The sequence below is a fragment of the Hylemonella sp. P2_B10 genome, assembly GCF_056404875.1.
Genome location: NZ_JBFUDE010000005.1, coordinates 168226 through 222355, shown reverse-complemented (window position 1 = coordinate 222355; position 54130 = coordinate 168226). Strand labels below are relative to the sequence as shown.

Sequence of the window (54130 nt, the reverse complement as noted above, 5' to 3'; positions counted from 1 at the left end):
CGGTCGCTGGTGACCGGCAGGAAACCCTCGGCTTGCCTGGCGTTTGCACGCCCACCACGCTTGCCGGATCAGACCGATGCGGCATTCGGCGCAGCGGCATCAAGGAGGAGGGCCGAAGGCCCGGGGGACAGCCGCGGAGCCGAGTGCCGCGTCGGCCTGATCCCGCAAACCAAGCGGCGATCGAAAGCGTCAAGCCCCCGGCTGCGCCTGAATCCACTCCTCCAGCTTCTCCACCGGCAACGGCCGCGAAATGTGGTACCCCTGCAAGGTGGTGCACCCGCATTCGCGCAGGAAACGCGCCTGCTCTTCGGTCTCCACACCCTCGGCCACCGTGCCCAGGCCCAGCGCGGCCGCCAGGCCTACCACGCCACGCACGATGGCGCGCGAATCGGCATCGTTCTCGGTGTCGCTGACGAAGGAGCGGTCGATCTTCAACTGCGTGGGACGCAGCCGCTTCAGATAGGCCAACGACGAGTAACCGGTGCCGAAATCGTCGATGGCTATCCCCAAGCCCAGTTCACGCATGCGGCCCATGATGCGCTGGCTGGTCTCGGTCTCGGTCATCAGCACGCTTTCGGTGATCTCGATCTCCAGCTCGCCGGGCAGGATGCCGCTGTTGGACAGCGCGGTCTGCAGGCTGTCGAGCAACCGGTGGTCGCGAAACTCCAGCGCCGACACGTTGACCGCCATGCAGCCCACGTGGATGCCCTTGGCCTTCCAGGCCGCCATCTGGGCGCAGGCCGTGCCCAGGGTCCACACGCCCATGTCGGCGATCTTGCCCGATTCCTCGGCGATGCCAATGAAGCTGCCGGGGTACAACAGGCCCCGGGTGGGGTGCTGCCAGCGCACCAGCGCCTCCACACCCACCAGGCGGCCGGTGGCGGCGTCGACCTGCGGCTGGTAGTGCAGCACCAGTTCGCCGCCGGCAATCGCCGTGCCCAGCTGCTGCTCCAGCTCCAGGCTGGCCTGCAGGCGCTCGTTCAGCTCGGAGTGGAAGAAGCTGTAGCGCGCCCGACCCAGCGCCTTGGCCTGGTACATGGCGATGTCGGCGTGCTTGATCAGCGTCTCGAAATTGTCGGCGTCGTCCGGGAACAGCGAAATGCCTATGCTGGCCGACACGTTGGCCGACAGGCCTTGCAGCTTGAAGGGCTCTTCCACCACCTTCAGCAGGCGTTGCGCCACGTCGCCCAGCCATTCCCAATTCTCGATGTCGCGTGTCAGCACCAGGAACTCGTCGCCGCTTTGGCGGCACACCACGTCCACCTCGCGCAGCGCGGTGCGCAGCCGGCGGCTGACCTCTTTCAGCAGCTCGTCGCCGGCGGCGTGGCCCATGGAGTCATTGACGGCCTTGAAACGGTCCAGGTCAATGAAGAAGATGCCGAACTGCTGCTCATGGCGGCGCGCCTGCAGCATCTCGCGCTGCACCAGGTCCATGAACAGCGAGCGGTTGGGCAGGCCGGTCAGCTGATCGTACAGCGCCAGCTCCTGCAGCTGGTGGTTCTTGCCTTCCAGCTCACCGAACAGCTGGGCCAGCTGCTTTTGCACATCCACCAGGTGGCGGCCTAGCTGGCCGATCTCGTCCTGGCGCTGCCAGTTGAACTGCGGCTGGTCGTCCACGCCCACGTTGGACACCAGTGCGGTGGCCTGCTGCTTGAGCTGGCCGAAGGGCTTGAGCACCCGGTAGGTCATGATGACCATCAGCACGATCAGGCTGATGGTGACCTGCACGCTGACCAGCATCACCATCTGGTTACGCCGCTGGTCCAGGATGCTCTTGCCGAAACTGGTGTCGAACCACACGTGCAGCGTGCCCAGCTTCTCGCCCGCGCGCACCACCGGTTGGGCCTGGTGCTCGTAGCGGCCGCCGCCGGCACTGGTCAGGGGCGGGATTGCAAAGCCCTGCTGCGTGGCCTCAATCGGCGTGGCGTTGGGCCGGTCTTCCTCTACCCGCACGGCCAGCACCTGGGGGTTTTCCAGCAGTTTTTGCGCTGCTTCCTCCAATGCCTGGGTGTCGATGATCCACATCGGCTCGGCCACCGAGTTGGTGCCCAGCACCAACACCGCCGACTTGCTCTGTGTCAGCAGCTTTTGCTGCGACTGCTGGCTGATCTCCTGTTCCACCGCCAGCAGGATCGCCGCTGGCGCGGCCACCCCCAGCACAATGACCAGCAGCATCATGTAACGCAGTGGCAGACCTTTGGACCACAGCGCCCGCAGCATCCCCTTGTGGGGGGTACGGGGCGAGGGATCGTCCATCACGGCCATAGGGGCGGTTTCAGACAAAGTGCAGGTCCAGCCAGGTTTGCAAGGCCACGAACACCGGGCCTGCGTCAGTTTCGTTGAAGATCTCGTGGTACAGCGGCTCAAAACACTGGCTGGTGACCACCGCCGGCGGCGCGGCTGAAGCAAAGGCTCGGCTGCCGGCTGGGCTGACCAGCTTGTCCGCGCCGGCATACAGCAGCAGCGTGGGCAGCGTCCATTGTGCAGCAGCGGACACGGTGGCGGCACCTTGTTTGGCAATGAAACGGGCCAGCCGGGCACTGATGCGGTCATGCACCAGGCGGTCGTCGCGGTAGGCCTGCACCACGGCGGCATCGTGCGACAAATAGTTGGCGTCCACGCCATTGCCCACGCGCAGGTCGGGCGCCAGCGCGGGCAGCACGGCCAGCAACAACTTCTGGAACGGGCTCAGGCCCGGGTCCAGTGCCGGTGACGACAGCACCAGGCCCTGCAGCGGCCGTTTGTTCAGGCTGACCAGGCGCGCCGCCACCAGGCCGCCCATGCTGTGGCCCAGCAGGATCAGCGGCACCTGCGGCTCCAGGCGGGCGCGGGTGGCGTCCAGGATGTCTGCCAGGTCGTCGACCAGGCGCATGTCGCTGGGCAGGCCGCCGCGCACGCCGCCCGATTCGCCATGGCCATACTGGTCGTAGCCGCGCACCGCGAAACCCCAGTCATTGAGCTTGCGCGCCACGGCATCGTAGCGGCCGGCATGCTCGCCCAGGCCGTGCACCACCACCACCACACCGCGCAGTCGCGTGCCCGGCGCCAGTGGCCAGTCCTGGATGACGATGTTGTCGCCATCGCTGGCGACAAAGGTGGAGAGGGTGGATTCCGCGAGCACCGGTGGCTGTCAGGGGGGTCAGGGTGTCTGCGCGATGACGTGGGCCACCGCCGCTGTCAGTTTCTTGGCATAGGGCACGTGCAGGAACTCATTGGGCCCGTGGGCATTGCTCTTGGGGCCCAGCACGCCGCACACCATCATCTGCGCCTTGGGAAAGCCCTGGGACAGCATGTTCATCAGCGGAATGGTGCCGCCCTGGCCGATGTAGCCGCAGGGGGCGTTGAAGTGGGCTTGTGATGCGTCGTTCAAGGCCTTTTCAAACCAGTCGGTGCTGGCCGGCGCATTCCAGCCGGTGGCACCGGCGCCGCCTTCGAAGGTGACTTTGGCCTGGTAAGGGGCGTTGTCTTCCAGCAGGGTTTTCAGTTGCTGCACGGCCGTGGCGGCTTCCACCAGCGGCGGCAGGCGCAGGCTGAGCTTGAAGGCGGTGTAGGGGCGCAGCACGTTGCCAGCATCCTTCAGCGCCGGAAAGCCTTCGGCGCCCGTGACGCTCAGCGTGGGGGTCCAGGTGCGGTTCAGCAGCGCCTGCACCGGGTCGCTGGTGGTGGGCAGCGCAAAGGTGGTGCTGCCCTCGCAGTCGTAGTGGGCCCAGGGAAAGCGCTTGTACACCTCGTCGCCCAGGATGGCGGCGGTGGCCTGGGCCTGGCGCAGCCGCTCGGGCGGCACCTCGCAGTGGAAGCTGGCTGGCAACAGGCGGCCGGTAGCGCTGTCTTCCAACCGGTCCAGCACCTGGCGCATGATGCGAAAGCTCGACGGCACCAGGCCGCTGGCGTCGCCCGAGTGCACACCCTCGGTCAGGATCTCCACCTTCAGCACGCCACTGGCATTGCCGCGCAGGCTGGTGGTCAGCCACAGCTGGTCGTAGTTGCCGGCGCCGGAGTCCAGGCAGATCACCAGGCCCACATCGCCCAGCCGGTTGCGCAACGCGTCCACGTAGGGCAGCAGGTCGTAGGAGCCGCTTTCCTCGCAGGTCTCGATCAGGCCGACGATGCGCGGATGCGGCGTGTTCTGGCTTTTCAGCGCCTGGATGGCGGCAATGCTGGCATAGACCGCGTAGCCGTCGTCGGCGCCACCGCGTCCGTACAGCTTGCCGTCCTCAAATTTGGGCGTCCACGGACCGAGGTCGTTGCGCCAGCCGTTGAATTCGGGTTGCTTGTCCAGGTGGCCGTACATCAGCACGGTCTGGCTGGACGCAGTACCTGATTGCGCGCGGGTGGCGGCCACTTCGAAGAACAGCACCGGCGTGCGGCCTTCCAGCCGCAGCACTTCCAGCGTCAGCCCCGGCACCTTTTGCGCCTCGACCCAGGTGGCGGCATTGCGCATCACGGTTTCCAGGTAGCCGTGACTGGCCCAGTCGCCATCGAACATCGGCGACTTGGCGGGAATCTGGATGTATTGGGTCAACTGGCGGACGATGTCATCGTCCCAGGAACGCGCCGTATCGGCCCCGGCCTGCAGCGGGTTCAGCGTGAAATGCGGTACACGGGCGTTCAAGCATCTCTCCTTGTACTTGGGGAGCCACGGGCTCCCCCTATCATGCCATCAGTCCGGTCGATTTCGACCGGCCCGGCCCACTGGCAAGCGGGCAGTTGCGCAGGATGCAACAACTGTGCCCACTTGCGCTTGCTGCTGAGGGCTTTTTGCTCAGGGTTTGCGAACGGCCCAGGTCCAATAGCGGCCCAGTTCATCCAGGCCTTCCTTGCCGGTGACCTTGGCAAACGCCTGCGTGGCCTTGTCGGTCTGGCCGGCCCTGGCGTAAGCAATGCCCAGGTCCAGCCAGGCGTCCTCAGGCCGCTTCAAGCCGCCCTTGGCAATGCCCTTTTCCATCAGTTCCAGGCCCTTGTCCGTCTGGTCCAGGCCCACCAGATTCATGCCCACGCGAACCATGCTGGTGCCGTCGGGCTTTTTGGCGGCATTGGCGGCCTCGGTGTTGGCGGCCTTGCGGTCCTGCTCGGACTCTTGCGCCAACTTGGCACGCAGCTTGGCATGGGCCGCCGCATCGGCACCCTTGCCCAGCAGGCCGGCAGCGGCGCCCTGGTCATAAGCCTTCAGGGCCTCGGCCGAGTAGCCGGCCTTTTGCGCAATCTCGACGTACTCGGTGTAGTCATTGGCCTCTTGCAAGGTGCCGGTGTGGAAGGCCAGGCGGAAGACGTCGAGCTGCAGACGGGTCGCCAGGTCCTGCTTCAGCCACAAGCGGTTGATCAGCGTCTGCCAGTATTCCTTCTTCGGGTAGTACTGCACCAGCATTTCAAAGGCGCGCACAAAGCCGGCGTTGTCCTTCTGCTTGTCGCGGGCCTGTGCCAGCATTTCCAGGTAATTCAACGGTGGCGCTTTGCCGTCCTTCAACAACGGCGCGATTTCTTCCTCCACCGCAGCGGCGGTGGCGGGGTAGTTGCCGCCCAGCAGCAGTGCCTGCACACGCAGCACCTTGGCGTTGGCATCGGTGCCGCCAGCCTTCAGGTAACGCCCTATCCATTCAGCGGCTTGTGCGTAGTTCTTGACCCGGTAGTTCACGATGCCCACGTTCTGCATCATGGGCAGGCTGTCCTCGGGCTTGAGCCAGGTGGTGTCCTTGGACAGCTCCAGCACCCGGTTCAGGGACGTTTCGGCGCTCGCGGCGTCATCGGCCTGGACGGCCACCACCAGCGTCATGCGCGCGATGGTGTAGTTCTCGAATGGCGTCAGGCTGGGCACGGCCGACGCCAGCGCCAGCTTTTCCTTGGCCTGCGGGAATTTCTTCTCGGCGATCAGGCCCTGTGCCTCGATCAGCGGCTTGCCCACTTCGGGGCGCAGCACGTTGGTGGGGGCAGCACCGGCGGACGCCGCTTCGGCAGGCCGTGGCGCGGCCACCTGGGCGTTCTTGACGTTCGTGCCCTTGGGGTCGTTCTGACCGCCCAAGGTTTGCGCGCCAACCAGGCCACTCATCAACAGCGGCAGCAGGCCAGCACTCCAATGGGAAATACGCATGGTGTTCAACTTTCCAGATCTCAGAAAAAACGCCTTCGGCAGGCAAGCTGCCGGCCAAAGTGGAAAACGACGATTATTAGTCAAAAGCGGGGCGTTGCCGCGGCGCTTGTAAAGCGCTTGTTACAACCAGGGCCGCAGCCAGTCCAGCCACAGCATCACCCCCAGCCCAGCAGGCGGGCTGCCAGACCGGCCACCGCGCACACAGCGATCACCGGGATGACGCCCCGTTTGTAGCGCACCAGTGCCAGCAAGGCAGCCAGCGCGATGCCCAGGGCCACAAGGTCGGGCTGTGAGCCCCAAGCGCCGGAAGGTGCTGCGGACTGCGCGATGGGCTGCACGGGGAAAGCGATGTTGACCAGAAAGAACCAGCCTAGGCTGGCGATGACGCCCACCACAGCGGCGGTGATCGCCGTCATGGGGGCGGTCAGGTGCAACTGGTCATGGGTGGCCTCCACCAGCGGGCCGCCGGCGAGGATGAACAGGAAAGACGGCAGGAAGGTGAACCAGGTGACCACGGTGGCGGCCAGTGCCGCACCCGCAAACAACGCGTCCGGGCCCAGCACCTGATGGTTCCAGCCCCCCAGGAAGCCAACGAAAGCCACCACCATGATCAGCGGCCCGGGCGTGGATTCACCCAGCGCCAGGCCATCCATCATCTGCGTGCCGCTGAGCCAGCCGTAGTGCGTGACGCCGCCCTGGTACACATAGGGCAGCACCGCGTAGGCGCCGCCGAAGGTCAACAGCGCAGCTTTGCTGAAAAACCAGCCCATCTGTGTCAACGTGCCCGCCATGCCCTGCCAGGCCAGCAACAGGCCCATGGGCGCCAGCCACAGGACAGCGCCCGCCAGCAGCACGCGCAACAGGCCCCAACGGCTGAAGCGTGCATGGGGCGGTGTGGGCGTGTCATCGTCGATCAGCGCTGGCGCATGCGCGCCTTGCACTTTTGCTGCGCCATGGCCGCCGGCACCTGTGAATTGTCCCGGCGCCCAACGCGCGCCAAGCCAGCCGGTCAGCGCCGCCACCAGCACCACGGCGGGAAACGGCAGGCCCAGCCAGGCCACCGCAACGAAGCTGCCTACGGCCAGCGCCCACAGCAGCGGCGCCTGGGCCGGACGGCGCAGCGTGCGGCCCCCGATGCGGTGCACGGCCTGCAGCACCAGCGCGGCCACCGCCGGCTTGATGCCATACAGCAAGCCGGCCACCCAGCTCAGGTGGCCAAACGCCATGTAGACCCAACTGAGCGCGATCAGGATGAACAGCGAGGGCAACACGAACAGACCGCCAGCCACAATGCCGCCCCAGCTGCGGTGCATCAGCCAACCGATGTAGGTGGCCAACTGCTGGGCCTCCGGGCCGGGCAGCAACATGCAGTAGTTCAGCGCGTGCAGGAAACGCTTTTCTGAAATCCAGCGCCTTTGCTCCACCAGCTCGCGGTGCATGATGGCGATCTGCCCAGCCGGGCCGCCGAAGCTGATGAAGCCCAGCTTCAGCCAGAACCACAAGGCCACGCGAAAGCCGACGACTGGGGCCGCTTGGGCTGGGGAAGGAACGGGAAGATTGTTGCCTGAAGCCGAGGTGTCCATGGGTCGTCCAATGCGAGTGAAGGCTGTTGGACGGGACACCGTCTTGAAGCCCTTGCGGGCTTGCTGCCGGGGAGCCATGACCCGACAAAATGAATATAGCACGGCGCACAGATACAGGCCATGCTGGGCACGGTGGCCGTGTTCCGCCTGGCGTAATGACGGCGGTGTGTGCGCCGCGTCAGCGCGAGAACTTGTAGACCGACGTGCCCGCCATCAGGTTGGGCATGCTGCGCACCACGCGCCCGTCCTGCAGGCCGAAACTGTCCAGCACACTGAGGTGGTTGCGTGCGGCCAGCACGCCGAAATCAGCATGCGTGCCGACGCGGATGTTGGGCGTGTCGTACCACTGGTAGGGCAGGCGGCGCGTCACCGGCATGCGCCCGCGCAGCACGCTCAGGCGATTGGGCCAGTGGGCAAAATTGGGGAAGGCAACGATGCCCACGCGGCCCACGCGCACGGTTTCGCGCAGCATCACCTCGGCATTGCGCAGGCTCTGCAGGGTGTCGATCTGCAGCACGACGTCGAACGAGGCGTCATCGAAGATCGCCAGGCCTTCGTCCAGGTTCAACTGGATCACGTTGACGCCGCGGCGCACGCAGGCCAGCACATTGGCGTCGTCCAGCTCAATGCCGTAGCCGCTGCAGCCGCGCGTGGCCTGCAGGTGGGCCAGCAGCGCGCCGTCGCCGCAACCCAGGTCCAGCACGCGCGCACCTTCAGGCACCAGCGCGGCAATGGCTTCCATGGTGCGCTGGTCACTCATGGTTGGCCCCCACGCTCAGTTCCATCCCCTCGAAGTAGGACCGCACCACACCCATGTAGCGCGCATCATCCAGCAAGAAGGCGTCGTGCCCGTGCGGGGCGTCGATCTCGGCATAGCTGACATCACGCTTGTTGTGCAGCAGCGCCTTCACCACTTCGCGGCTGCGCGCCGGGCTGAAACGCCAATCGGTGCTGAAACTGACCAGCAGGAACTTGCAGGCGGCCCGGGCCAGCGCCTGGTTGAGGTCGCCGCCGAAGTCGCGCGCCGGATCGAAGTAGTCCAGCGCGCGGGTGATCAGCAGGTAGGTGTTGGCGTCGAAGTACTCGGCGAATTTGTCGCCCTGGTGGCGCAGGTAGCTCTCGATCTGGAACTCCACCTCCTGCGTGCTGTAGCGGTAAACATCCTCGGCGCGCAGCTGGCGGCCGAACTTGGCGTTCATCACGTCATCACTGAGGTAGGTGATGTGGCCAATCATGCGGGCGATGCGCAGGCCACGCTTGGGCACCACCGCATGGCGGTAGAAGTGGCCGGCGTGGAAGTCCGGGTCGGTGACGATGGCGCGGCGCGCCACCTCGTTGAAGGCGATGTTTTCGGCCGTCAGGTTGGGGGCGCTGGCCACCACCACCGCGTGACGCACCCGCGTGGGGTATTGCAGCGTCCACGACAGGGCCTGCATGCCGCCCAGGCTGCCGCCCATCACCGCCGCCAGGCTCTGGATACCCAGGCCATCGAGCAGCCGGGCCTGGGCGTCCACCCAATCCTCCACCGTGACCACGGGGAAGTCGGCGCCATACACCTGGCCGGGTGCGTCCGGGTTGGGGTGCATGGGGCCGGTGGAGCCGAAGCAGGAGCCCAGGTTGTTGACGCCGATGACGAAGAAACGGTCGGTGTCCACCGGCTTGCCCGGGCCGACCATGTTGTCCCACCAGCCTTCCGAGTTTTCCTGGCCCGCATAGCTGCCAGCCACATGGTGCGAAGCGTTCAGCGCGTGGCAGATCAGCACCGCGTTGGACTTGGCCGCGTTGAGCTGGCCATAGGTCTCAAAGCTCAGCGCATAGTCGCGGATGGTCGCGCCGCTTCGCAGCGGCAGCGGCTCGGCGAAATGCATGGACTGTGGTGTGGCAAGCATAAAAAACAAAAACCCGGCGTCGCTAAAAACGAGGCCGGGTCAGTCGGGCGGTCCGTCTTTAGCTGTATTTATTGAGCGCCCGCAAGCTGGAACAAATTGGCGCTGTGGCTACGAGTATAGCAAGCCTGCTCACAAGGTGAAGTCAGGCCCGTGCATGCACCGCCAGCAACAGGCCGCTGTGCACCGCCAGCGGCAGCCAGGCACCAAAATCCAGGCCATCGGCGGCGTCCAGCGCAGCGCCCAGCGAGTGTGCGGCCAGCAACTCGGCCAACAAGGCGGTTTCGCCCGGCAGGGCCTCACGCACGCGCGCTTGCAAGCCCTGGCGCCAGATCAGTGCCGGCTCCCCCTGGCCGGCGCGCAGGCGTCGCCCCGCTTCCTCCAAAGAGGGTGAAGCATCCAGATGCGCATTGACGATGCTGACCACCGGCCACGGGCTGACCAGACAACAGCAACCCGGCGCCAGCACCAGGCCCAGGTGATCGGGGTCGGCCTGTGTCAGCAGGGCCAGGCTGGCAGGGTCAGCCTCGCGGTCGGCGGCGTTGCCGGCCACATGCAGCGCCCATTCCACCTGTGCCACGTCGGCCAGGTAGGGCTCGTCGGCCAGCTGCGCACTGGCCGCCACAAAGGCCGACAGCGCCGCGCCCCACTGGCCGATGTCGCCACGCAGCGGTGGACTGGTGTGCCAGAAGGCGCGGGCCAGCTGGGCGAAGCTCTCTTCGCCCATCAGTTGAGCCAACACGGGAAACGCCGCCCCCAGCCCAGCCTGTGCCATCGCGTGGCCGTTGGCCTGGTAGACCTGGAAGCCGCGCTGCCAGGGTGCGTGCACCAGGTCGGCGACACGCCTGTGGCCATCCGCCGGTGGCGGCCCCAGCAGATCGGCCAGCAAGGCCTGTTGCTGCCGCGCCAGCGCGCTCATGCGCCCACCTCGCTGCCCAAGGCTGTCATGCTTTCAGCGCGGGCGCGCTCGGCCTGCGCCAGCAGCGTGTCCAGCGGCGGAATGGCGGTATCCCATTCCACCAGCGTCGCCACCGGGCCGAAACGGCGCAGCGCGTGGCGGTAGATGGCCCACACCGGCTCGCACACCGCACTGCCATGGTCGTCGATGAAGATCTCGCCGTGCGCATCGGCCACATGGCCATGGCCGGCCAGGTGGATTTCGCCCACGCTGGCCGGCGCGATGGCGTCCAGCCAGTCACAGCAGGCCTGCACCGGGTCACCGGCAGCGCCGCGCAATTGCGCGTTGCGGGCGTTCACATACAGGTTGTTGACGTCCACCAGCAACTGGCAGCCGGTGCGGCGGGCCAGCGCGGCGAGGAACTCGGGTTCGGCCATGCCATCGTCCCCGGCGTCCTCCCGCCACTGCAGGTAGGCCGACAAGTTCTCCACCATCAACGGGCGGCGCAAGCGGTCCTGCACCTGCTGCACGTTGGCACACAGCACCTGCAAGGCCTCGTCGCTAAAGGGAATGGGCAGCAGGTCGGCCGCATGCACGGCCTGGCCGCCCAGCAGGCCGCGCGCAAAGCAGGCATGGTCGCTGACGCGCAGCGGCTCCACCCGGGCCACCAGCCGGGCCAGCTGGTCCAGGTGCCAGGCATCGACGCCCAGCGCGGAGCCCAGCGACAAGCCCACGCCGTGCAGGCTGATGGCGTAGTCGCGCCGGCCGCGCTCCAGCACCGCCAGGGCGGCGCCGCCCTCGGCAAAGAAATTCTCGGAATGGACTTCCAAAAAACCAATGGCGGGTTGCCTGTGCAGCAACTCGCCATAGTGGGGGTGCCGCCAGCCTATGCCAAACGATGCCTGGCGCGCGGGGTGCACGTCAGGCATGGCAGGACAACGCCAGACAGCGGTGGCGGCGCAGGGCCCGAAGCGGGCGCGGCAGCGTCACTTCTTGGCGGCAGCGGCCTTGGCCTCGTCCTGCGACAGGCCCTTCATGGTCTTGCAGCTGCCCTTGGCGACGTACTTCCATTCCATCTTGTCGTTGTCCACCTTGGACTGGCCGGCGCAGGAATGCGCGCCAGAGATGCTGGCGCAGTCGTTTTGGCCAGCCTTGGCAATGCCAAAGCATTTTTCTTTTTCGTCGGCGGCCTGGACGGGCGCGGCGACGAAAGACAAGGACAGCAGAGAAGCCGCGGCAGCGGCGACCATAGCGCGTTGGTTCATAGTGATCACTCCTGAAGAAAAGGCATGTTAGGGATATCAAGAACCGGTTGCCCGCAAGCGGGCGGGATGTCCGGTTAGCGTTTGGTCTGCGCAGCCGCCCGGTTCTTACAGCTTTGTCATGGTTTCTGGCGAATAATTCCGGTCGGCGGCGTATTTCACAGCAAATCCGCTGTTTCCACAATCCTGTCATTCTTACCCTTGTGCGATGATGAAAACCGTATGACCGCGCCTGCCCTTGAGACCGAGATCGCCGGGCACCGGGACTACCTGTTGCGCTTTGCCCGCCTGCAGCTTCGCAACGACACCTGGGCCGAAGACGCCGTGTCGGAAACGCTGCTGGCGGCGCTGAGCAAACCGCAGTCCTTTGCCAGCCGCTCGCAGTTGAAAACCTGGCTGGTGGGCATCCTGAAGCACAAGATCGTCGACGCCATACGCCAGCGCAGCCGCGAGGTCAGCGCCGACCTGGATGACGCCGGCGACGGCCATGATGAGCTCGACGCGCTGGTGTTCAAGGCCGACGGCCATTTCGCCAGCCCCCCTGCCGACTGGGGCAACCCTGAGCAAGACCTGAACTCGCGCCAGTTTTTCGCCGTGCTGGAGGCCTGCACCGAGAAGCTGCCCCCGGTGATGGGGCGGGTGTTCCTGATGCGCGAGTGGCTGGAACTGTCCTGCGAAGACATCTGTAAGGAACTGGGGCTGACCTCGACCAACCTGTACGTGCAGTTGCACCGCGCCCGCTTGCGCCTGCGCGAGTGCCTGGAACTCAATTGGTTTGGCCAGAGCCGGCCCGTGGACACATCACCATGAGATTGCGCCGCAAATGCAAGGAGATCGCCGCGCTGCTGGTCGCGCAGGAGGACCGGCGCCTGACGCTGGCTGAAAGGCTCGCCCTGCAGTTCCATTTGCCGGCCTGCGACGCCTGCCCGCTGTTTGCCCGCCAGGTGCTGACCATGCGCAATGCCATGAAGCAGTGGCGGGCCTATGAAGAAGGCGGCTGACCCGTAACCGGCGGCCCCGAACTAGTGACAAACCCTAAAAAACCGGGGGAAAACGGCCCTTTGAGGCGCAAAAACCACCAAATTGGGCGTTTTGCCAAAAAATCGCTTTGTTTGCGGGTGAATTCGAACATAATGGCCGCGTATTGCCCGATAACGGCAGTACAAGTCTGCGGTGATTAGTCAGTTTCGCGTCTGCTTTGGTCTTTATTTCAAGGTTTGTTGATTGCGGGTATCGACTCCATCGCGTTTTGAGTCATTTTGAGGAGTCCTCTCGTGGGCAACAAACTTTACGTGGGCAATCTGCCCTATTCCTTCCGTGATGAGGATCTGCAACAAGCATTTTCCGCTCACGGTTCCGTTTCCAGCGCCAAGGTCATGATGGAGCGCGACACCGGTCGCTCCAAGGGCTTCGGCTTTGTGGAAATGGCCAGCGAGGCTGAGGCGCAAGCCGCCATCAATGGCATGAACGGCCAACAAATCGGCGGCCGCGGTCTGGTCGTCAACGAAGCGCGCCCGATGGAGCCGCGTCCCCCCCGCACCGGCGGCTTCGGCGGCGGTGGTGGCGGCGGTTATGGTGGCGGTGGCGGCGGCGGTGACCGCAGCGGCGGTGGCGGCTACGGCGGCGGCGGTGGCCGCAGCGGTGGTGGTGGCTACGGCGGCGGCGGCGGTGGTCGCAGCGGCGGTGGCGGCGGTTATGGCGGCGGCGGCGGTGGCCGTGGCGGCTACTGATCAACTGCTGCCTGGCGCTTGCGCCGGTCGCACATGAAAGGGCTCCTCGGGGCCCTTTTTTCATGCTCGCAAGGTCTTGCGCGGGCACGCCGCGCCTGGCGATGGGGCCGCCCCGGCGTGGGCCCAAGTGCGTGAGAGAATGCTCGCCAACATGACGATGATGAAGCCCTTGTTGATCGCGCTGCTGCTGGGCTCGGCCCTGACGGCGCGGGCCCAGACATCGGTGCAGCCAGACGGCAAGACGCTGTTCGCCAAGAGTTGCGCGGCCTGCCACCAAGCCAGCGGCGCCGGCATCCAGGGCGCCTTTCCCGCGCTCAAAGGCAGCCGCTTCGTGCTGGGGGACGCCAGCGCAGTGATCACCGTGGTGCTGAAGGGACGCGGCGGCATGCCCACCTTTGCCGCCAGCATGGACGACGACAAGCTGGCACAGGTCATCAGCTACGTACGCCAGTCCTGGGGCAACCAGGCTGGCGCGGTGAGCGCGCAGGACGTGCAGGCGGTACGCAGCGCTTCGGGCAGCGGTGAAGCCGCCCGGCAGGACAAGCCCACCAACATTCACTGAGCAGACCCACTGAGACCCCAGCGGAGGACAGCATGCGCGAGGAACTGGACAACGACCTGACCGGCAACAGCCGGCGCGACTTCCTGATGAAAGCGCTGGCGGTGGGGGGCAGCGGCTTCCTGTTGGCCAGCATGAAGGCCTGGGGCATGGACATCGCCTCGCTGCAGGACACGCCACCGGTGCTGGCCGGTAGCGGCAAGGGCAAGACGGTGCTGATCCTGGGCGCGGGCCTGGCCGGCATGACGGCGGCCTATGAACTGGGCAAGCTGGGCTACGCCTGCAAAGTGATCGAGGCGCGTGATCTGGCCGGTGGGCGCTGCCAGACGGCGCGCAGCGGCAAGGAACTGCAGGAACTGGGCGGCGAGAAGCAGGTCTGCCGGTTTGACAAGGGCCAGTACATCAACTTCGGCCCCTGGCGCATCCCGTTCAACCACCGATCCACCTTGCACTACACCAGCGCCTTCAACGTGCCGCTGGAGCTGTTCAACAACGACAACGACGCCGCCTACGTGTACAGCCCGGATTCGCCCGGGCCACTGGCTGGCCGCCGGCTGCGCCAGTTCGAGGTCAAGGCCGACATGCGCGGCTACGTCAACGAGTTGCTGGCCAAGACACTGAAGAGCGGCAGCATGGACCAGCAGGTCAGCGCGCAGGACAAGGAGCTGCTGATCGACTACCTGGCCAATGAGGGCTTCCTGTCGCGCAAGGACCTGCGCTACCGCGGCACCGACGGGCGCGGCTGGAAGGTCAAACCCGGTGCCGGTGTGCAACCTGGCGCGGGTGTGCCGTCGGACCCGCTGGCGTTTGGCGAGCTGCTGCAGTCGCGCCTGGGCCATATCTACCACTCGGTGCACGAGTTCGAGCAACAGGCCACCATGCTGCAGCCGGTGGGCGGCATGGACCAGATTGCCAAGGCGTTCGAGAAGCGCGTGGGCCGCAACATCCGCTACCACACCGAGGTGGTACAGCTGCGCAACCTGCCCGGCAAGGTGGAGGTGCAGGTGAAGGATGTGCGCAGCGGCGCCTTGAGCACATTGACCGGCGACTTCTGCCTGTGCACCATCCCGCTGTCGGTGCTGCGCCATGTGAAGACGGATTTTTCCGACAAGTTCAACACCGCATTGCAAGCGGCCAGCTATGCGCCGGTGTGCAAGATAGGCTTGCAGATGAAGCGCCGCTTCTGGGAGCTGGACGACCACATCTATGGCGGCCATGTGTGGGTAGGCGACCCGCGCATCAATTTGATCTCGCTGCCCTCCAGCAACTGGCAGGGCAGCAAGGGCACGCTGCTGGGGTACTACAACTTCGGCCCCCAGGCGGCTGAAGTCAGCGCCTTGAGCCTGCAGGAGCGGGCAGACTTTGCGCTGGCCATGGGCGAGAAGATCTTCCCCGGCCAGTACCGCAAGTCTTTCGAATCCGCCTTCTCGGTGGCCTGGCACCGCGTGAAATACAACCTGGGCGGCTGGGCCGAATGGAGCCCCGAGGCCCGTGCCACCGCCTACCCGCTGCTGTGGGAGGGCGAGGGCCGCACGCTGCTGGCCGGCGAGCACATGAGCTACCTGCCAGGCTGGCAGGCCGGTGCCATCGAGTCATCCTGGCAACAGATCGCGCGCATTCACCAGCGGTTGATGAGCGCGTAGCTGGCTCAGCGCAACGCTTATTTCTTCGCCGGCTCCACCTTCGCCGCAGTCGCTTCAATTTCCACCAGCCCACCAGGCATGGGCAGGGCCGCCACCTGCAAGGCGGTGCGCACCGGCTTGTTGGGCTGGCTGGCGCTGCCAAAGAACTGGCCATAGGCGGCGTTCAGGCCGGCAAAGTCCATCTTGCCGTCCAGCTTGGGGTCACCCACCAGGAACACATTGACCTTCACCACATCCGCCAGCGTCATGCCCTCGGCTGCCAGCAGCTTCTCGATCTTCTTCAGCACCGAGGCGGTCTGGGTCTGGGTATTGCCGTAAGCCTCTACCGTGCCCTTGGGCGCATTGGCATCGGCCACGTCCGCCAACGTGCCGGCGACATACGTGAAACGGGCATGGGCCGGCACGCTGACGGTCAGCGAGATGGGAAAGTTCGAGCCCGGAATGCCGGTGCGCTTGATCTCGTTGCCGCTGTCCTGGGCCAGTGCGGGCCAGGCCGCAGTGGTGGCCAGCATGGCCAGCAGAGAGGCGCGCAGGACTTGGGGGATGCGTTGCATGGTGAAAGTCTCCAAATGGGATGGTGGTTGCAGGCCGTGAGGATATGACAGCGCCGCTCAACTGTCATGGCATTCGCCGCGACCGGGTTCGAATGTCGCCTCTCGCACATTTGTTGACAATTTTGGCCGATTTTCACGCAATACGCCCCCTTGTCGGATGCGTCGCGATGTGCGCATAATAAAACCGTGTCGGCTGTACGCCACACAGGTTTGCGGTGATTCGTCAAGCGCGCATCGTTGAAATCAGGGGATTGCTGAGGGCGTTTTGGGACTCCATCGCTGGTTGTTTTGTTCATCAGGAGTCCCTGCATGGGAAACAAACTTTACGTCGGCAACCTGGCTTACTCCGTGCGAGACGGTGATCTGGAGCAGGCCTTTGCACAGTTTGGCTCGGTCACCAGCGCCAAGGTGATGATGGAGCGCGACACCGGTCGTTCCAAGGGCTTTGGCTTTGTGGAAATGGGCAGTGACGCCGAGGCCCAGGCCGCCATCAACGGCATGAACGGCCAGCCCCTGGGCGGGCGCAGCATCGTGGTCAATGAAGCGCGGCCGATGGAACCCCGTCCACCGCGCACCGGTGGCTACGGCGGTGGCGGCGGCGGTGGCCGCAGTGGCGGCTATGGCGGAGGCGGCGGTGGTGGTGGCCGCTCCGGTGGCTATGGGGGTGGCGGAGGCGGCGGTGACGGCGGCTTTCGCAGCCCGTATGGCTCAGGCCCACGCGGTGGAGGCCGTGGGGGTGGCGGTGGCGGCGGGGGAGGTTATGGCGGTGGGGGTGGCGGCAGCAGCGGCTACTGAAACCGGCAGGCCAACCTGCAAGCACAAAGGCCCCGTGAGGGGCCTTTTGTTTTTCAGTCTCCGGTCTGGCGCCGCTTGCGCGGCCGGCCGGCCAGCAGCTTGTCGAACAACCAGTTGGGCTGCAGGCGCAGCAGCTTGGCCAGTACGCCCATTTGCCAAGGAATGACGCGGTAGCTGACGCCGGCCTCTATGGCACGCCAGGCCTGCTCGGCAAAGTCCTGCGGCTGCATCAGGAAGGGCATGCTGTAGCGGTTCTTCTCGGTCAGTGGCGTGGCCACATAGCCGGGACAGAGGGTGACGGCGCGCACGCCGCTGCCGCGCAACTCACCACGCAGGCATTCGCAGTAAGCGATCACCGCGGCCTTGCTGGCGCAATACGCGCCATGGCCCGGCAGCCCGCGTATGCCGGCCACGCTGCCTATGCCCACCAAGGTGCCCGAGCCGCGCTGCTGCATGGCGGTGATGAACGGCTGGAAGGTGGCGGCCATGCCGGTGTTGTTGGTGGCAAAGGTCTGGGCAATGACGTCAATGTCTTCGCGCAGGCTGGAATCCACGCCAATGCTGATGCCGGCATTGGCAATGACCACATCGGGCAGGCCCTGGCGCTGCAGGCAGTCGGCGGCGGCGGCCAGGATGCTGGGCACGCTGGCCACGTCGGCGCCGTACACACCCACACGCTCAGCGGCCAACCGTTGCTCGGCCACCCAGTCCTGCATCTGCTGCGTGCGCCGGGCCACCAGGGCCAGCGCGTAGCCGGCCTGGTAGAAGCGCAGCGCCAGCGCCTGGCCGATGCCACTGGAAGCCCCAGTGATGAAAACCAGCTTGCTGTGGGCCATGCGGGGGTCCTCCTGTGTCAGCGCGCGTTGGCCGGCACCAGGGTGCCGCGCACCCGGCCGCTCATGCGCACCACGCGGTCCAGGTTGTCGTATTCCAGCGCGTCGGCGGTGAACAGGTCCTTGCCGCGTTGCAATTGCACTGGCTTGTGGGTGCGCACGCGCTCGGTGCTCATGAAGGCGTGCAGGAACTCGCTGCGGAACACCGTGCGTGGCACCTGCTGGCCCTTGTCATCCGTGACGGCCTCGCGCACCACGGTGGCGTCGCCGAACAACTGCACCTCTGAGGCGTCGCCATTGGTCAGCGCGCGGTTGGCCGTGGCGGTGGTCAGGCGGCCGGCATCGTTGAATGAGCGTATGCGCACCTTGTCGATTTCCAGCGTGTCGGTGTCCGGGTAGTGGCGCGCCTGCTCGCCAAACACCTCGCTCCTGAGCCGGCCGTTGGCGTCGAAACTGCGCACGGCGAAGTTCTGCATGAAGTAATCGGGCTCGTGCTTGGCCAGTGCTTTCGCCTCCGGTGCGAACAGCGCCGGTGTGCTGCGCACCAGCCAATAGGTGCCGAAGGCTAGCACCGCCATCAGCACCACCGGCAGGTAAAGAGACAGCCGGTCCCAGACCAGGCGCACCAGCCCTTTCACGGGATACCCTTGCAGCACTGCACGCTCAAGCCTCGATCTCCCGCAGCAGCGTGGCGTAGTGGCCACTGGCCACCAGCAACAGATCGCAGAACTCGCGTGCAGCGCCAAAACCACCGGCCAGCGGGGTCACCCAATGCGCGGCGGCCTTGGCCTCGGCATGGGCGTTGACGGGGGCCACGGCCAGTGCGCAGCGGCGCATCACCGGCAGGTCGGGCCAGTCGTCGCCCATGGCGGCGGCCTGCGACCAGTCCAGGCCCAGCGCGTCCAGCGTGCGTTGCGCGGCCGGGCGCTTGTCCTCGGTGCCATAGTGCGCGTGCTGCAACCCCAAGTTGCCCAGGCGGGTGCGCAGCGGCTTGGAATCGCGCCCGGTGATCACCACCGGCGTGATGCCGGCGCGCTGCAGCAGCTTCAGGCCCTGGCCGTCCAGGGTGGAAAAACGCTTCAGCGTCTCGCCCTGCTCGGCGTAGTAGATGCCGCCATCGGTGAGCACACCGTCGACATCAAAAAACGCCACCTTGATGCCCTGGGCCTTGAGCAGCAACTCGGGGGGAAACTGGAGCGCCGGCGTGGTCATGACCATCAAATCACCTTGGCACGCATCAGGTCGTTGCTGCTGATGGCGCCGCACAAGCGGCCAGCGCCGTCAAGCACCAACAGCACGGTGATGCGGTGCTGTTCCATGCGTTCGGCCGCCTCCACCGCCAGCGCGTCGTCGGCGATGGTGCGCGGCGCGGCGTGCATCACCTCACTGGCGCGCATGGCGCGCAGGTCCAGCCCTTGCGCAATCAGGCGGCGCAGGTCGCCGTCGGTGAAGATGCCCAGCACATTGCCCTGGTCGCCCACAATGGCGGCAGCACCCAGGCCCTTGGCGCCCATCTCACGCAGCAACTCATTGAAGCCGGCGTCGGGGCCGACCTTCGGAATGGCGTCACCGGCTCGCATCACATCGGCCACATGGGTCAGCAGCTTGCGCCCCAATGCGCCGCCAGGGTGGGAGCGGGCGAAGTCTTCGGACTTGAAGCCGCGCGCGTCCAGCAGCGCCACCGCCAGCGCGTCGCCCAGCACCAGCTGCGCGGTGGTGCTGGCTGTCGGCGCCAGGTTCAGCGGACAGGCCTCTTTCTCGACGCTGCTGTCCAGCACCACGTCGGCATGGCGCGCCAGCGCCGACTGCGGGTTGCCGGTGATGGCCAGCAACGGCACGCCCAGGCGTTTCAACACCGGCAGGATGGCGGTCAACTCTTCCGTCTCACCGCTGTTCGAAATGGCCAGCACCAGGTCCACCGCGGTGATCATGCCCAGGTCGCCATGGCTGGCCTCGCCGGCATTGACGAACATGGACGGCGTGCCGGTGGAGGCCAGCGTGGCGGCGATCTTGCGACCGATATGCCCGCTCTTGCCCATGCCCAGCACCACCACCCGGCCCTGCACCTGAAGCACCATTTGCACTGCACGGGCGAAAGACTCGTTCACGCGCTGCTTCAGGCCCAGCACGGCGGCCGCCTCGATGTCAAAGGTTTCCTGCGCCAGGCGCAGCGCCTGCGCAGCGTCGAACGGCGCCGGCGAGTGGGGGCGTGCAAACATGCGTGCCATTCTAAAGGCGGGCGCACGTCTTGCTAGTATGTGGCCATGAACGCGCTGGAACTCACGCTGTTGTACCTGCTGGCCGCAGTGCTGGGTGTCGTGGTGTGCCGGGTGGCCAAGCTGCCGCCGATGCTGGGTTACCTGGGCGTTGGGGTGGTGCTCAGCCCCCATGCGGCGGGGCTGGCGCAGAACTCCGGGGCAGTGCAGCATCTGGGCGAATACGGCGTGGTGTTCCTGATGTTCGTCATCGGGCTGGAGTTCAACCTGTCCAAGCTGCGCGCCATGCGCAAGCATGTGTTCGGCCTGGGGGTGTACCAGGTGCTGCTGACGGTGGCGGGCACCATTGTGGCGTCGCTGGCGCTGGCGGCCATGGCGCCCACGCTGTGGCACATGTCCTGGCAGTCCGCGGTGGCGCTGGCCGGCGCGCTGGCCATGAGCAGCACGGCCATCGTGGTCAAGCTGATGTCCGAGCGGCTGGAGCTGGAATCCGAGCACGGCAAGCGGGTGATGGGCGTGCTGCTGTTCCAGGATCTGGCGGTGGTGCCCTTTCTGGTGCTGATCCCGGCGCTGGGGGCCTCCGAAGAGAACCTGATTTCCGCGCTGGCCTTCGCCGCCCTGAAGGCGGCGGCGCTGATCACCGTGCTGCTGGTGGGCGGCCAGTGGGTGATGCGCTGGTGGCTGACGCTGGTGGCACGGCGCAAGAGCGAAGAGTTGTTCGTACTGAACCTGCTGCTGATCACGCTGGGCCTGGCCTGGCTGACCGAAATGGCGGGCCTGAGCCTGACGCTGGGCGCCTTCATCGCCGGCATGCTGATCTCGGAGACCGAGTACAAGCACCAGGTGGAGACCGACATCCGGCCGTTCCACGATGTGCTGCTGGGCCTGTTCTTCATCTCCATCGGCATGTTGCTGGACTGGCGGCTGGTGCTCAGTCACTGGGCACTGGTGCTGGGGTTGACAGTGCTGCCGGTGCTGTTCAAGGCCGGCATGGTGACGGCGCTGGCGCGCGCCTTTGGCGCCACCGCCGGCGTGTCGCTGCGCACCGGCCTGTACCTGGCGCAAGCCGGCGAGTTCGGCTTCGTGCTGCTGGCGCTGGCGCAGCAGAACAAGCTGCTGGCGCCCGAACTGCTGAACCCGATACTGGCCAGCATGGTGCTGTCCATGCTGGCCACGCCTTTCATCATCATGTACAGCAACCGCATCGTGCTGAAGCTGGTGTCCAGCGAGTGGCTGCAACAGTCGTTGCAGATGACCACCATCGCGCGCAAGGCCATCGGCGCCAACAAGCACGTGATCATCTGCGGCTACGGCCGCTGCGGCCAGAACCTGGCGCGCATGCTGGAGCAGGAGCAGATCCCCTACATCGCGCTGGACCTGGACCCGGACCGCGTGCGCCAGGCCACCGCCGCCGGCGACACGGTGGTGTTTGGCGATTGCGCCCGCCTGCAGGCCATCATGGCGGCCGGCCTGGCGCGCGCCAGCGCGGTGGTGGTGACCTACCTGGACGTGCCGGGCGCGCTGAAGGTGCTCAGCCACACGCGCGCGCATGCGCCGCAGGTGCCGGTGATCGTGCGCACCCAGGACGACCACGACCTGGAGCGGCTGCAGCAGGCCGGCGCCACCGAGGTGGTGCCCGAGGCCATCGAGGGCTCACTGATGCTGGCCAGCCACGCGCTGGCGCTGGTGGGCGTGCCCATGCGCCGCGTGATACGGGTGGTGCAGGACCAGCGCGACGCCCGCTACAGCATGCTGCGCGGCTATTTCCACGGTGCCGACGACGACAGCGTGGACGACCTGCAGACCGAGCGCCTGGCCACGCTGACGCTGCCCGCTGCCGGCGGCTCGGTGGGCAAGCTGCTGGGCCAGTTGGAGCTGGCGGCGCTGAATGTGCGCGTGGTCAGTCTGCGGCGCAGCAACGGCGCCAAGGTGACCACCAGCCCCGACACGCCGCTGCAGGGCGCCGACACGCTGGTGCTCAGCGGCCTGGCCGAGGCCATTTCGCTGGCGCAGGAAAGCCTGCTGCGCGGCTGAACGGGGAGCTGTACGCAGGGAGCGACCGTGGGGGCCAATCCAGCGGTCACAATAGCGGCTGCGCCAATTTCCGCCTGCCATGCAAAACCTCAGCATCAACGACTACCTGCGCCAGAACATCCGCACCGTGCCCGACTGGCCGGCGCCGGGCGTGCAGTTCCGCGACATCACGCCGCTGCTGCAAAACGCCAAGGTGTTTCGGGTGCTGATCGACGCCTTCGTGCACCGCTACATGGACCCCGCCATGCGCCCCGATGTGGTGGCCGGGCTGGACGCGCGCGGCTTCATCCTGGGCTCGGTGGTGGCCTATGAGCTCAACGTCGGCTTCGTGCCGATACGCAAGAAGGGCAAGCTGCCGTTCACCACGGTGGAAGAAACCTACGAGCTGGAATACGGCAGCGCCACGGTGGAGCTGCACACCGACGCGGTGAAGCAGGGCGACCGCGTGCTGCTGATCGACGACCTGATCGCCACCGGCGGCACCATGATGGCCGGCAAGAAGTTGCTGGAAAAGCTCGGCGCCACCGTCACCGAAGGCGCAGCTATTGTGGATTTGCCGGAGCTGGGTGGATCGCAAAAACTGCGCGAAGCCGGTCTACCGCTGTTCACCTTGGTGGACTTCGCGGGACACTGAGCAAACAAATCCCCACCGGGCCGCCTCAAGGGGATTTGCGGCCCCTCGGGGCCAGGGACTCAGTGCAAATCGCCGTACTGCGTGCCGCTCAGCGGCGACTGCCGCTCCCCCGGCGGATTCATCTCGGTGTCCTCGAAGTCTGGTACCACCGGGTTGCGCCGGCCTGAGCTGACCAACTGGCCCGGATCGGCCACCGGCACGTGTGGCGGCGTCACGCTGGCCAGCGCCTGCTTGAAAGCCAGCATCTCCTCGGCCTGCAGCGGCTCGAAGCGCTGGCCCGTTGGCGACAGCGGCACTGCCGGGGTGGCAACCGCCACGGCCACGGCCACCGCAGGAGCCGGCGGCCGGGTGGCTGGGGTCAGCGGCACGGCGGTGGAGCGCGACAGGCCGGCGGTGACCGTCTCGTTGACGCGCCAGTACACGGCGGTGACCAGAATCTCGTGCCGTGTCTTGGCGCTTTGCGCGATCAGCGCTTCGATTTCGGCCAGCCGGGCGGTGGCGCCGGCAAATTCATTGGCCAGATCCACCATGATCAGGTACTGGCGGCCGTGCTGGTCCAGCGACAGCACCTTGAACTTGTAGCTGGCCGACAGCACGCCAGCCCGCGTCATGGCATCACGCACCACCTTGTACAGCAACTCGCGCCGCTCCAGCCGCTCGGTCTTGCGGTTGGCAGGGGTGGCGGTGCCGGGCGGCAGGGCCATCTTGGAAGCCCCGCGCGCACCGGCCAGCGGCACGGTAGGGTCCACGTGGCCCAGGCCCGAGCTTTCCGCAGCAGCGGACTTGGACGGTGTCTTGCGTGAAAACCAGTCAAAGATGGACATGTGCTTCTTTCATAAGACGCGGCGAGTCCTGGGCATTGGCCGCAGTGTAACCGCCGCCGGCCCTGGCGTTCAAGCACGCACATTGGCTTACAACTCCCAAACGCCAAGGTGAAATCCCCGCCGGGCCGCCCCAAGGAGATTTGCGGCCCCCTCGGGGAGCAAGGAGCACACGCAGTGAGCGACCGTGGGGGCCAGTTACGTTATTGCCGTACGCCGCCGTTGATGGACCAAACGCCGCGAGATCAGTGCGCCCAGCGCCATCGACAGCGCCAATGCCACCCCCGGCTGCCGGTTGGACAACTCGGCAAAGCGTATCGGGTTCAGCGCCCACAGCGCGCAGCCGCCGACCGCCTGCACGGTGGCACTGCGCGGCGCCTGCGAGAAGAAGCTGCCTTCGCCCACCGCCGAGCCGGGGCCGAGAATGGCCAAGTGCACCTTGCCGCCATCGTCCTCGAAGTGCACGCTGACGCTGCCGGACTCGATGAAATACAGCGTGCGGTCCGTCGAGCCCTCGGTGATCAGCAACTGTCCCTGCGGCAGGCCGAAAGGCTGCATGTAAGTGGCGATGATTTCCCACTGTGCCGGTGTCAGCATGCGGTGCAATGCGTCTTCCGTCAGGTTGGCGGCGAAGGCCGCCATCAGCGTGCCGATCTTGTTGGCCTGGGGCGTGAGGTAGGGTGAACTCATACAACCCGCAATTTACCCTGCTTGCGGCGATCCGGCAATCGGCTTAAAGCGCGAAAGTGAGCGGCCATGGGGGCCTGTTTTGCCGCCGGGCCGCCCCAAGGCAAGAGGCGACCACATCACTTGCCTATGCAGAATTTGGAGAAGATCACACCCAGCAGGTCGTCCGAGCTGAATTCGCCGGTGATGCCATTGAGCGCGTTTTGCGCCAGCCGCAACTCCTCAGCCAGCAGGTCCAGCGCCGGCTGCCGGCTGGTCAGCAGCGCCTGCGCCTGGTCCAGGTGCTGGCCCACCCGGCGCAGCGCCTGCACATGGCGTTCGCGGGCGATGTAGGCCCCCTCGGGCGCGGCCTGCCAGCCAGCCAGGTGCAGCAGACGCTGGCGCAACGCCTCCAGGCCGAGGCCGGTCTTGGCCGACAACAGCAAACTGTCGGCGTCCTGGGGTGCCGCAGGCAGACCAGGGGGGTCAGCCGCGGCATCGGCCTTGTTCCAGACGTCCAGCACCGGCACCTGTCTGGACAGGTGTTCCGACAGGCGGCGTCGGATCTCTGCGTCCGCCTGCTGATGGTCAGCCTCGCCGGCGCGTGTCAGGTCATGCAGCAGCAACACCACATCGGCGGCGCGGATTTCGTCCCAGGCACGCGCGATGCCCATCTGCTCCACGACGTCCTGGCTGTCGCGCAAGCCGGCAGTGTCTATGACATGGATGGGCACGCCTGCGATCTGTATGGTTTGCTGCACCTTGTCGCGGGTGGTGCCGGCAATCGGCGTGACGATGGCCAGCTCGGCACCCGCCAGCGCGTTCAGCAGCGAGCTCTTGCCCGCATTGGGCTGGCCAGCGATCACCACCTTGATGCCTTCGCGCAGCAGGGCGCCCTGGCGCGCGTGTTGCAACACCTGCACCAACCGCTGCTGCAGGCCGTCGAGCTGGCCGCGTGCATCGGCCTGCTGCAGGAAATCCAGTTCTTCCTCGGGAAAGTCCAGCGTCGCCTCCACCAGCATGCGCAGGTGGATCAGCGCGTCACGCAGGCCGTGGATTTCGCGCGAGAAGTCGCCCGCCAGCGAGCGGCTGGCGCTGCGCGCAGCGGCCTCGGTGCTGGCATCTATCAGGTCGGCAATGGCCTCGGCCTGGGCCAGGTCGATCTTGCCGTTCAGGAAAGCGCGCTCGCTGAATTCCCCCGGGCCGGCCACACGCAGCCCCTGTGCTGCGCCGGCCTGCAGGCAGCGCGCCAGCAGCAGTTGCAGCACCACGGCGCCGCCGTGGGCCTGCAGTTCCAGCACGTCTTCGCCGGTGAAGGAGTGCGGCGCCGGGAAGTACAGCGCCAGCCCCTGGTCAATCGCCTGGCCTTGTTCGTCCAGAAAGGGCAGGTAGGTGGCTTCGCGGGGTTTCAGCGCCCGCCCACACAACGCTTGCACCAGCGGCGCAAGTTGCCGGCCGCTGACCCGCACAATGCCCACCGCGCCGCGCCCGGGGGCGGTGGCGACGGCGGCAATGGGATCTTGGTGGCGCGCCAGCATAGGGGCATCGTAACTTGCGGGATAAATCCCCGCCGGGCCGCCCCAAGGGGATTTGCGGCCCCCTCGAGGGGCAGGGAGCTACACGAAGTGAGCGACCGTGGGGGCCATTTACTTCATGCCAAGCGCGCCCAGGCGCTTGTTGATGAACCACTGCTGCGCAATGGACAGCGCGTTGTTGGTGATCCAGTACAGCACCAGGCCGGCCGGGAAGAAGAAGAACATCACGCTGAAGGCCAGCGGCATGATCCACATCATCTTGGCCTGCATCGGGTCCGGCGGCGTCGGGTTCAGCCAGGTCTGCAGCACGGTGGTGCCGGTCATCACCAGCGGCAGGATGAAGTAGGGGTCGGCCGCGGACAGGTCGTGTATCCACAGCGCCCAGGGGGCGTTGCGCATTTCCACGCTGGACAGCAGCACCCAATACAGCGAGATGAACACCGGAATCTGCACGAAAATCGGCAGGCAGCCGCCCAGCGGGTTGATTTTCTCTTCGCGGTAGATGCGCATCATCTCCTGCTGCATCTGCTGCGGCTTGTCCTTCAGGCGCTCGCGCATTTCCATGATCTTGGGGTTGACCAGCTTGGTGCGCGCCATGCTGGCGTAGGCCTTGGCGTTGAGCCAATAGAACGCCGCCTTCAACAGCACCACCAGCATGATGATGGCCCAGCCCCAGTTGCCGATCATGCCGTGCAGCTTGTCCAGCAGCCAGTAAAGCGGCTCAGCCAGGATCTTGGTCCAGCCATAGTCCTTGACCAGTTCCAGGCCGGGGGTGATTTTTTCCAGCACCTTTTCTTCTTGCGGGCCGACGAACAGTTGCGCGTCCACCGCCTTGCTGGCGCCGGCGGCAATGGACTCCAGCGGCGCCACCATGGCCACGCGGTAGCAGCAGTCGGGCACCGGCAGGCCAGGGTTGAAGCCCTGCACCTGCAGCTTGCGCTTCACGCCGTCGGGCAGTATCCAGGCGCTGGCGAAGTAGTGCTGCACCATGGCGATGTAGCCGTCGTTGGACTCGGGGGCAATGTCCACCTTGCCCTTCTTGATGTCGCTGAACTCCACCTTCTGGTATTTCTGGGCGCTGGTGTAGACCGCCGGGCCGGTGAAGGTGGAATAGAAGGACGACTCGCCCGGCAGCTTGTTGCCGTCGCGCACCAGTTGCAGGTACAGCTCGGGCGTCACCGGGGCGGTGCCGTTGTTCACCACCTCATGGCGCACGTTGATCACGTAACTGCCGCGCTTGAGCGTGTAGGTCTTGACCAGCTTGACGCCGCCCACCTCGGGCGATTCGAACTTGACGGCCAGCTCGTTGCTGCCGTCCTTCAGGACGCGTTCGCCGGGCAGCACCAGCATGCCCGTGGCATGGTTGGGCAGGCCGGCGCCGGCAGCGGCCGTGCCGATCAGGCCGCTTTGCGCCACGTAGTTGCGCGTGGCGCTGCGCTCCAGCAGCACCAGGGGCTTTTTCTTGTCGTCGGCATCCGCGTGCTTCAGGAACTCGGATTGCACCAGTGAGCCGCCTTCGCTGTCGAAGGTCAGACGCAGCACATCGGTGCTGATCTGCAGGCTCTGGCGCGGCACGGCCGGCGCGGTCTCGGCGGACGGCGTGGTGCCTGCCGCGGGCGTTGCGGCGGTCGGCACGCCACCCAGTGCGGCGGTCGCCGTGGTGGTGGGCACGCCGCTGTTGGCGGCCGTGCTGGCCGCGGCCGCGGCGGCGCTGGCAGGCGCACTGGCGGCAGGCGCCTGCTTCACCGGGGCCGGGAAAAACGTCGCCTTGTGGCCATTGTGGATCTGCCATTGGTCCCACAGCAGCACCAGGGAAAAGCCAAAAATCACCCACAGGATGGTGCGGCGGATATCGTTCATGAAGAGGACTTCTTGGTAGAGGAAGGAGAAACCAGCGAGGAAAACAGACGCGGCGCGGTCTCGGGCACAGGGTCGGCGCCACCACGGCACCAGGGGTGGCAGCGTGCCAGGCGTGCCACCGTCAAATAGCTGCCCACGCCAGCGCCGTGCTGTTCCAGCGCCTGCATGGCATAGAGGGAACAGGTGGGCTCGAAGCGGCAGGCCGAGCCCAGCCAGGGGCTGAGCGTCAACCGGTACAGGCGTATCAGGGCGAGCAGCAAGGCCTTGAGCATGGCCGTCACCGCGCCGCGCCCGCAGGCAATGCGGCGCCGGCGTGCTTCAGCAATTGGAGGATTTCCGCCCGCACGGCCTGCTTCAACGGCTCGGACGTGGCGCTCTTGAACTGCGCACGGTCAAAGCCCTGGCGCAAGCGCACCACGTGCGCCGCTGCGGGAAGCTGGGCTTCGAACAAGCTGGCCACGGCGTAGACCTGACGTTTGATGGTGTTGCGCGTGACCGCGCGGCGCGCCCAGCGTTTGGGCACCATGGCGCCCAGCCATACGTCCAGCGTGCCAAACAAGGGTTCGGCACCTGGCTGCGGCGCGGGCAAATTGGCGCGGTGCAAGGCAAAATGCGCCGTCTTGGCCACTGTTGCACCCGCCAGCGTCGCTTGAAACTGGGCTCGTGTCTTCAGTCGCTGCACGTTGGCACGGCGCACGAACGGTTCACGGGCCGGGGTGCGCGTGCGGGAGCAGCGACAAGCGGCTTAGACTGCCAGGCGCTTGCGACCCTTGGCGCGGCGGGCGTTGATCACGGCACGGCCGCCACGGGTCTTCATGCGGACCAGGAAGCCATGGGTACGCGCGCGGCGGACTTTGGAAGGTTGGTAAGTGCGTTTCATGTTGATGTCCTTGGAAGGTTCAGTTCACCCCGAACACAATCAGGGAAACCCATGATTATCGCAAATTTATTCAATTCCGGCAATGCCTTGGCGCGGATTTAAGCGGTAAGATGAGAACTGCCGGGAGCGCCGGCGGGCGTGTGGATAAATTCTTGATAAATTACAATCCAACGGACCGCAAAGCGATAACTATCCACAACAGCGATACCCAGAATGACCGAGGGACAACACAGCGGCAACCCGGCCGAGACGGGAGCCAACGCTGGCCAGAGCCTGTGGCAAACCTGCGTGGACCAATTGGCGCAGGAACTGCCTGAACAACAGTTCAATACCTGGATCAAGCCCCTGACGGCCGAGGTCACCGACGACTTCGGCAAGGTCACCATTTTTGTCGCCAACCGCTTCAAGCTGGACTGGGTCAGGGCCCAGTACAGCAACCGCATTTCCGCGCTGCTGGAGAAGATCTACGGCCAGCCCATTACTGTTGAGTTAGCGCTTGCTCTCAGAGAAAGCGCCAGAAAATCTGTGAGCGTCCGGCCAGCGTCGGAGTTTCCCGCACTGGATGAACCGAGCGAATTGGCCGAAGACAGCGCCCCCGCCGGCCCCAAGAACCGCCTCAACACCGGCCTGACCTTCGACACCCTGGTGGAGGGCACAGCCAACCGCATGGCACGCGCCGCCGCCATGCACGTGGCCACCATGCCGGGGCATTTGTACAACCCGTTGTTCATCTACGGCGGCGTCGGCCTGGGCAAGACCCACCTGGTGCACGCAGTGGGCAACCGGCTGCTGGCCGACAAGCCCAATTCCAAGGTTCTCTACATCCATGCGGAACAATTCGTGTCCGATGTGGTTAAGGCCTACCAGCGCAAGACTTTTGACGAGTTCAAGGAGCGCTACCACTCGCTGGACCTGCTGCTGATCGACGATGTGCAGTTCTTCGCCAACAAGGACCGCACGCAGGAAGAATTCTTCAATGCCTTTGAGGCGCTGCTGGCCAAGAAGTCCCACATCGTGATGACCAGCGACACCTACCCCAAGGGCCTGGCCGACATCCACGAGCGCCTGGTGTCGCGTTTCGACTCCGGGCTGACGGTGGCCATCGAGCCGCCCGAACTGGAGCTGCGCGTGGCCATCCTGATCAACAAGGCCCGGCTGGAAGGTGCCGACATGCCGGAGGAGGTGGCCTTCTTCGTTGCCAAGAACGTGCGCTCCAACGTGCGCGAGCTCGAAGGCGCGTTGCGCAAGATCCTGGCCTATTCGCGCTTCAACCAGAAGGACATCTCGATCCAGCTGGCGCGCGAGGCTTTGCGAGACCTGCTGTCGATCCAGAACCGCCAGATCTCGGTCGAGAACATCCAGAAGACCGTGGCCGACTACTACAAGATCAAGGTGGCGGACATGTACTCCAAGAAGCGCCCCGCCAGCATTGCGCGGCCGCGCCAGATCGCCATGTACCTGGCCAAGGAACTGACCCAGAAGAGCCTGCCCGAGATTGGCGAACTGTTCGGCGGGCGCGACCACACCACGGTGCTGCACGCGGTGCGCAAGATCGGCGGCGAACGCCAGCAACTGACCGAGCTGAACCAGCAACTGCACGTGCTGGAACAGACCCTGAAGGGCTGAACGGGAAATCACGGCATGACGCAACTGACGAAACAAGGGCCCATTTCAGCAAGCCAGCAGGCAGCCAGGACAACCCTGGGGATAGTTTCGGCACAAGTGGCCAGTTATCCACAGGGGCGGGCAGACCGGCCAAGTTATCCCTGCAGCGGGTACACCGCGATACGGGCCTGCGCACAGCCTTCAAGTTTGTCCAAGTCATTGAAAAAAAAGGGGAAAATGCGGCTTGTCCACACAAAGCCGTGCCCCTCTACTACTACCACTAATTTAAATTAAAGAAATTAATGAAGAGGTTGACATGATTGTCTTGAAGGCTCCCCAGGAAAAAGTTCTCGCGGTGTTGCAATCGGTGTCGGGTATCGTCGAGCGCAGGCACACCCTGCCGATCCTGGCCAATGTGTTGATTCGCAAGACCGGCGGCGCGTTGCAGTTCACCACCAGCGACCTGGAGATACAGATCCGCACCACCGCCGAGTTGTTTGGCGACAGCGGCAACTACACCACCACCGTGGGCGCGCGCAAGCTGATCGACATCCTGCGCACCATGCCGTCGGACCAGACGGTGTCGCTGGAGTCCAGCCAGAGCAAGCTGATCCTCAAGGGGGGAAAAAGCAAGTTCACGTTGCAGACCATGCAGGCCGAGGACTTTCCGCTGGTGCAGGAAGCGGCCAATTTCGGCCCGGTGTTTTCGGTGCCGCAAAAGACGCTGAAGGACCTGCTCGGCCAGGTGTCCTTTGCCATGGCGGTGCACGACATCCGCTACTACCTCAACGGCATCCTGTTCGTCGCCGAAGGCAAGAAGTTGAGCCTGGTGGCCACCGACGGCCACCGGCTGGCGTTTGCCTCAGCCACGCTGGACGTGGAAGTGCCCAAGCAAGAGGTCATCCTGCCGCGCAAGACGGTGATCGAGCTGCAGCGCCTGCTGTCGGACGCTGATGGCGCGATCGAGATGCAGTTCGCCAGCAACCAGGCCAAGTTTGCCTTCGACGGCATGGAGTTTGTCACCAAGCTGGTGGAGGGCAAGTTCCCCGATTACAACCGCGTGATCCCGAAGAACCACAAGAACGGCGTCACGCTGGGCCGCGCGGCCTTGCTGGCCACCTTGCAGCGCACCGCCATCCTGACCAGCGACAAGTTCAAGGGCGTGCGCCTGAACCTGGAGCCTGGCACGCTGCGCGTGGCCTCCAACAATGCCGAGCAGGAAGAGGCGGTGGATGAGTTGGACATCGACTACGGCGGCGACGCGATAGAAATCGGCTTCAACGTCACCTACCTGATCGACGCCCTGGGCAACATGACGCAGGAGATGGTGAAGCTGGAGCTGTCCGATGGCAACAGCTCGGCGCTGTTCACCATCCCCGACAACCCGGCCTTCAAGTACGTGGTGATGCCAATGCGCATCTGACGGCGCTGCCAGTCGGCAGCCCTGTGCAACCCGCCGTGACGCGTCAGTCACCGCGGGTTGCGGTGTTTCAAGAGTTTGAAAATTGCGAGAGTGAAAGCCAAGCCATGAGCGACAACCAGCCCCAACAGCCCCAACAGCCAGTAGGGCAGACGACTGATTCGGCGAGTTCAAATTTCCAGCCGGTGATCGACACCAACCAGGCCGGTGCTTCCGAAGCCTACGGTGAAGGCTCGATCCAGATCCTGGAAGGCCTGGAAGCGGTGCGCAAGCGCCCCGGCATGTACATCGGCGACACGTCCGACGGCACCGGCCTGCACCACCTGGTGTTCGAGGTGGTGGACAACTCCATCGACGAATCGCTGGCCGGCCATTGCGACGACATCCTGGTCACCATCCATTCCGACAACTCCATCAGCGTGGTGGACAACGGCCGCGGCATCCCCACCGGCGTCAAGATGGACGACAAGCACGAGCCCAAGCGCTCGGCGGCCGAGATCGCGCTGACCGAGTTGCACGCCGGCGGCAAGTTCAACCAGAACAGCTACAAGGTGTCGGGCGGCCTGCACGGCGTGGGCGTCAGCTGCGTCAACGCCTTGAGCAAGATGCTGCGCCTGACCATTCGCCGCGACGGCAAGGTGCACGTGATGGAGTTCTCCAAGGGCTTCGTGCAGAACCGCATCACCGAGAAGGTGGATGGCATCGAGGTGTCACCGATGAAGGTGATTGGCGAGACCGAGAAGCGCGGCACCGAGGTGCACTTTTTGCCGGATGAAGAAATCTTCACCACGGTGGATTTCCACTACGACATCCTGAGCAAGCGCCTGCGTGAGCTGAGCTTCCTGAACAACGGCGTGAAGATCCGCCTGAAGGACGAGCGCACCGGCAAGGAAGACGACTTTGCCGGCGCCGGTGGCGTCAAGGGCTTCGTGGACTTCATTAACAAGGGCAAGACGCCCTTGAACAAGAACGTTTTCCACGCCATGGGTGACCGCCAGAGCGAGCACGGCACCAACATCGGCGTGGAAGTGGCGATGCAGTGGAACACCACCTACTCCGAGCAGGTGCTGTGCTTCACCAACAACATCCCGCAGCGCGATGGCGGCACCCATTTGACCGGCCTGCGCGCGGCGATGACGCGCGTCATCAACAAGTACATCGAAGAAACCGAGCTGGCCAAGAAGGCCAAGGTGGAAGTGACCGGCGACGACATGCGCGAAGGTCTATGCTGCGTGCTCAGCGTCAAGGTGCCGGAACCCAAGTTCAGCAGCCAGACCAAGGACAAGCTGGTCAGCTCTGAAGTGCGCGGCCCGGTGGAAGACATTGTCAGCAAGCTGCTGTCGGACTACCTGCAGGAGCGCCCGGCGGACGCCAAGGAAATCGTCGGCAAGATCATCGAGGCCGCACGTGCCCGTGAAGCCGCCCGCAAGGCGCGCGACCTGACGCGCCGCAAGGGGGTGCTGGACGGCATGGGCCTGCCCGGCAAGCTGGCCGATTGCCAGGAGAAAGACCCGGCGCTGTGCGAAATCTACATCGTCGAGGGTGACTCTGCCGGCGGCTCGGCCAAGCAGGGCCGCGACCGGAAATTCCAGGCCATCCTGCCGCTGCGCGGCAAGATCCTGAACGTGGAGAAGGCACGCCCCGAGAAACTGCTGACCAGCAACGAAATCGTCACGCTGATCACCGCCTTGGGCACCGGCATCGGCAAGGCCGGCGGCGCCAACGGGGCAGACGACTTCAACGTCGCCAAGCTGCGCTACCACCGCATCATCATCATGACCGATGCTGACGTTGACGGTGCCCACATCCGCACACTGCTGCTGACCTTCTTCTACCGCCAGATGGCTGAACTGGTGGAGCGCGGCCACATCTACATCGCGCAGCCGCCGCTGTACAAGGTCAAGTCCGGTAAGGAAGAGCTGTACCTGAAGGATGCTGGCGCGCTGGACAGCTACCTGCTGCGCATCGCGCTGATCGGCGCGGCCGTGCACACCGGTGGCGAGGCCGGCAGCGTGGTCAGCGGCGACACGCTGGCCGAGTTGGCGCGCAAGCACCAGCTGGCCGAAGCGGTGATTGCCCGCCTGGCCAATTTCATGGATGCCGAGGCGCTGCGCGCGATTGCCGACGGCGTGCGCCTGAACCTGGACACCGTGGCCGACGCTGAGAAGTCCGCGCTGGACCTGCAGGCCAAGCTGCTGGAAATCGGCAGCGGTGCCGAGGTGGCGGGTGAATTCGACGTTCGCAATGACAAGCCCATCCTGCGCATCAGCCGGCGCCACCATGGCAATGTGAAGAGCAGCGTGATCACCCAGGACTTCGTGCACGGTGCCGACTACGCCGCCTTGGCGGTGGCTGCCGACACCTTCCGCGGCCTGCTGGGCGAGGGCGCCAAGGTGACCCGCGGCGAGGGCGACAAGCAGAAGGAAGAGCGCGTGGGCGATTTCCGTCAGGCCATGGCCTGGCTGATCGCCCAGGCGGAAAATAGCACCTCGCGCCAGCGCTACAAGGGCCTGGGCGAGATGAACCCCGCGCAGTTGTGGGAAACCACCATGGACCCGACGGTGCGCCGCCTGCTGCGCGTGCAGATCGACGACGCCATCGAAGCCGACCGCGTGTTCACCATGCTGATGGGCGACGAGGTGGAGCCGCGACGCGACTTCATTGAGGTCAATGCGCTGCGGGCAGGGAATATCGACGTTTGAGTCACCACAGGCCTTGCCGCTGGGCAAAGGCCGCGAACAGCACCGGCCAGTGGCTGGCCGGCAGCTTGTCTGGCAAACGCATGCCAAAGCCGTGCCCGCCTTCGGCAAACAGATGCAACTCTGTCGGCACCGACGCGCGACGCAACGCCGCATGCATGGCCAGGCTGTTGTCCAATGGCACTGTGGTGTCATCCTGTGCGTGAAACAGGATGGTGGGCGGTGCCCCACGCTGCACGTGCAGATCGGCAGACAGCGCGCGCAGCAGCGCCGCAGGTGGCGCTGGCCCCAACAGTTCATCCCGTGAGCCCGCATGCGCGAACTCGCCCATGCTGATCACCGGGTAGACCAGGCCGGTTGCGGCCGGCCGCGCCGGCAATGCATCCATGGTGTCCACAGCTTCGTACGTGGGGCGGTCGCTGGCGACGCTGAGCATGGCGGCCACGTGACCCCCGGCGGAAAACCCCAGCACCCCTGTGCGTGCGGGGTCGATGGCCCATTCAGCCGCACGGGCTCGTATCAGCCGCATGGCGCGCTGCGCATCCTGCAGCGGCACCAGCGCGCGCTGGCCCCAGCCGTCGCCAGGTAGGCGGTAGCGCAACACGAACGCCCAGACGCCACGCGCAGCCAACCAGCGGGCGGTCTCATCACCCTCCTTGTCCAGCGCGACGCGTTGGAACGCACCGCCGGGAATGACCAGCACGGCGGCACCGTTTGGCCGTTCTGGGCGGAACATCGTCAACTTTGGGTGTGCGACATGGGTGGCAATGCGGTCGGGCGGCATGCCGGTGGCGGCTCTGTCGGTGACTTGTTCCACGGGCAAGGGCTGCGGTGTACCCGGTGGCAGGGCAGGCCACAGGGGCAGCATTTCCAGGGTGGCAGGCGGGGTCGGCGTTTGCGCCGAGGCCATCGTGGCTGTCGCTAGCGCCATGGCACCCAGGGTCAAAGCCTGGCGGCGGTCGACGGGGTTTGCGGGGGTTTGACGGTAGGGCATGGCAGGTCCGACAGGCAGGCGCCTGGCAGCCTTGTTATCGTACCGTCATCTGGTTACGCTGCACCTCATCGCGCCAGTAGGCGGATGGTTGAACAAGGAGGATGAGATGAAATTGCGGACATGGATGGCGATGCTGTGCACCGGAATGACAATCGCCTTCGGCGCGCACGCAGCAGATACCTTTGACCCCAAGACCGGCCAGATCACCATCGAGTCCATCGTCATCGGCTCTGTGCTGTACAGCAATGTGGTGATCTCTCTGGGCGGCGATTTCAAGGTGATTTCGGTCGGCGGCGTGGCGCCGGTGGACCCCGGACCGGTGGCCGCGCTGTGCACACCGGCCAACTTCACCGCTGCCAAGTTCAATGCCATCGCGGTGGGAATGAGCCTGACTCAGGTGAACCAGATCGTCGGTTGCCAGCCCGACACTACCTACGAAATCCTGGCCGGCGGCACCAAGATCTATACCTGGTTCTACACCACCACCCGGCGCATCAGCGTGTACTTCGACGGCACCACCAGTCTGGTGCTCGGCACCGGCGGCAAGTTCAAGGAATCTGCAGGCTTCTGACGCGATTTGCCCGGTTAGCACTTGATGCGGAATTGGCGGTCCCGCGCTTCCTGCCGCTTGCGGCGTATGTCGTCCTGGGCAGGCATGGACAAGGGTTGTCGTGCTGCGGCGTCCAGTTCCTGAATGTAAGTCTGCAGCTGTCTGCACTCGGTCTGGTTGTTCAGTTCCGGCCTGGCAAGTTCCGAGGGCGGGACGAAGTCTGGCGCTGGGGCATTCACCGGTGGGTTGCGCGGTGGCTCGGTGGATGGCCTGCGCGGCGTTGGCGTGGCGTCCACAGGCAGCGTGATCATGCTGGCGATGTAGCCGCTGGGGCAGGGCGCATCCGAGTAGCTGGTTTTGCCGTTGGATATGCACTTGTGGACCGTCCTGGATGCCGGCGGTGCGGCGCTGGCCGGCGTCTGCATCTTGACGGAAGGAGCGGAAGGAGCGGAAGGGGCCCGTACGGGCAAAGGCGGCTTTGGCGGGCTGCTGGTGGCAGGTGGCGGCTCCTTCCACCACAAATAGGCCGCATACGCAGCCAACAGCAGCAGTCCGGCAAGCAAGCCCGCAGTCAGGCTGCGGCGGGGTGCACGATGGTCATGCGGGGGCATGAATGGCCGGTCCAGGCCATCGCCCGAAGCCTGAGGATGTTCCGAATCTGCCATGGTGACGCCTCCCTGTTCGTCCAAGCCAGCACCACTTGACTTCGAGTGCGCTCTAGCTTGTCCAATCCGTTTCGGCCTCTTTGGACCGCACGCCTGACTTTTCTTCAAAGGATACTTCACCATGCGCACCGCCAGCCACAAATCCGCCCTGCAGCAAGCCTTCGACGCCCTGGCCGAAGGCAACGGCCAACCTTTCGTCGCCCTGATGGCCGACGACTTCCGCTGGGTCATGACCGGCAGCACCGCCTGGTCGCGCACCTACGAGGGCAAGCAGGCCGTGCTGGGAGAGCTGTTCAAGCCGCTGTTCGCGCAGTTCCAGCGGCCTTACCGCAACACCGCCCAGCGCTTCATCGCCGAGGGCGACGACGTGGTGGTGCTGTGCCAGGGCCAGGTCACCACGCGGCGCGGCAAGCCCTACAACAACCGCTATTGCTATGTCTGCCGTTTTGGCGATGATGGCTGCATGCACGAACTGATCGAGTATTTCGACACCGAGCTGGTGAGCGCCGCGCTGGAGGCGCCGGGCACGGCATGAGCACACCGGCACCGCTGCCCAAGCAGTTCCACATCGGCGAACTGGTGCGGCGCACCGGTCGCAGTGTGCACACGCTGCGCTGGTACGAAGCCCAGGGCCTGATGCCTGGGGTGGCGCGCGACGCTGGCGGGCGGCGCGTCTACGGCCCGCTGCATGTGGGTTGGCTGGAACTGATGGAGCGGCTCAAGCGCACCGGCATGTCGGTGGCCGAGATGCGGCGCTACACCGCGCTGGTGCTGGCCGGCAGTCGCACGCTGAAGGAGCGCCAGGTGCTGTTGGCGGCGCACCGTGAGCGGGTGCTGGCCACCATGATGGAGTGGCAGCAGGCGCTGGCGCTGATGGACGGCAAGATCACCTACTACGACGCCTGGGCCAGCAGCGGCAAGCGGCCTGCCGACCTGCCGGCCATGCCGCTGCCACCTGTCACGGTGAAGGCCACGGCGACAGCGACGGCAAAGGCCGCGCGCAAGCGAGGCCCCGCCTGATGCCCGCCACCCTTGCGTTGCGGCTGCGGCCCGGCGACGACCTGCGCCAGGCCGTGGAGGCCGCATTTGGCCAGCTGGTAGCTGGCCAGGGCTTGCAGGCCGCCTGTCGCGTGCCGCGCTGCGCTATGCCAGCCAGCCCCAGGGCACGGTGCTGAGCGGTGACCTGGAATTGCTGACGCTGTCGGGCACGCTGAGTCCAGACGGCGCCCACCTGCACGCCAGCGTGGCCGATGCGCAAGGCCGCGTGCTGGGTGGCCATGTGCTGGCCGGTTGCACGGTGCGCACCACGGCGGAAGTGGTGCTGGCGCTGTTGCCGGATTGGCAGTTCAGCCGCGAGGTGGACGACGCCACCGGTTTCAAGGAACTGGTCATTCGGTCGCTGCCGCGTTAGTATCTGCACAGAAGCCGAATCGTTGGGGCGGCAAGGCGCAGGCGCCACCAGGAGGTGGCGTGCACGTGGCCGCGAATAACAAGCACAAAAGCAGAAGAAGCAAGGCCATGAATCGCCGATTTTTGTTGGCCGCCACCGTCTGGGCCTGCTGTGCCGCCATGGCACGGGCCGAGCCGCTGGTGCTGCGCACCGCCGCGCAGGAAGCCGCCGCGCCTAAATTCATCCTGGGCAAGAATAGGCGCGTTGGCGGCTTGTGCCCAGACATCCTGCATGCGATTGAAAAGCAGGACCCGCAGTTGCGATTCGAGGTGGACGCGACGCCCAACCCTATCACGCGCCTGATGCATGGTGTGCGCAGCGGCCAGCTGGACGTGGTGTGCGCCCTGGGGGTCAACGCCGAGCGGATGGAGATGGCGGTCTACCTGCCCACGGTGCTGTACACCGTGGAGGACCGCCTGGTGGCGCGTGCCGACGACACGGTGGCGGTGGGCACATTGGCTGAATTGGCCGCGCTGCGCGAGCTGGTGGCCACCCAGCCCGGCTCCACCTACGTGGCCACCTTGCGTGACAACGGCATACGCGTGGACACCAGCAGCGGTGACGACCTGGCCGGCTTGCGCAAGATCGCTTCCGGCCGTCTGCGCTTTTTCTACACCAGCGACCTGGTGGCCTCGTATTTCATCCGCACTGCGGGCTACGAGGGCAAGTTGCGCGTGCTGCCGGCCAATTTCCAGACCCGGCCCATGCATTTCTGGGTCAGCCGCACGCTGGACCCGGCCGTGGCCAAGCGCCTGGACAAGGCGTTGGCCAGCCTGCGCGCCAGCGGCGAGCTGGAGCGCATTCACCGCAACTACCTGCCCAAGCCCTGAGCTGCGCGAGGGGACAGAGCTCCGCTGCGCTACGGTCTGTCCCACAGGTCTCAGGTTTTATCCGGCAGCTCGATCTTCACCTCCAGCACCTCGAGGTTGTCCTGGCGTTCCAGGTTCACCTTGATGTGCTCGGGGTTGATGGCGATGTACTTGCTGATGACGGCGATCAGGTCACGCTGCAGCGCCGGCAAATAGTCCGGCGCGCTGGCGTTGCGGCCCTGACGCTCGTGTGCCAGGATGATCTGCAGACGCTCCTTGGCCACGCTGGCGGTTTTTTTCTTTTCCCCCAGCAGGAAAGACAGAAAGGAATTGGCCATGCTGTTCACCTCGCGCCAAACAGGCGTTTCAGGAAGCCGTCTTTCTTTGCCTCGATGAAGCGCAGCGGCTTGTCTGCCCCCAGGAAGCGGTCGATCACGTCCTGGTAAGCCTCGGACACGTCGCTGCCCTTCATGTGCACCGCCGGCACGCCCTGGTTGCTGGCGGTCAGCACCGCGTCGCTTTCCGGGATCACGCCGATCAGCTTGATGCGCAGGATGTCCTGTATGTCTTCCAGCGACAGCATCTGCCCCTGGTCGACCCGGGCCGGGTTGTAGCGGGTGATCAGCAGGTGCTCCTTGATGGGCTCCTTGCCTTCGATGGCGCGCCTGGTCTTGCTGCTCAGCATGCCCAGGATGCGGTCGGAATCGCGCACCGAGGACACCTCGGGGTTGGTCACCACCAGCGCCTCGTCGGCGAAGTGCATCGCCATCAGCGCGCCGGTCTCGATGCCGGCGGGGGAGTCGCAGACGATGTAGTCAAAGCCCATCGCGGCCAGGTCGTTCAGCACCTTTTCCACGCCGGCCTGGCTCAAGGCATCCTTGTCGCGGGTTTGCGAGGCCGCCAGCACGTACAGCTGCTCGCACTGCTTGTCCTTGATCAGCGCCTGGTTCAGGTTGGCCTCGCCCTGGATGACGTTGATGAAGTCGTACACCACGCGGCGCTCGCAGCCCATGATCAGGTCCAGGTTGCGCAGGCCGACGTCGAAGTCGATGACCACGGTTTTCTTGCCGCGCAGCGCCAGGCCGGTGGCAAAGCTGGCGCTGGTGGTGGTCTTGCCCACCCCGCCCTTGCCGGAGGTCACCACGATGATTTTTGCCATGAGGGAAACAGTCTTTCAGTAGGTTATGGTCGTGACGGTCGTCAAGCCTTCAGCGGCTCGAAGACCAGTTTGTCGTTGTCGTCGCCGTCGCCCGCCAGCCGCACCTGGGCGGTCTTGCCCTGCACGTTGGCCGGCAACGGGTTGTCGCTGGTGCGGTAGGTGCCGGCGATGGACACCAGCTCCGGCTCCAGGCAGAGCGAGAAAATGCGCGCCTGCGTGTTGCCGCGCGCGCCGGCAATGGCTTTGCCGCGCAGCGGCGCGTACACATGGATGCTGCCGTCAGCCACCACTTCGGCGCCAGGGTTGACCATGGCCAGCAGCACCAGGTCGCCGCCGCGCGCGTAGACGCGCTGGCCCGAGCGCAGCGGTTTGTCCACCACCAGCGTGGGTGCGTGGCCGGGGCTGGTCGTCGTGGGACTGGCCTGTGTGGTGGTGTTGGCCGCTGGTGGTGTGGGGGCTTGTGTGGGTTCGATGACCGCGGGCTTGTTCACCGGGCGCACATCCGGTGCCGCCACCACCAGCCCGGCGGCCAGTGCCGCCTGCGCCAACTCGTCCGGGGCGCCACGCACGGCCACGGGGGCCAGGCTGTAGGGGCGCAACAGCGCCAGCAAGGCGGGCAAATCACAGGGGGCGCCGTCCTGCACGCCGGAAAAGTCCAGAACCACGCCGTCGTGGTCGAAGAAACCGGGGCTGTCGCCGTCGACGCCAAAGCGCGCCGCCAGATCGTGCGCCAGTTGCGCGATGTCGGTGGTCTTGAGGTTCAGTGCCAGCAGCGGCAGTTGCGTGCTTTTGAGTTCAAACGAAGAGGGCAATGTGCCTGGGGAAATACCTGCGATCGCAACGGTCATCAACTGCTCAAAACGGGAAACGGCGGGACGGACGGCGGGCAGTGTACCAGCCGCGCTAACATGGCTGCCCGATGATGGCCCCACAACCTGATGGCACTTCCCTGGCGCCGCTGCCGCGGCCCTTGCTGCGCCGACTGCGCGACATCTGGCGCTCGGCCGGCTGGCCTTGCCATGACGCGCTGGAACTGGAGTTGCTGGCGCTGGGCCTGCTGGCGCGCCGCGAAGCCACGGATGAGCTGGAAACCCTGCGCGTCACCGATGCCGGCTTGCAGGCGCTGGCCCGGGGCCAGCAGCGCAACCGGGCGGCGCTGTCCCGGCACGAGTCGCTGGTGCAGCGGGTGGCCGCGCAGCTGGCCACACACGGCCGCGTGGCCTACACGGGTTTGAGCCTGCGCGCCTGGATTGCCGACACCGATGTGGCTGTGGAGGCCGGTACAGATGCGGCAGAGGGGCTCCCGCCCCAGCAGGACCTGGTGGGTGCGGCGCCAGCCAGAGCGCCGGGGCACTGGCAAGTGGTGCGGCCCGATGTGTTCTCGATCCGCTTCACCACGGCGGCCCAGTACCTGCAGCCGCAGGTGCATGAGATCAAGGTTAGCCGCGCCGACCTGCTGGGCGACCTGCGCAATCCGGCCAAGCGTGCCGGCTACCACTGGCTCAGCGGTGCCTGTTACTACGTGCTGCAAGAGGGCATAGGGGACGACAGCGATGTGCCCGCTGATTACGGCGTGCTGCTGGCACGGCCCGAGCGCCTGGAGGTGCTGCGTGCCGCCCCGGGCGATGGCCGGCCATTGCCCTTTGCGGTGTGGATGGCATTGGCCCGCGCCACGCCGATGGCTGGCGAGGAAGATGGCCAGCAATGGTTGGGGGGTGATGGCTTGGCGCCGCCCCTTGCCGAGGGCGGGGGGCCGGGGTAGAGTGCCCGCCATGAAAACGGTTTTGAAAGTGGCGGCCTGGGTGCTGCTGGGCTTGTTGGTGCTCGCTGCAGCGGGCGTGGCGGCCTCGTGGGCGCCCGACCAGCCGGTGGAGACGCTGAAAAGCCGCTGGGCGCCGCCGCCCTCGCAGTTCATCGCCGTGCAGGGCATGCAGGTGCACCTGCGCGACGAGGGCCCGCGCGACGATCCGCTGCCCATCGTGCTGCTGCATGGCACCTCGGCCAGCCTGCACACCTGGGACGGCTGGGCGGAGGCCTTGCGTGGCCAGCGCCGGGTGATCCGCTTCGATTTGCCGGCCTTCGGCCTGACCGGGCCGCACCCGCAGGCCGACTATGCCATCGCCGCCTATGTGCGCTTCGTCTCGGCCGTGCTGGACAGCCTGAAGGTGTCGCGCTGCGTGCTGGCCGGCAACTCGCTGGGCGGGCAGATTGCCTGGGAAGTGGCCGTCGACCAGCCGCAGCGGGTGCAGCAGCTGGTGCTGGTGGACGCCGGCGGCTATGCCTTCAAGCCGCAGTCGGTGCCGATAGGCTTCTGGATCGCCCGCACGCCGGGCTTGCGCCTGCTGATGGAACACACGCTGCCGCGCTCGGTGATCGAGCACAGCGTGCGCAATGTCTATGGCGACCCCAGTAAGGTGACGCCTGAGCTGGTGGACCGCTATGCCGCCATGACGCTGCGCGAAGGCAACCGCCATGCGCTGGCACTGCGCATGGACCAGCGGCTGGCCGGCGATGAGGCGCGCATACGCACGCTGCGGGTGCCCACACTGGTACTATGGGGCGGGCGCGATCACCTGATCCCCCCGGACAGCGCGCGGCGCTTTGCCAGCGACATTGCCGGCGCACAGCTGGTGGTGTTTGACCAGCTGGGCCATGTGCCGCACGAGGAAGACCCGGCGCTCACGGTGGCGGCACTGCGCCGCTTTATGGACGGCGCTCCCAAGTAGCGAGATGGCATGGCAGACAAGAAACCCTTCGAAATCGCCCGCGAGACGCTGAAGACGCTGACCGAGCGCAAGCTGGTGCCCACGCCGGCCAACTACCAGGCCATCTACAACGACATCGCCGGCATCCCGCTGGTGCAGCCGTTTCCCGACGAGCAATTGCGCCAGATCGCCCAGTCGCTGCCAGCCAGGAACCCCGGCCAGCTGAAGCAGAAGGGCTTGCTGGACTACGCCATCAACCAACGCAACTGGCCCGGCGTGCAGTCGGCCCTGGTGGCTTACGCCGGCTTTGCTGGCAATGGCGGGCAGACCTCGGACACCGCGCCGGCGCCGTTGCTGGCCGAGCCGTCGGCCAGCGAGGTGTCCGCGCCCGCACTGACGGCCGATTTCCTGGGGCAGGTGGCCCGCATGATCGAGTACGCGCTGCCGGCGCTGGGCCCGGACGACGAGCGCTTCAACGAACAGGTCAAGCAGTTGCTGCAGGCCATGCGCGAGCCCTCGTCCGACATCGTGGCGGTCAAGCAGGCGCTGGCCGATTTCAGCCACCGGCTGTCTTTTGCCGCCGAAGACCAGGCCGAGATCCGCGCCACGCTGCTCAAGCTGCTGCACCTGATCATCCAGAACATCGGCGAGCTGGCGTTGGACGACCGCTGGCTGAAGGGCCAGATCGACGCACTGATGAGCGCCGCCTCGCCGCCGCTGACGTTGCGCCGCCTCGACGACGTGGAGCGCCGGCTGAAGGACGTGATTTTCAAGCAGGCCGAGGCCAAGGGCCGGGAGTTGGAGGCGCAGGCGCAGATTGGCCAGATGCTGGCCGCCTTCATCGAGCGGCTGGCGCAGATGACGCAGTCCACCAGCACCTACCACGGCAAGATGGAAGAGAGCGCCAAGGCGCTGGAGCAGGCCAAGACGATGGAAGAGATCGCCCCGGTGCTGCAGCAGGTAATCACCGCCACCCGCCACATGGCCGACGAGAGCCGGGGCTCGCGCGACGAACTGCAGAACATGCGCGAGCGCGCCCAGGCCACCGAGACCGAGATCGCCAAGCTGCACCAGGAGCTGGACCGTGTCAGCACGCAGGCGCGGCACGACCCGCTGACCGGCGCGCTGAACCGCAAGGGCCTGGAGGAGGCGCTGGAACGCGAGCTGTCGGTGGTGCGGCGCAAGGAGACGCCGCTGTGCATGGCGCTGCTGGACATCGACAATTTCAAGAAGCTCAACGACGCCAAGGGCCACGCCACCGGCGACGAAGCGCTGGCCCACCTGGCGGCGGTGGCGCGCGAATGCATGCGCCCGCAGGACACGCTGGCGCGCTTCGGCGGCGAGGAGTTCGTGCTGCTGCTGCCCGACACACCGCTGGAGCGCGGCATCGAGGCCATGACGCGGCTGCAGCGCGAGCTGAGCCGGCGCTTCTTCCTGGCCGGAGCCGAGAAGATACTGATCACCTTCAGCTGCGGCGTGGCCCAGCTGGCGGCCAAGGAGGCGGGCATGGACGCGATACGCCGCGCCGACCAGGCCATGTACCTGGCCAAACGGGCCGGCAAGAACCGCGTGGTGGGAGCCTGACGATATGACGCTGATGATCCTGGGGTTGGTGCTGTTCCTGGGCGTGCACTCGGTGCGCATCTTTGCCGACGGCTGGCGCACGCGCACCATCGCACGCCTGGGCGCCGGGCCGTGGAAGGGCTTGTACGCGCTGGTGTCGCTGGCTGGCTTCGTGATGGTCTGCTGGGGCTTCGGCCTGGCGCGCGAGCAGCCTGTGCAGCTGTGGCAGCCCCCCATGGGCATGCGCCACCTGGCAGCGCTGCTGACCTTGTTGGCCTTTATCGGCGTCGTGGCCGCTTATGTGCCCAACAACAAGATCAAGGGCCGCTTGCACCACCCCATGCTGCTGGGGGTGAAGAGCTGGGCGCTGGCCCATCTGCTGGCCAATGGCAACCTGGCGCACGTGCTGCTGTTTGGCAGTTTCCTGGCCTGGGCGGTGGTGGATTTCATCGTTTCGCGCCGGCGCGACCGCGCGTTGGGCACCGTCTACCCGCCGGGCACCTGGGGCGCCACTGCCATCACCGTGGTGGTGGGGGCCGTGGCCTGGTATGCCTTCGCCTTCTGGCTGCATGGCCTGTGGATTGGTGTGCGGCCGCTGGGCTGAGCACTGCCGCCGGCCTGACTTACACCGCATTTTCAACACAAGGGCAATCACCATGCCGCGCACCCTGCTGGACGAAGCCCGCGTCCACCCCGCCATACGCGACAAGATCGCCAACTACCGTCTTCGACTGGTCAACGAGGTGCAAGCCGCCATGGCCGCGCACAGTGTGGTGGTGGTCGGCATGCGCCAGAACCCGTTCCCGCGCAAGGTGCGCAAGCTGTTGGACGCTGCCGGCGTGCCTTACCACTACCTGGAATACGGCAGTTACCTGAGCATGTGGCGCGACCGCAGCGCGCTGAAGATGTGGACCGGCTGGCCGACCTTCCCCATGGTGTTCATCAAGGGCACGCTGGTGGGTGGCTTCAACGACGTGCAGGCGTTGGTTGACAGTGGCGAGCTGAAAAAGCTGTTGGCCTGAGCCGTCCTGTTGTCACGGGGCAGCGCAGGCCAACAGGGCTTGCTTGCGGCACGGACGTGCCGTGAAGAGCTTTAGCCGCGCATCATGCCGCCTTCGCGGTGGTGCATCATGCGGCCCATGTGGCGTTCGGCCATGCGCTTGTGGGTGATGTCGAACACCTTCTGCTGCTCCGGCGACAGCTGTGCGTACAGCGTCTTGATGGCGGCCAGGCGCTTGTCCATGGCGGCGTTCATCTTGGCCTGGTGCTCGCTGCGCAGGGCGCGCATTTTCTCCAGGCGCTCGGGCGTGCTGAGTTTTTCAAACTCGGCGTGCATCTTGGCGCGCTCTTCGGGGCTGTGGCGCGGGCCCATCATGCCGCCTTGGGGCGTCATGGAGGCGGTGAAAGCGCTCCAGGCACCTTCCTGGGCCGGCGTGATGCGCAACACGGTCTTGAAATCGGCCATGCGCTGGGCGTGGCGCTTGGCCATCATTTCCTTCATCTTGGCCGGGTCCATGGGGCCGTGGTGGGCGCCCATGCCGTGGCCGGGGGTGGGGGCGGTGGGTGCCGGTGCGGTTTGCGCGCTGGCATACAGGCCGGCGCCGGCCAGCAGGCTGGCGACCAGGGCGCGTTTGAAAACCTTGTTCATGTGTGACTCCTTGCTTGATGGTTTTTGCCCAAGACCAGGAAAGGCATCAGGCTGGGAGCAAGTCTCAAGCTTATATGTGTAGGCACCATGGACTCAAGTTGTGCCTTTGTAAAGTTTCGAAAAGCCAACGAAACATGGCAGGTGCCCGGCTGGTGCGGCGCCGTGCGAGAGTGCCCGCTTTGGCCAGCCGGTCAGGAAACCAGCCGGCCGGCGTTGAAGTCTTCCACCGCCTGCATCAGCTCATCGCGCGTGTTCATCACGAACGGGCCGTACTGGGCGATGGGCTCGCGCAGCGGCTGGCCGGCGATCAGCAGCGCGCGCGTGGGCTCGCTGGCGCCGCTGCCCTGCAGGCGCACGCCATCACCAGTGTTGTCCAGGATGGCCATCTTGCCGGCGGGTACCAGGGTGGGCTGGCCGTTGGCGCCCAGCACTTCCAGCGCACCCCGGTAAACGTAGAGGAAGGCGTTGTGGCTGGCGGGCAACAGTTGTTGGAAAGCGGCACCGCCCGCGGGCCAGTGAAGGTCCAGGTACAACGGGTCGGTAGGGAATTCGCTGGCCGGGCGCGCCATGGCGCCGGCCACGCCATGGCTGGCGCCGGAGATCACCCGCACCCGCACGCCTTCGGGGGCGGTGAACTCGGGGATCTCGGTTCTCTGAATGTCGCGGTACCACGGTGTGCGCAGCTTGTCCTTGCCCGGCAGGTTCAGCCACAGCTGGAAGCCCTCCATGCGGCCGTCCACCTGCTCGGGCATCTCGCTGTGGATGACGCCGCGCCCGGCCGTCATCCACTGCACGCCGCCGTCAGAGATCAGGCCCTGGCCGCCGTGGCTGTCCTGATGCCGCATGCGCCCGGTCAGCATGTAGCTGATGGTCTCAAAGCCGCGGTGCGGGTGGCTGGGAAAGCCTGCGCCGTAGTCCTTGGGATCGTCGGTGGCGAAGCTGTCCAGCATCAGGAAGGGGTCCAGCCGGCGCTGCAGGTCCTGCGTCAGCACCCGGGTCAGCTTGACGCCGGCACCATCGCTGGTGGGCTGGCCTTGCACCAGGCGCTCCACGCGCCGAGGCTGGGTGACCGGGGAAGGGGTGCTGGCAATGTCGCTCATGGCGAACTCCTTTCGCTGCTGTTGGGTTCAGTCCTGCAAGGCCGGGTAGTCGGTATAGCCCTTTTCGCCGCCGCCGTAGAAGGTGGCGCGGTCTGGCGCGTTCAGTGGTGCGTCGTCGCGCAGGCGGCGCGTCAGGTCGGGGTTGGCGAGGAAGGAGCGGCCAAAGGCCACCAGGTCGGCGCCCTGGGCCAGCGACTGCTCTGCCAGCGTGCGGTTGAAGCCGTTGTTGGTGATCCAGGCGCCCTGGCCGCCTGCGGCCCGCCAGGCGGCACGCATGGCGGCGTAGTCGAATGGCGCATCGCCCTGGGTGTGGTCGCGGGCGCCGCCCGTGGCGCCTTCGATCACGTGGATGAAGGCCAGGTTCAGCGGGCCCAGCTGGCGCGCCACATGCTCGAACAGCGGCTGCGGGTGATCGTCTTGCACGTCGTTGGCCGGGGTCACTGGCGACAGACGCAGGCCGGTGCGCTCACCGCCAATGGCCTGGGCGATGGCGGTCATCACCTCGACCAGCAGGCGGGCGCGGTTCTCGATCGACCCACCGTAAGCGTCGGTGCGCTGGTTGGCGCTGCTGCGCAGGAACTGGTCCAGCAGGTAGCCGTTGGCGGCGTGCACTTCCACGCCGTCGAAGCCGCTGGCAATGGCGGCCAGCGCGGCGCGCCGGAAGTCGTCCACGATGCCGGGCAGTTCTTCCAGCGCCAGCGCGCGCGGCTCCGAGGTTTCCACGAACGTGGCCACGCCGTCACGGATCAGCACCGTCTTGGTCTTGGCGCGAATGGCCGACGGCGCCACCGGTGCGCCGCCGCCGGGCTGCAGTTCGGTGTGGGACACCCGCCCCACGTGCCACAGCTGGGTGACGATCTTGCCGCCCACCGCATGCACGGCGTCGGTGACACGGCGCCAGCCGGCCAGTTGCTCGGGCGCGTACAGCCCCGGCACGTCGGCATAGCCCTGACCCTGGTGGGTGATGGCGGTGCCTTCGGTGACGATCAGGCCCGCCCCGGTGACCGGGTTGGCACGCTGGGCGTAGTAGGTGGCCATCAGCGGCGTGGGCACGGCACCGGGTGCGCGGTTGCGGGTCAGCGGGGCCATCACGAGGCGGTTGGCGAGTTTGATGGCGCCAACTTGAACGGGTTCGAACAGCGAGGTCATGTGGTTGCGGTTGTCGTGAGTGGAAAGCGAGGATGCTAGTGGCATGTGGCAAACCTTGCGGTCTGCGGCGCATGCCGCCTTGTGTTATGAGCTGTGCAGGTGGGGCTGAGGCTCGTGCGTTCAATGGGCCTATCGAGCGTTTAGGGGCCAGCTATCGGCGATGGGCTGGCTGGCTGCCGACGCCGCTGGTGCGCGTGGCTACGCGGATGTCCCCCGGGCCTACGGCCCTCCTCCTTGATTCCGCTCCGCCACTCGCCCCAGCGACATCGGGGCCGTTGGCTAACGCGATGTCGGCAGACGACACCGGCACGCCAATAGTCTCGGTGTGCAACGGTAGGCCCGGCCAGTACTGGGGCGCAAAGGTCAGGTCTTGTAGCTCGCGTCCATGCGGTCCAGCTTGCGCAGCAGTGCGGGCCAGGCGAAGGCGCCGCCTTGGCCGGCGCTTTGCACCTTCATCGCATGGGCCACGCCCTGCACGATCTGTGGGTTCACCTGGATCAGCTCGCCCCCGGCCTGGGCGCTGAGCTGGATCTGGCAGGTGCTCTCGAAGATGTACATGGCCAGGAAGGCGTCGGGAATGGTCTTGCCCACGGTCAGCAGGCCGTGGTTGCGCAGCATCAGGAAGTCGTTGTTGCCCAGGTCGGCCTGCAGGCGCGGCTTTTCGTCGTCGCGCAGCGCCACGCCCTCGTAGTCGTGGTAGCCCAACTTGGCCAGCACGAAGGTGGATTGCTGGCTGATGGGCAGCACGCCGCACTTCTGCGCGCTGACCGCCACGCCGGCGCGGGTGTGGGTGTGCAGCACGCAGCCCGCATCGTCGCGCGCCGCATGCACCGCGCTGTGGATGGTGAAGCCGGCCGGGTTCACCGGAAACGCGGTGTCATGGAGCTTGTTGCAGTTCTGGTCCACCTTGACCAGGGAGCTGGCGGTGATCTCATCGAACATCAGCCCATAGGGGTTGATCAGGAAATGGTGCTCGGGGCCGGGGATGCGGGCGCTGACGTGGGTGAAGATCAAATCGCTCCAGCCGTAGGCAGCCACCAGGCGGTAACAGGCGGCCAGGTCGCAACGCAGCTGCCATTCTTCGGCGCTGACGACTTCTTTCAAAGAGGGGATGTGCATGGTGGGTCTCCGGGGGTGAGGATGGAATGTGGGCGAGGCGTTGGCGAGACGCGGGCGTCTCAGACGGGCTGGGCTTGGGCTTTTGGCATCGCGGATGATCCGCTGTAAATGGTGTTGCGCGGCTGTGCAAACACGCGGCGCAGCATGGGCTCGAACTCGCTGATCGGCAGCGTTTCGCCCTGGGGGTCAAACGCCGGGTCGTCGTACAGCGCGATGAATTCCTCGGTGCGCGCGTAGTGCGGGTGGCCGGTGAACTGGTCCCGCATGTGGCGGTCCATGCCGATGTGGTGGAAGAAGTTGTAGCCCTGGAAGATGCCGTGGTGCTGCACCATCCACAGGTTGGCTTCGCTGACGAAGGGCTTCAAGATGGCAGCGGCAATGTCCGGGTGGTTGAAGCTGCCCAGCGTGTCGCCGATGTCGTGCAGCAGTGCGCACACCACGTATTCCTCGTCGCGCCCATCGCGCAGCGCCAGCGTGGCGGTCTGCAGGCAGTGGCTGTAGCGGTCGATCGGGAAACCGCCGTAGTCGCCATCCAGCAGCTTCAGGTGCGCCAGCACGCGGTCGGGCAGGGCGCGGCTGAAGGGGGCGAATTCGCCAGCGATCAGCTTCCAGTCGTCGGCGGTGCTGTCGCGCATGCGGGTGAATTGGGCGCGCTCGGTCATGGAGGGGGGTTCTTTCGTGGTAGCAGCTAAGGGTAAGCCTGGCCTTGACCCGAGAATGTCAAAAATTTAACAATCCAGGGTTTCCACCATGAGCCACCGCATGTGACCACCCAGGCCCCCCCTGTCACCCCCGCGAACCTGTTGGCCTATCTGTCGGCCAACCGCTGGTTCGGCGCGCTGCCGCTGGCGCAGCGCAAGGCCATGCTGGCGGCATCAAACGTGGTGCACCTGCGCTCTGGGGAAATGCTGTTTCGGCGTGGTGACCCGCCCGGCGGTTTTTACTGCGTGGTCAGCGGTGTGCTGAAGGCGTCCACGCTGCTGGAGAACGGCAAGGAGGCGATTTTGAGCCTGTTGGAGGCCGGCAACTGGTTTGGCGAGATCTCGCTGCTGGACAACCAGCCCCGCACGCACGACACCACCGCCCTGGGCGACGCCCAGGTGCTGGCGCTGCCGCGCGTGGAATTCGACGCGCTGATGCGCAACGCCCAGTTTTCGCGGCTGATGAGCCAGCTGCTGGCCAACCGCATACGCCTGCTGTACAGCATGGTGGAAGACGCCACGCTGCGCAGCACTCGCGCCCGCGTGGTGCGCCGCCTGCTGGTGCTGGCACGCGGCGACGTCAGCATGAACACCAGCTCGCGCGCGGTGCTGCCGGTGTCGCAGGAGTCGCTGGCGATGATGCTGGGCATCACACGGCAGACCTTGTCGAAGGAGTTGAAGGCACTCGCCGCCCAAGGCGCGCTGGCGCTGCGCTATGGGCGGATGGAGGTGGTGTCTATGGAGAAGCTGGAGGCGCTGGGTTGACACGTTTTAGCGCGTGGCCAATTCGAGCTGGGTGAGCCAGTGCATGGCGTGTTCGCGGTGGGCGCCGCACATGTCCGCGGATGGCTTCAGCCCCTGGCAAAACGCCGGGCGCTCCGGCTTGCCGAAGATCATGCAGCCGTAGTCATCCGCCAACTGCACACAGCGCACCCCCGCCGGCTTGCCGTGCGGCATGCCGGGAATGGGGCTGGTGATCGAGGGCGCGATGCAGCAGGCGCCGCAGCCTGGCCGGCAGTCCATTGTGGGGTTTGAAATCAGTTCGCTATAAAAACAATAGCAATGGTCAAATCAAACCGCCAGCCGCTGCGCCGCCCACAGCACCTGTTCGACCACGCCCTTGACGCCGTTGTGCTGGTTGGGCAGCTTCAGCGCGCCCTGTTCGTCAAATGCATCCCCCGCGCGGCTGACCGCGTACTGTTTGGGCGCCAGCCAGCAGTGGGCGTTCAGGATCAGCGGCGCCAGGTGGCTCAGCGAGCGCAGGCCGCCCAGGGCGCCGTTGGAGGCGCTGACGATGCCCACGATCTTGCCGCGCATGGAGCGGTCGCCGTCGGACCACACCGGGTCGCCCTTGACCGGGCTGGAGATCCAGTCGATGGTGTTCTTCAGCAGGGCGGTGTACGAGCCGTTGTACTCGGGCGAGCAGATGACCCAGGCCGGGTGCTCGTAGGCCAGGGCCTTCAGCGTCATCACGTCGGCCGGCGTGCCTTCGGCTTCCAGGTCGGCGTTGTACATGGGGACGTTGAAGTCAGCCAGCTCAATGTGGGTGACGTCCGCGCCGGCGTCGCGGCCGATCTGGGCGCAGACGGCGGCCAGCCGGCGGTTGAAGGATTGCTTGCGGGTGCTGCCGGCGAAGACCAGCAGCTTGGTTGGGGGGGCGAGAGGGGTCGTCGTTGTCGTCATGCCGGGATTGTCATGCCATTTGGTGGAAAACAGGTCCGGCGGGTAAAATTGAGGGTTACCCCTTGAGCCCCTGTGCGCCGGCTTGGTTCGCGCACTTTTCCTTATTCATATGCTGTACCCGAAAGAGTTCGATGTCATCGTCGTTGGCGGTGGCCATGCCGGTACCGAGGCCGCGCTGGCGGCAGCGCGCATGGGCTGCCAGACACTGCTGCTGACGCACAACATCGAGACGCTGGGTCAGATGAGCTGCAACCCGTCCATCGGCGGCATCGGCAAGGGCCACTTGGTGAAAGAGGTGGACGCCATGGGCGGCGCGATGGCCGCTGCCACGGACGAGGGCGGCATCCAATTCCGCATCCTCAATTCCAGCAAGGGCCCTGCTGTGCGCGCCACCCGGGCCCAGGCCGACCGCGTGCTGTACAAGGCGGCGATACGCCACCGGCTGGAGAACCAGCCGAACCTCAGCCTGTTCCAGCAGGCGGTGGACGACCTGATGGTGGAGGGCGACCGGGTGGTGGGCGCTGTCACGCAGGTGGGCATCCAATTCCGCGCGCGCGCGGTGGTGCTGACGGCTGGTACTTTTCTGGACGGCAAGATCCATGTGGGCCTGAGCAACTACGCGGCCGGCCGGGCGGGCGACCCGCCGGCCCAAAGCCTGAGCGCCCGGCTGCGCGAGCTGAAGCTGCCACAAGGCCGGCTGAAGACCGGCACGCCGCCGCGCATCGATGGCCGCAGCATTGATTTCAGCAAGTGCACCGAGCAGCCTGGCGACGGCATGCCCGGCGGCATGAGCCCGCGCATGCCGGTGTTCAGCTTCATGGGCCGGGTGGAGCAACACCCGCAGCAGATGGCTTGCTGGATCACCCACACCAACGAACGCACGCACGACATCATCCGCAGCGGGTTTGACCGCAGCCCCATGTTCACCGGCAAGATCGAAGGGGTGGGGCCGCGCTATTGCCCCAGCGTGGAAGACAAGATCAACCGCTTCGCCGATAAAGAGAGCCACCAGATCTTCCTGGAGCCCGAAGGCCTGACCACGCACGAGTACTACCCTAACGGCATCTCCACCAGCCTGCCGTTTGACGTGCAGTACGAGCTGGTGCGCTCCATGGCCGGGCTGGAAAACGCCCACATCCTGCGCCCCGGCTATGCCATCGAATACGACTACTTTGACCCGCGCGCGCTGAAGAGCAGCTTTGAGACCCGCGCGATCAAGGGCTTGTTCTTTGCCGGCCAGATCAACGGCACCACCGGCTACGAAGAGGCGGCTGCCCAGGGCCTGTTTGCCGGCATCAACGCTGCACTGCAAGTGGGCGCCAAAACCGCCTGGACGCAAGACACCTGGGTGCCGGGCCGAGACCAAGCTTACCTGGGTGTGCTGGTGGACGACCTGATCACCCAGGGTGTGACCGAGCCTTACCGCATGTTCACCAGCCGGGCCGAGTTCCGCCTGCAACTGCGTGAGGACAATGCCGACGCCCGCCTGACCGAGGTGGGCCGCCAATTGGGCCTGGTGGACGACGCCCGGTGGGAAGCCTTCAGCCGCAAGCGCGACGCTGTTTCACGTGAAACAGAGCGCCTGCGCAGCATCTGGGTGAACCCCAACAACCTGGCGGCCGAGGAGTCGGAGCGGGTGCTGGGCAAGAAGATTGACCACGAATACAACCTGGCCGACCTGCTGCGCCGGCCCGATGTGACCTATGCCAGCCTGATGTCTTTGGACGCCGGCAAGTATGCCAATGCGGATCTGCCGGCTGAACCGGTTGTTTCACGTGAAACAGTGGGGGAGGCTGATCAGGCCGACTTTGTGGCCGCCGTCATCGAGCAGGTGGAGATCGCCGCCAAATACTCCGGCTACATTGACCGCCAAAAGGACGAGGTGGAGCGCGCCGCCCACTACGAGCACCTGAAGCTGCCGGCCGACCTGGACTACATGCAGGTGGCGGCCCTCAGCATCGAGGCGCGGCAAAAGCTGAACAAGCACCGGCCGGAGACGCTGGGCCTGGCCTCGCGCATTTCGGGCATCACGCCGGCCAGCATCTCGCTGTTGCTGATCCACCTGAAGCGCGGCAAGTTCAAGGGCTTTGCCAACCTGCCGGCCAACGACGTCGACAAGGTTGCCGCCTGATGCACGAGCTGGAGGGGGCACTGCGCCAAGGGCTGCTGGCGCTGGGGCTGACTGAGCTGTCCGACGCACAGGTCCAGCAACTGCTGGACTACCTGGCGCTGATCGCCAAATGGAACAAGGTCTACAACCTGACGGCCGTGCGCGAGCCCGCCGAGATGCTGAGCCACCACCTGCTGGACAGCCTGGCGGCGGTGCCGCCGTTGCGCCGGCACCTGGCTGCAACCGGCAAAGCGCAAGGCGAGGGCGCCCGGCTGCTGGATGTGGGTTCCGGCGCTGGCCTGCCCGGCATCGTCTTTGCCATTTGCTGCCCGGGCCTGGCGGTGGACTGCGTGGACACGGTGGCCAAGAAAGCCGCCTTTATCCAGCAGGTGGCCGTCAGCTTGAAGCTGTCCAACTTGCGCGGCATTCACGCCCGGGTCGAAAGCCTGACGCAGCCCTATGACGTGGTCAGTTCCCGCGCTTTTGCCTCGCTGCTGGATTTCACCACCTGGTCGCGCAGCGCCCTG

General features: G+C 65.9%; 57 protein-coding genes and 1 pseudogene (1 of these 58 cut by a window edge). 24 read left to right on the top strand and 34 right to left on the bottom strand.

Annotation, left to right across the window (positions count from 1 at the left end; translation table 11 throughout):
* Positions 1–189: 189 nt before the first annotated feature.
* From AC1DX2_RS22210 to AC1DX2_RS22165, 10 genes are all read right to left on the bottom strand, one after another.
* Entirely contained in the window at positions 190–2283 is a 2094-nt protein-coding gene (locus AC1DX2_RS22210; RefSeq protein WP_477198595.1) for a putative bifunctional diguanylate cyclase/phosphodiesterase, read from the bottom strand.
* Complete coding sequence (locus AC1DX2_RS22205) at positions 2276–3121, bottom strand: lysophospholipase (RefSeq protein ID WP_477198594.1); 846 nt, start codon at positions 3119–3121, stop codon at positions 2276–2278. Before AC1DX2_RS22205 ends, AC1DX2_RS22210 begins: the two co-directional genes overlap by 8 nt.
* Positions 3122–3139: 18 nt before the next feature.
* Positions 3140–4576: a M20 family metallopeptidase gene (locus AC1DX2_RS22200; RefSeq protein ID WP_477198709.1), complete on the bottom strand. Its 1437-nt coding sequence runs from the start codon at positions 4574–4576 to the stop codon at positions 3140–3142.
* A gap of 186 nt (positions 4577–4762) precedes the next feature.
* Entirely contained in the window at positions 4763–6085 is a 1323-nt protein-coding gene (locus AC1DX2_RS22195) for a hypothetical protein (RefSeq protein ID WP_477198593.1), read from the bottom strand.
* A 155-nt stretch (positions 6086–6240) separates the two neighbouring features.
* Entirely contained in the window at positions 6241–7668 is a 1428-nt protein-coding gene (gene chrA, locus AC1DX2_RS22190) for a chromate efflux transporter (protein ID WP_477198592.1), read from the bottom strand.
* A gap of 178 nt (positions 7669–7846) precedes the next feature.
* A complete protein-coding gene (metW, locus tag AC1DX2_RS22185) occupies positions 7847–8428 on the bottom strand; it encodes a methionine biosynthesis protein MetW (RefSeq protein WP_477198591.1) in 582 nt (193 codons plus the stop codon).
* The gene (metX, locus tag AC1DX2_RS22180) at positions 8421–9557 is read right to left on the bottom strand and encodes a homoserine O-succinyltransferase MetX (RefSeq protein WP_477198590.1); all 1137 of its coding nucleotides are present in this window, start codon (positions 9555–9557) and stop codon (positions 8421–8423) included. Before metX ends, metW begins: the two co-directional genes overlap by 8 nt.
* 142 nt (positions 9558–9699) lie before the next feature.
* Positions 9700–10473, bottom strand: a complete 774-nt coding sequence (locus AC1DX2_RS22175) for an HvfC/BufC family peptide modification chaperone (RefSeq protein ID WP_477198589.1) — start codon at positions 10471–10473, stop codon at positions 9700–9702.
* Positions 10470–11381 (bottom strand): MNIO family bufferin maturase, encoded by a 912-nt coding sequence (bufB, locus tag AC1DX2_RS22170; RefSeq protein WP_477198588.1) that lies wholly within the window; start codon positions 11379–11381, stop codon positions 10470–10472. Before bufB ends, AC1DX2_RS22175 begins: the two co-directional genes overlap by 4 nt.
* A gap of 57 nt (positions 11382–11438) precedes the next feature.
* Positions 11439–11717 carry a BufA1 family periplasmic bufferin-type metallophore gene (locus tag AC1DX2_RS22165; RefSeq protein ID WP_477198587.1) on the bottom strand — a complete coding sequence of 93 codons (279 nt, stop codon included), beginning with the start codon at positions 11715–11717 and terminating at the stop codon, positions 11439–11441.
* A 219-nt stretch (positions 11718–11936) separates the two neighbouring features.
* Between AC1DX2_RS22165 and AC1DX2_RS22160 the strand changes: the two genes are divergently transcribed.
* From AC1DX2_RS22160 to AC1DX2_RS22140, 5 genes are all read left to right on the top strand, one after another.
* On the top strand, positions 11937–12524 hold the full coding sequence (locus AC1DX2_RS22160; RefSeq protein ID WP_477198586.1) for a sigma-70 family RNA polymerase sigma factor: 588 nt from the start codon (positions 11937–11939) through the stop codon (positions 12522–12524).
* Entirely contained in the window at positions 12521–12715 is a 195-nt protein-coding gene (locus AC1DX2_RS22155; RefSeq protein WP_477198585.1) for a zf-HC2 domain-containing protein, read from the top strand. The genes AC1DX2_RS22160 and AC1DX2_RS22155 overlap by 4 nt, the downstream gene beginning before the upstream one ends.
* Positions 12716–12988: 273 nt before the next feature.
* Positions 12989–13444 (top strand): RNA recognition motif domain-containing protein, encoded by a 456-nt coding sequence (locus AC1DX2_RS22150; protein WP_477198584.1) that lies wholly within the window; start codon positions 12989–12991, stop codon positions 13442–13444.
* A gap of 151 nt (positions 13445–13595) precedes the next feature.
* Positions 13596–14006, top strand: coding sequence for a c-type cytochrome (locus AC1DX2_RS22145; protein ID WP_477198583.1), 411 nt, complete (start codon positions 13596–13598; stop codon positions 14004–14006).
* A gap of 32 nt (positions 14007–14038) precedes the next feature.
* On the top strand, positions 14039–15646 hold the full coding sequence (locus AC1DX2_RS22140; RefSeq protein WP_477198582.1) for a flavin monoamine oxidase family protein: 1608 nt from the start codon (positions 14039–14041) through the stop codon (positions 15644–15646).
* A gap of 17 nt (positions 15647–15663) precedes the next feature.
* Here the strand turns inward: AC1DX2_RS22140 and AC1DX2_RS22135 are convergent, their stop codons facing one another.
* Positions 15664–16200 (bottom strand): RidA family protein, encoded by a 537-nt coding sequence (locus AC1DX2_RS22135; RefSeq protein ID WP_477198581.1) that lies wholly within the window; start codon positions 16198–16200, stop codon positions 15664–15666.
* 309 nt (positions 16201–16509) lie between these two features.
* Between AC1DX2_RS22135 and AC1DX2_RS22130 the strand changes: the two genes are divergently transcribed.
* Positions 16510–16995: an RNA recognition motif domain-containing protein gene (locus AC1DX2_RS22130; RefSeq protein ID WP_477198580.1), complete on the top strand. Its 486-nt coding sequence runs from the start codon at positions 16510–16512 to the stop codon at positions 16993–16995.
* Between the two features lie 53 nt (positions 16996–17048).
* On the opposite strand, the gene AC1DX2_RS22125 is transcribed toward AC1DX2_RS22130, so the two are convergent.
* The 4 genes from AC1DX2_RS22125 to AC1DX2_RS22110 are packed head-to-tail and all read right to left on the bottom strand — an operon-like array spanning position 17049 to position 20047.
* Complete coding sequence (locus tag AC1DX2_RS22125; RefSeq protein ID WP_477198579.1) at positions 17049–17831, bottom strand: SDR family oxidoreductase; 783 nt, start codon at positions 17829–17831, stop codon at positions 17049–17051.
* A 17-nt stretch (positions 17832–17848) separates the two neighbouring features.
* On the bottom strand, positions 17849–18466 hold the full coding sequence (gene lptC / locus AC1DX2_RS22120) for an LPS export ABC transporter periplasmic protein LptC (protein WP_477198578.1): 618 nt from the start codon (positions 18464–18466) through the stop codon (positions 17849–17851).
* A 25-nt stretch (positions 18467–18491) separates the two neighbouring features.
* Positions 18492–19046: a KdsC family phosphatase gene (locus AC1DX2_RS22115; RefSeq protein ID WP_477198577.1), complete on the bottom strand. Its 555-nt coding sequence runs from the start codon at positions 19044–19046 to the stop codon at positions 18492–18494.
* Complete coding sequence (locus AC1DX2_RS22110) at positions 19046–20047, bottom strand: KpsF/GutQ family sugar-phosphate isomerase (RefSeq protein WP_477198576.1); 1002 nt, start codon at positions 20045–20047, stop codon at positions 19046–19048. Before AC1DX2_RS22110 ends, AC1DX2_RS22115 begins: the two co-directional genes overlap by 1 nt.
* A gap of 45 nt (positions 20048–20092) precedes the next feature.
* On the opposite strand from AC1DX2_RS22110, the gene AC1DX2_RS22105 reads away from it, so the two are divergent.
* Together AC1DX2_RS22105 and AC1DX2_RS22100 are read left to right on the top strand one after the other, a co-directional pair.
* Positions 20093–22078 carry a cation:proton antiporter domain-containing protein gene (locus tag AC1DX2_RS22105; RefSeq protein WP_477198575.1) on the top strand — a complete coding sequence of 662 codons (1986 nt, stop codon included), beginning with the start codon at positions 20093–20095 and terminating at the stop codon, positions 22076–22078.
* Positions 22079–22157: 79 nt separating this feature from the next.
* Positions 22158–22712 (top strand): adenine phosphoribosyltransferase, encoded by a 555-nt coding sequence (locus AC1DX2_RS22100; RefSeq protein ID WP_477198574.1) that lies wholly within the window; start codon positions 22158–22160, stop codon positions 22710–22712.
* A gap of 59 nt (positions 22713–22771) precedes the next feature.
* Here the strand turns inward: AC1DX2_RS22100 and AC1DX2_RS22095 are convergent, their stop codons facing one another.
* The 7 genes from AC1DX2_RS22095 to rpmH all read right to left on the bottom strand — a co-directional run bounded on the left by AC1DX2_RS22095 (position 22772) and on the right by rpmH (position 28474).
* Positions 22772–23536: a hypothetical protein gene (locus tag AC1DX2_RS22095; protein WP_477198573.1), complete on the bottom strand. Its 765-nt coding sequence runs from the start codon at positions 23534–23536 to the stop codon at positions 22772–22774.
* A gap of 195 nt (positions 23537–23731) precedes the next feature.
* Positions 23732–24223 (bottom strand): Crp/Fnr family transcriptional regulator, encoded by a 492-nt coding sequence (locus tag AC1DX2_RS22090; RefSeq protein ID WP_477198572.1) that lies wholly within the window; start codon positions 24221–24223, stop codon positions 23732–23734.
* 116 nt (positions 24224–24339) lie between these two features.
* The gene (gene mnmE, locus AC1DX2_RS22085; RefSeq protein ID WP_477198571.1) at positions 24340–25737 is read right to left on the bottom strand and encodes a tRNA uridine-5-carboxymethylaminomethyl(34) synthesis GTPase MnmE; all 1398 of its coding nucleotides are present in this window, start codon (positions 25735–25737) and stop codon (positions 24340–24342) included.
* Between the two features lie 108 nt (positions 25738–25845).
* Entirely contained in the window at positions 25846–27594 is a 1749-nt protein-coding gene (gene yidC / locus AC1DX2_RS22080) for a membrane protein insertase YidC (RefSeq protein WP_477198570.1), read from the bottom strand.
* Positions 27591–27866: a membrane protein insertion efficiency factor YidD gene (gene yidD, locus AC1DX2_RS22075; protein WP_477198569.1), complete on the bottom strand. Its 276-nt coding sequence runs from the start codon at positions 27864–27866 to the stop codon at positions 27591–27593. The genes yidC and yidD overlap by 4 nt, the downstream gene beginning before the upstream one ends.
* A gap of 5 nt (positions 27867–27871) precedes the next feature.
* Positions 27872–28276, bottom strand: a complete 405-nt coding sequence (locus tag AC1DX2_RS22070; protein ID WP_477198708.1) for a ribonuclease P protein component — start codon at positions 28274–28276, stop codon at positions 27872–27874.
* Positions 28277–28339: 63 nt separating this feature from the next.
* Positions 28340–28474 (bottom strand): 50S ribosomal protein L34, encoded by a 135-nt coding sequence (gene rpmH, locus AC1DX2_RS22065; RefSeq protein ID WP_027101598.1) that lies wholly within the window; start codon positions 28472–28474, stop codon positions 28340–28342.
* A 213-nt stretch (positions 28475–28687) separates the two neighbouring features.
* Between rpmH and dnaA the strand changes: the two genes are divergently transcribed.
* From dnaA to gyrB, 3 genes are all read left to right on the top strand, one after another.
* Positions 28688–30100 carry a chromosomal replication initiator protein DnaA gene (gene dnaA / locus AC1DX2_RS22060; RefSeq protein ID WP_477198568.1) on the top strand — a complete coding sequence of 471 codons (1413 nt, stop codon included), beginning with the start codon at positions 28688–28690 and terminating at the stop codon, positions 30098–30100.
* Positions 30101–30395: 295 nt separating this feature from the next.
* Positions 30396–31502 (top strand): DNA polymerase III subunit beta, encoded by a 1107-nt coding sequence (gene dnaN, locus AC1DX2_RS22055; protein WP_477198567.1) that lies wholly within the window; start codon positions 30396–30398, stop codon positions 31500–31502.
* A gap of 104 nt (positions 31503–31606) precedes the next feature.
* Positions 31607–34201: a DNA topoisomerase (ATP-hydrolyzing) subunit B gene (gene gyrB / locus AC1DX2_RS22050; protein WP_477198566.1), complete on the top strand. Its 2595-nt coding sequence runs from the start codon at positions 31607–31609 to the stop codon at positions 34199–34201.
* Position 34202: 1 nt separating this feature from the next.
* On the opposite strand, the gene AC1DX2_RS22045 is transcribed toward gyrB, so the two are convergent.
* The gene (locus AC1DX2_RS22045; protein WP_477198565.1) at positions 34203–35015 is read right to left on the bottom strand and encodes an alpha/beta hydrolase; all 813 of its coding nucleotides are present in this window, start codon (positions 35013–35015) and stop codon (positions 34203–34205) included.
* 283 nt (positions 35016–35298) lie between these two features.
* On the opposite strand from AC1DX2_RS22045, the gene AC1DX2_RS22040 reads away from it, so the two are divergent.
* On the top strand, positions 35299–35763 hold the full coding sequence (locus AC1DX2_RS22040) for a hypothetical protein (protein WP_477198564.1): 465 nt from the start codon (positions 35299–35301) through the stop codon (positions 35761–35763).
* A gap of 14 nt (positions 35764–35777) precedes the next feature.
* Here AC1DX2_RS22040 and AC1DX2_RS22035 read toward each other — a convergent pair whose 3' ends face one another.
* Positions 35778–36053 (bottom strand): hypothetical protein, encoded by a 276-nt coding sequence (locus AC1DX2_RS22035; protein WP_477198563.1) that lies wholly within the window; start codon positions 36051–36053, stop codon positions 35778–35780.
* Positions 36054–36528: 475 nt separating this feature from the next.
* Between AC1DX2_RS22035 and AC1DX2_RS22030 the strand changes: the two genes are divergently transcribed.
* The 4 genes and pseudogenes from AC1DX2_RS22030 (at position 36529) to AC1DX2_RS22015 (ending at position 38687) form a co-directional block, all read left to right on the top strand.
* Positions 36529–36942: a nuclear transport factor 2 family protein gene (locus tag AC1DX2_RS22030; RefSeq protein ID WP_477198562.1), complete on the top strand. Its 414-nt coding sequence runs from the start codon at positions 36529–36531 to the stop codon at positions 36940–36942.
* Positions 36939–37427: a MerR family transcriptional regulator gene (locus AC1DX2_RS22025; protein WP_477198561.1), complete on the top strand. Its 489-nt coding sequence runs from the start codon at positions 36939–36941 to the stop codon at positions 37425–37427. Before AC1DX2_RS22030 ends, AC1DX2_RS22025 begins: the two co-directional genes overlap by 4 nt.
* Positions 37427–37818: pseudogene (locus AC1DX2_RS22020) on the top strand (PPC domain-containing DNA-binding protein). The gene AC1DX2_RS22025 and the pseudogene AC1DX2_RS22020 overlap by 1 nt, the downstream one beginning before the upstream one ends.
* A 107-nt stretch (positions 37819–37925) precedes the next feature.
* Positions 37926–38687 carry a substrate-binding periplasmic protein gene (locus AC1DX2_RS22015; RefSeq protein ID WP_477198560.1) on the top strand — a complete coding sequence of 254 codons (762 nt, stop codon included), beginning with the start codon at positions 37926–37928 and terminating at the stop codon, positions 38685–38687.
* 50 nt (positions 38688–38737) lie between these two features.
* Here the strand turns inward: AC1DX2_RS22015 and minE are convergent, their stop codons facing one another.
* Genes minE through minC form a run of 3 tightly spaced genes read right to left on the bottom strand, consistent with a single transcriptional unit; the run spans position 38738 to position 40673 of the window.
* Positions 38738–39004: a cell division topological specificity factor MinE gene (gene minE, locus AC1DX2_RS22010; RefSeq protein WP_477198559.1), complete on the bottom strand. Its 267-nt coding sequence runs from the start codon at positions 39002–39004 to the stop codon at positions 38738–38740.
* A gap of 5 nt (positions 39005–39009) precedes the next feature.
* Complete coding sequence (gene minD, locus AC1DX2_RS22005; protein WP_477198558.1) at positions 39010–39825, bottom strand: septum site-determining protein MinD; 816 nt, start codon at positions 39823–39825, stop codon at positions 39010–39012.
* 41 nt (positions 39826–39866) lie between these two features.
* Positions 39867–40673 carry a septum site-determining protein MinC gene (minC, locus tag AC1DX2_RS22000; protein WP_477198557.1) on the bottom strand — a complete coding sequence of 269 codons (807 nt, stop codon included), beginning with the start codon at positions 40671–40673 and terminating at the stop codon, positions 39867–39869.
* 71 nt (positions 40674–40744) lie between these two features.
* On the opposite strand from minC, the gene AC1DX2_RS21995 reads away from it, so the two are divergent.
* Genes AC1DX2_RS21995 through AC1DX2_RS21975 form a run of 5 tightly spaced genes read left to right on the top strand, consistent with a single transcriptional unit; the run spans position 40745 to position 45115 of the window.
* Positions 40745–41587, top strand: coding sequence for a hypothetical protein (locus tag AC1DX2_RS21995; protein WP_477198556.1), 843 nt, complete (start codon positions 40745–40747; stop codon positions 41585–41587).
* A gap of 10 nt (positions 41588–41597) precedes the next feature.
* Complete coding sequence (locus AC1DX2_RS21990; protein ID WP_477198555.1) at positions 41598–42551, top strand: alpha/beta fold hydrolase; 954 nt, start codon at positions 41598–41600, stop codon at positions 42549–42551.
* 9 nt (positions 42552–42560) lie between these two features.
* Positions 42561–44114 carry a sensor domain-containing diguanylate cyclase gene (locus tag AC1DX2_RS21985; RefSeq protein WP_477198554.1) on the top strand — a complete coding sequence of 518 codons (1554 nt, stop codon included), beginning with the start codon at positions 42561–42563 and terminating at the stop codon, positions 44112–44114.
* 4 nt (positions 44115–44118) lie between these two features.
* Positions 44119–44697, top strand: coding sequence for an NnrU family protein (locus AC1DX2_RS21980; protein ID WP_477198553.1), 579 nt, complete (start codon positions 44119–44121; stop codon positions 44695–44697).
* Positions 44698–44749: 52 nt separating this feature from the next.
* Complete coding sequence (locus AC1DX2_RS21975; RefSeq protein WP_477198552.1) at positions 44750–45115, top strand: glutaredoxin domain-containing protein; 366 nt, start codon at positions 44750–44752, stop codon at positions 45113–45115.
* Positions 45116–45186: 71 nt separating this feature from the next.
* Here AC1DX2_RS21975 and AC1DX2_RS21970 read toward each other — a convergent pair whose 3' ends face one another.
* From AC1DX2_RS21970 to AC1DX2_RS21950, 5 genes are all read right to left on the bottom strand, one after another.
* Entirely contained in the window at positions 45187–45741 is a 555-nt protein-coding gene (locus AC1DX2_RS21970) for a Spy/CpxP family protein refolding chaperone (RefSeq protein ID WP_477198551.1), read from the bottom strand.
* A gap of 191 nt (positions 45742–45932) precedes the next feature.
* Positions 45933–46841 carry a pirin family protein gene (locus AC1DX2_RS21965; protein WP_477198550.1) on the bottom strand — a complete coding sequence of 303 codons (909 nt, stop codon included), beginning with the start codon at positions 46839–46841 and terminating at the stop codon, positions 45933–45935.
* A gap of 27 nt (positions 46842–46868) precedes the next feature.
* Positions 46869–47990, bottom strand: coding sequence for an alkene reductase (locus AC1DX2_RS21960; RefSeq protein ID WP_477198707.1), 1122 nt, complete (start codon positions 47988–47990; stop codon positions 46869–46871).
* Positions 47991–48353: 363 nt separating this feature from the next.
* Complete coding sequence (locus AC1DX2_RS21955; RefSeq protein WP_477198549.1) at positions 48354–49109, bottom strand: class II aldolase/adducin family protein; 756 nt, start codon at positions 49107–49109, stop codon at positions 48354–48356.
* A 59-nt stretch (positions 49110–49168) separates the two neighbouring features.
* Positions 49169–49771 carry an HD domain-containing protein gene (locus AC1DX2_RS21950; RefSeq protein WP_477198548.1) on the bottom strand — a complete coding sequence of 201 codons (603 nt, stop codon included), beginning with the start codon at positions 49769–49771 and terminating at the stop codon, positions 49169–49171.
* Positions 49772–49873: 102 nt separating this feature from the next.
* Here AC1DX2_RS21950 and AC1DX2_RS21945 point away from each other — a divergent pair, with 102 nt between their 5' ends.
* On the top strand, positions 49874–50575 hold the full coding sequence (locus AC1DX2_RS21945; protein WP_477198547.1) for a Crp/Fnr family transcriptional regulator: 702 nt from the start codon (positions 49874–49876) through the stop codon (positions 50573–50575).
* Positions 50576–50581: 6 nt separating this feature from the next.
* Here AC1DX2_RS21945 and AC1DX2_RS21940 read toward each other — a convergent pair whose 3' ends face one another.
* A complete protein-coding gene (locus tag AC1DX2_RS21940) occupies positions 50582–50833 on the bottom strand; it encodes a YkgJ family cysteine cluster protein (protein WP_477198546.1) in 252 nt (83 codons plus the stop codon).
* A gap of 48 nt (positions 50834–50881) precedes the next feature.
* Entirely contained in the window at positions 50882–51493 is a 612-nt protein-coding gene (locus AC1DX2_RS21935; protein ID WP_477198545.1) for an NADPH-dependent FMN reductase, read from the bottom strand.
* A 109-nt stretch (positions 51494–51602) separates the two neighbouring features.
* Between AC1DX2_RS21935 and mnmG the strand changes: the two genes are divergently transcribed.
* Together mnmG and rsmG are read left to right on the top strand one after the other, a co-directional pair.
* Positions 51603–53624, top strand: a complete 2022-nt coding sequence (mnmG, locus tag AC1DX2_RS21930) for a tRNA uridine-5-carboxymethylaminomethyl(34) synthesis enzyme MnmG (RefSeq protein ID WP_477198544.1) — start codon at positions 51603–51605, stop codon at positions 53622–53624.
* A protein-coding gene (rsmG, locus tag AC1DX2_RS21925) for a 16S rRNA (guanine(527)-N(7))-methyltransferase RsmG (protein WP_477198543.1) crosses the window boundary here: on the top strand, positions 53624–54130 show its 5' portion. The gene runs 177 nt beyond the window's last position; the window shows 507 of its 684 coding nt (coding positions 1–507); the start codon lies at positions 53624–53626; the stop codon falls past the right edge of the window. The genes mnmG and rsmG overlap by 1 nt, the downstream gene beginning before the upstream one ends.

Excerpts from the sequence above, each read along its gene's own strand:
- minC (WP_477198557.1), bottom strand. The coding sequence starts at position 40,673 with ATGACCGTTGCGATCGCAGGTATTTCCCCAGGCACATTGCCCTCTTCG.
- metX (WP_477198590.1), bottom strand. The coding sequence starts at position 9,557 with ATGCTTGCCACACCACAGTCCATGCATTTCGCCGAGCCGCTGCCGCTG.
- rpmH (WP_027101598.1), bottom strand. The coding sequence starts at position 28,474 with ATGAAACGCACTTACCAACCTTCCAAAGTCCGCCGCGCGCGTACCCAT.
- AC1DX2_RS22140 (WP_477198582.1), top strand. The coding sequence starts at position 14,039 with ATGCGCGAGGAACTGGACAACGACCTGACCGGCAACAGCCGGCGCGAC.
- AC1DX2_RS22125 (WP_477198579.1), bottom strand. The coding sequence starts at position 17,831 with ATGGCCCACAGCAAGCTGGTTTTCATCACTGGGGCTTCCAGTGGCATC.
- gyrB (WP_477198566.1), top strand. The coding sequence starts at position 31,607 with ATGAGCGACAACCAGCCCCAACAGCCCCAACAGCCAGTAGGGCAGACG.
- AC1DX2_RS21940 (WP_477198546.1), bottom strand. The coding sequence starts at position 50,833 with ATGGACTGCCGGCCAGGCTGCGGCGCCTGCTGCATCGCGCCCTCGATC.
- AC1DX2_RS22100 (WP_477198574.1), top strand. The coding sequence starts at position 22,158 with ATGCAAAACCTCAGCATCAACGACTACCTGCGCCAGAACATCCGCACC.
- yidC (WP_477198570.1), bottom strand. The coding sequence starts at position 27,594 with ATGAACGATATCCGCCGCACCATCCTGTGGGTGATTTTTGGCTTTTCC.
- AC1DX2_RS22025 (WP_477198561.1), top strand. The coding sequence starts at position 36,939 with ATGAGCACACCGGCACCGCTGCCCAAGCAGTTCCACATCGGCGAACTG.
- AC1DX2_RS21980 (WP_477198553.1), top strand. The coding sequence starts at position 44,119 with ATGACGCTGATGATCCTGGGGTTGGTGCTGTTCCTGGGCGTGCACTCG.
- AC1DX2_RS22145 (WP_477198583.1), top strand. The coding sequence starts at position 13,596 with ATGACGATGATGAAGCCCTTGTTGATCGCGCTGCTGCTGGGCTCGGCC.
- AC1DX2_RS22035 (WP_477198563.1), bottom strand. The coding sequence starts at position 36,053 with ATGATCACGCTGCCTGTGGACGCCACGCCAACGCCGCGCAGGCCATCC.
- AC1DX2_RS22115 (WP_477198577.1), bottom strand. The coding sequence starts at position 19,046 with ATGGTCATGACCACGCCGGCGCTCCAGTTTCCCCCCGAGTTGCTGCTC.
- AC1DX2_RS21985 (WP_477198554.1), top strand. The coding sequence starts at position 42,561 with ATGGCAGACAAGAAACCCTTCGAAATCGCCCGCGAGACGCTGAAGACG.
- AC1DX2_RS21970 (WP_477198551.1), bottom strand. The coding sequence starts at position 45,741 with ATGAACAAGGTTTTCAAACGCGCCCTGGTCGCCAGCCTGCTGGCCGGC.
- AC1DX2_RS22160 (WP_477198586.1), top strand. The coding sequence starts at position 11,937 with ATGACCGCGCCTGCCCTTGAGACCGAGATCGCCGGGCACCGGGACTAC.
- AC1DX2_RS22105 (WP_477198575.1), top strand. The coding sequence starts at position 20,093 with ATGAACGCGCTGGAACTCACGCTGTTGTACCTGCTGGCCGCAGTGCTG.
- AC1DX2_RS21990 (WP_477198555.1), top strand. The coding sequence starts at position 41,598 with ATGAAAACGGTTTTGAAAGTGGCGGCCTGGGTGCTGCTGGGCTTGTTG.
- AC1DX2_RS22040 (WP_477198564.1), top strand. The coding sequence starts at position 35,299 with ATGAAATTGCGGACATGGATGGCGATGCTGTGCACCGGAATGACAATC.
- AC1DX2_RS21975 (WP_477198552.1), top strand. The coding sequence starts at position 44,750 with ATGCCGCGCACCCTGCTGGACGAAGCCCGCGTCCACCCCGCCATACGC.
- AC1DX2_RS22165 (WP_477198587.1), bottom strand. The coding sequence starts at position 11,717 with ATGAACCAACGCGCTATGGTCGCCGCTGCCGCGGCTTCTCTGCTGTCC.
- minD (WP_477198558.1), bottom strand. The coding sequence starts at position 39,825 with ATGGCAAAAATCATCGTGGTGACCTCCGGCAAGGGCGGGGTGGGCAAG.
- AC1DX2_RS22110 (WP_477198576.1), bottom strand. The coding sequence starts at position 20,047 with ATGTTTGCACGCCCCCACTCGCCGGCGCCGTTCGACGCTGCGCAGGCG.
- dnaA (WP_477198568.1), top strand. The coding sequence starts at position 28,688 with ATGACCGAGGGACAACACAGCGGCAACCCGGCCGAGACGGGAGCCAAC.
- AC1DX2_RS22015 (WP_477198560.1), top strand. The coding sequence starts at position 37,926 with ATGAATCGCCGATTTTTGTTGGCCGCCACCGTCTGGGCCTGCTGTGCC.
- AC1DX2_RS21965 (WP_477198550.1), bottom strand. The coding sequence starts at position 46,841 with ATGAGCGACATTGCCAGCACCCCTTCCCCGGTCACCCAGCCTCGGCGC.
- AC1DX2_RS22090 (WP_477198572.1), bottom strand. The coding sequence starts at position 24,223 with ATGAGTTCACCCTACCTCACGCCCCAGGCCAACAAGATCGGCACGCTG.
- mnmG (WP_477198544.1), top strand. The coding sequence starts at position 51,603 with ATGCTGTACCCGAAAGAGTTCGATGTCATCGTCGTTGGCGGTGGCCAT.
- AC1DX2_RS21995 (WP_477198556.1), top strand. The coding sequence starts at position 40,745 with ATGATGGCCCCACAACCTGATGGCACTTCCCTGGCGCCGCTGCCGCGG.
- minE (WP_477198559.1), bottom strand. The coding sequence starts at position 39,004 with ATGGCCAATTCCTTTCTGTCTTTCCTGCTGGGGGAAAAGAAAAAAACC.
- AC1DX2_RS22175 (WP_477198589.1), bottom strand. The coding sequence starts at position 10,473 with ATGAGCGCGCTGGCGCGGCAGCAACAGGCCTTGCTGGCCGATCTGCTG.
- AC1DX2_RS22135 (WP_477198581.1), bottom strand. The coding sequence starts at position 16,200 with ATGCAACGCATCCCCCAAGTCCTGCGCGCCTCTCTGCTGGCCATGCTG.
- yidD (WP_477198569.1), bottom strand. The coding sequence starts at position 27,866 with ATGCTCAAGGCCTTGCTGCTCGCCCTGATACGCCTGTACCGGTTGACG.
- AC1DX2_RS21960 (WP_477198707.1), bottom strand. The coding sequence starts at position 47,990 with ATGACCTCGCTGTTCGAACCCGTTCAAGTTGGCGCCATCAAACTCGCC.
- AC1DX2_RS22095 (WP_477198573.1), bottom strand. The coding sequence starts at position 23,536 with ATGTCCATCTTTGACTGGTTTTCACGCAAGACACCGTCCAAGTCCGCT.
- AC1DX2_RS22195 (WP_477198593.1), bottom strand. The coding sequence starts at position 6,085 with ATGCGTATTTCCCATTGGAGTGCTGGCCTGCTGCCGCTGTTGATGAGT.
- dnaN (WP_477198567.1), top strand. The coding sequence starts at position 30,396 with ATGATTGTCTTGAAGGCTCCCCAGGAAAAAGTTCTCGCGGTGTTGCAA.
- mnmE (WP_477198571.1), bottom strand. The coding sequence starts at position 25,737 with ATGCTGGCGCGCCACCAAGATCCCATTGCCGCCGTCGCCACCGCCCCC.
- chrA (WP_477198592.1), bottom strand. The coding sequence starts at position 7,668 with ATGGACACCTCGGCTTCAGGCAACAATCTTCCCGTTCCTTCCCCAGCC.
- AC1DX2_RS21935 (WP_477198545.1), bottom strand. The coding sequence starts at position 51,493 with ATGACGACAACGACGACCCCTCTCGCCCCCCCAACCAAGCTGCTGGTC.
- AC1DX2_RS21955 (WP_477198549.1), bottom strand. The coding sequence starts at position 49,109 with ATGCACATCCCCTCTTTGAAAGAAGTCGTCAGCGCCGAAGAATGGCAG.
- AC1DX2_RS22130 (WP_477198580.1), top strand. The coding sequence starts at position 16,510 with ATGGGAAACAAACTTTACGTCGGCAACCTGGCTTACTCCGTGCGAGAC.
- AC1DX2_RS22155 (WP_477198585.1), top strand. The coding sequence starts at position 12,521 with ATGAGATTGCGCCGCAAATGCAAGGAGATCGCCGCGCTGCTGGTCGCG.
- bufB (WP_477198588.1), bottom strand. The coding sequence starts at position 11,381 with ATGCCTGACGTGCACCCCGCGCGCCAGGCATCGTTTGGCATAGGCTGG.
- AC1DX2_RS22030 (WP_477198562.1), top strand. The coding sequence starts at position 36,529 with ATGCGCACCGCCAGCCACAAATCCGCCCTGCAGCAAGCCTTCGACGCC.
- metW (WP_477198591.1), bottom strand. The coding sequence starts at position 8,428 with ATGAGTGACCAGCGCACCATGGAAGCCATTGCCGCGCTGGTGCCTGAA.
- AC1DX2_RS21950 (WP_477198548.1), bottom strand. The coding sequence starts at position 49,771 with ATGACCGAGCGCGCCCAATTCACCCGCATGCGCGACAGCACCGCCGAC.